Below are 57,671 nucleotides of genomic sequence, written 5' to 3' on the forward strand. Positions count from 1 at the left end.
TCCGTCGGAATCTGGGAGGACCATCTCCCAAGGCTAAATACTACCTAGTGATCGATAGTGAACCAGTACCGTGAGGGAAAGGTGAAAAGCACCCCGGAAGGGGAGTGAAAGAGATCCTGAAACCGTGTGCCTACAAATAGTCAGAGCCCGTTAATGGGTGATGGCGTGCCTTTTGTAGAATGAACCGGCGAGTTACGATCCCGTGCGAGGTTAAGCTGAAGAGGCGGAGCCGTAGCGAAAGCGAGTCTGAATAGGGCGTTTAGTACGTGGTCGTAGACCCGAAACCAGGTGATCTACCCATGTCCAGGGTGAAGTTCAGGTAACACTGAATGGAGGCCCGAACCCACGCACGTTGAAAAGTGCGGGGATGAGGTGTGGGTAGCGGAGAAATTCCAATCGAACCTGGAGATAGCTGGTTCTCCCCGAAATAGCTTTAGGGCTAGCCTTAAGTGTAAGAGTCTTGGAGGTAGAGCACTGATTGAACTAGGGGTCCTCATCGGATTACCGAATTCAGTCAAACTCCGAATGCCAATGACTTATCCTTAGGAGTCAGACTGCGAGTGATAAGATCCGTAGTCAAGAGGGAAACAGCCCAGATCGCCAGCTAAGGTCCCAAAGTGTGTATTAAGTGGAAAAGGATGTGGAGTTGCTTAGACAACTAGGATGTTGGCTTAGAAGCAGCCACCATTTAAAGAGTGCGTAATAGCTCACTAGTCGAGTGACTCTGCGCCGAAAATGTACCGGGGCTAAATACACCACCGAAGCTGCGAATTGATACCTATGGTATCAGTGGTAGGGGAGCGTTCTAAGGGCAGTGAAGTCAGACCGTAAGGACTGGTGGAGCGCTTAGAAGTGAGAATGCCGGTATGAGTAGCGAAAGACGGGTGAGAATCCCGTCCACCGAATGCCTAAGGTTTCCTGAGGAAGGCTCGTCCGCTCAGGGTTAGTCAGGACCTAAGCCGAGGCCGACAGGCGTAGGCGATGGACAACAGGTTGATATTCCTGTACCACCTCTTTATCGTTTGAGCAATGGAGGGACGCAGAAGGATAGAAGAAGCGTGCGATTGGTTGTGCACGTCCAAGCAGTTAGGCTGATAAGTAGGCAAATCCGCTTATCGTGAAGGCTGAGCTGTGATGGGGAAGCTCCTTATGGAGCGAAGTCTTTGATTCCCCGCTGCCAAGAAAAGCTTCTAGCGAGATAAAAGGTGCCTGTACCGCAAACCGACACAGGTAGGCGAGGAGAGAATCCTAAGGTGTGCGAGAGAACTCTGGTTAAGGAACTCGGCAAAATGACCCCGTAACTTCGGGAGAAGGGGTGCTTTCTTAACGGAAAGCCGCAGTGAATAGGCCCAAGCGACTGTTTAGCAAAAACACAGGTCTCTGCGAAGCCGTAAGGCGAAGTATAGGGGCTGACACCTGCCCGGTGCTGGAAGGTTAAGGAGAGGGGTTAGCGTAAGCGAAGCTCTGAACTGAAGCCCCAGTAAACGGCGGCCGTAACTATAACGGTCCTAAGGTAGCGAAATTCCTTGTCGGGTAAGTTCCGACCCGCACGAAAGGTGTAACGATTTGGGCACTGTCTCAACCAGAGACTCGGTGAAATTATAGTACCTGTGAAGATGCAGGTTACCCGCGACAGGACGGAAAGACCCCGTGGAGCTTTACTGTAGCCTGATATTGAATTTTGGTACAGTTTGTACAGGATAGGCGGGAGCCTTTGAAGCCGGAGCGCTAGCTTCGGTGGAGGCGCTGGTGGGATACCGCCCTGACTGTATTGAAATTCTAACCTACGGGTCTTATCGACCCGGGAGACAGTGTCAGGTGGGCAGTTTGACTGGGGCGGTCGCCTCCTAAAGTGTAACGGAGGCGCCCAAAGGTTCCCTCAGAATGGTTGGAAATCATTCGTAGAGTGCAAAGGCATAAGGGAGCTTGACTGCGAGACCTACAAGTCGAGCAGGGACGAAAGTCGGGCTTAGTGATCCGGTGGTTCCGCATGGAAGGGCCATCGCTCAACGGATAAAAGCTACCCCGGGGATAACAGGCTTATCTCCCCCAAGAGTCCACATCGACGGGGAGGTTTGGCACCTCGATGTCGGCTCATCGCATCCTGGGGCTGTAGTCGGTCCCAAGGGTTGGGCTGTTCGCCCATTAAAGCGGTACGCGAGCTGGGTTCAGAACGTCGTGAGACAGTTCGGTCCCTATCCGTCGTGGGCGTAGGAAATTTGAGAGGAGCTGTCCTTAGTACGAGAGGACCGGGATGGACGCACCGCTGGTGTACCAGTTGTTCTGCCAAGGGCATAGCTGGGTAGCTATGTGCGGAAGGGATAAGTGCTGAAAGCATCTAAGCATGAAGCCCCCCTCAAGATGAGATTTCCCATAGCGTAAGCTAGTAAGATCCCTGAAAGATGATCAGGTTGATAGGTTCGAGGTGGAAGCATGGTGACATGTGGAGCTGACGAATACTAATAGATCGAGGACTTAACCATATAATATGAAGCAAATGTTATCTAGTTTTGAAGGAATATACCTTCAATAGTTTGGTGATGATGGCAGAGAGGTCACACCCGTTCCCATACCGAACACGGAAGTTAAGCTCTCTAGCGCCGATGGTAGTTGGGACCTTGTCCCTGTGAGAGTAGGACGTCGCCAAGCAATTAAAGCACGAGTCATTTGACTCGTGCTTTTTTATATTTTCAGGTGAAAAGATAATAAAAGTACTGTGGAAGAAAGTTTAATTTCATCATGTGTGTGACAAACACACTGCCCAAATAGGATTCATATCATACATATATAACGAAACGATGTATATTTTCCGGAAAAGTGTCAAGGAATAGAAGTAAGTATATTTTAATTCAAAATAGAGGGGAGGAATATCCTACATCGTTTTCATTTAGAGAAAAATGATTAGGATAAAGATATGAAAATAAAACATGAGGTTTGCATTGTATGTGGGAATAGAAAAGATGATGGTATACATGTACACACAAGTTTTATATGTGATGCTTGTGAACGGGACATGGTAGAAACTGAAACGAATGATCCTAAATATATATACTATTTAGAACAACTGCGAAAGATCCAAATATCATATTCATAAATAGGCGCACATGCCTATTATTTTTTTGCCCTAATATCTCTGTATAATAGATAGAGAATGAAAAGTAAGGAAGAGATAAACATGAATCAAAATCGAATACCATTATATGAGACGTTACTCCAGTTTAAAAATAAAAAGCCTTTATCTTTACATGTTCCAGGACATAAAAATGGTTTGAATTTTCCGGAGCAGGCACAAGCAGGTTTTAGTGATGTGCTTTCTATTGATGTAACGGAATTAACAGGATTAGATGATTTGCATAGTCCGTTTGAATGTATAGATGAAGCACAGCAATTATTGGCTGATGTATATAATGTAAAAAAGAGTTATTTTTTAATTAATGGTTCTACAGTTGGAAATTTGGCAATGATTTTATCATGCTGCAAGGAGCATGATATTGTTCTTGTACAAAGAAATTGCCACAAGTCTATTATTAATGGCTTGAAGTTAGCTGGAGCGAATCCAGTATTTTTAGAGCCTTGGATTGATGAATTGTATGGTATACCAGTTGGAGTTGAGCATGAGGTCATTAAAGGAGCTATTGAACGATATCCAGAAGCAAAGGCATTGATTTTAACACATCCCAATTATTATGGTATGGGAGTTGACTTAAAGAAAAGTATTATGTGCGCACACGCACATAAAATTCCTGTTTTAGTAGATGAGGCACATGGAGCTCATTTTTGTATAGGAGAGCCATTTCCTAAGTCAGCATTAGAATACGGTGCTGATATAGTTGTACACTCAGCGCATAAAACATTACCCGCTATGACTATGGGGTCTTATTTACATATCAATAGTAATTTAGTACATGAAGAAAAAGTTTCTTCTTATTTAAATATGTTACAATCTAGCAGTCCGTCTTATCCGATTATGGCTTCATTAGATGTGGCTCGCTTTACATTAGCAAATATGAAGGAGAAGGGCTGTCATAAAATCGTGGAGTTTGTGAGGCGATTTAGGGAGGAATTGCAGGGTATTCCACAAATTGCTGTTTTACAGTATCCTTTGCAGGATGAGTTAAAAGTTACGGTACAAACACGCTGTGAGCTGTCTGGATATGAATTACAATCTATATTTGAAAAGATAGGTATATACGCAGAAATGGCAGATCCATATAATGTTCTATTTATTTTACCATTACAAGTGAATGAGCAGTATATGAAGGCCATAGAAGTAATACGGTCAGCATTACGTAATTATACGGTAACAGACAAGATACCATCTATTCGGTATACTTACAGAGAGGGATTTTCTTTTTTACCATTTACTTATAAGCAATTAGGAAAGTATAAGAAAAAAATTGTACCTTTACAAGAAGCTGCGGGGATGATTGCAGCGGATATGGTTATTCCGTATCCACCGGGTATTCCATTACTGATGTATGGAGAAGAAATTACGACAGAACACATCGAACAAATTTCTTATTTAGAAGAAACGGGTGCTCGTTTTCAAGGGAATGTAAAATATATGAATGTGTATGATATAGGAAGAAAGTAGGTTTTAGGATGAAGGGATTATTTGTAACAATTGAAGGACCAGAGGGTTCAGGTAAATCGACATTAATTACAAAGTTATTACCGTACTTTGAAAAGAAAGAACAAAAAGTCATAGCAACGCGAGAACCAGGTGGTATAGCGATTTCAGAAGAGATCCGAGCAATCTTACATAACCAAGAGTATACGATGATGGAAGCACGTACGGAGGCATTATTATATGCTGCAGCACGCAGACAACATTTAGTAGAAAAAGTTATGCCAGCTTTGGAGAAAAACTATCTTGTATTATGTGATCGCTTTATTGACAGCTCTCTTGCTTATCAAGGTTATGCAAGAGGTCTAGGGATTGATAAGGTATTTGAAATTAATCGGTTTGCGACTGAAGATTGTATGCCTAATTTGACAATCTATCTAGATATTGAACCTGAAGCAGGCTTAGCTCGCATCGAAAAGGATGCTAATCGTGAAGTGAATCGTTTAGATATGGAAAGTATTGAATTCCATAAGTGTGTACGTGATGGTTATTTACAGGTTGTAGATCGCTTCTTAGATCGCATAGTCGTTGTGAACGCAGATCAGCCAATAGAAAAGATTGTGGAAGAAGTTATTCAGCTTATAGAAGATAAATTGTTATAATAGAAGGAAAGTATAAAACAAGTGAGGTATGCATTATGACGAGGACGTGGGAGCAGCTTTCTGCTATACAGCCCATTGGTGTAAAGATGTTGATGAATAGTATTGCAAAAGGGCGTATATCCCACGCTTATTTGTTAGAAGGTGCAAAAGGAACTGGAAAATATGAAACGGCAATTCAAATGGCAAAAAGTTTTCTTTGTAAACAAAGAAACGGTGTAGAGCCGTGTCATACATGTACGAATTGCCGCCGGATTGATTCAGGTAACCATCCTAATTTACATATTGTAAGACCAGATGGGTTATCTATTAAAAAACAACAAATTCATGATTTACAGGAAGAGTTTTCAAAAACGGGTTTAGAGGCAAATAAAAAGGTATATATTATTGAGCATGCAAATCAAATGACAGCAAATGCTGCTAATACCTTATTAAAATTTTTAGAAGAACCAAGCAGCAATACAACAGCTATTTTACTTACTGAACAAAGTCATCAAATTTTAAATACTATTTTATCTCGTTGCCAAGTTGTGACATTTAGACCTTTGTCTACAGAATCTTTAATTGAGAGACTGCAGGGGGATGGAATTGCAGTTTCTTTATCTACCCTTGCTGCACAGCTTACGAATAGTTTTGAGGAAGCGTTATTACTGTGTAATGATGAATGGTTTGCACAAGCACGAGCTTTAGTGATAAAATTATGTGAAGCGCTCGAAAAAGATACAACCTCTCTTTTTTTTGTACAAGAAAAGTGGGGGAAACACTTTGGAGAGAAGGAACAATTACAACAAGGTTTAGATATTTTACTCCTTATTTATAGGGATTTATTATATGTTCAATTAGGAGAGGAAGATCGTCTTGTCTTTCAAGATCAAAAGGAGATGTTTCATTCTTTCTCTTACGCTCAGAAGCGCATTGTATCAGCTCTTTTTAATATATTAGAAGCAAAAAATAGAATCAACGCTAATGTAAATGCGCAGCTTGTGTTCGAACAGTTAGTGTTGCGGTTGCAGGAGGGATGACCGTTTTGTATGATGTAGTAGGTGTTCGCTTTAAGAAGGCCGGAAAAGTGTATTACTTTGACCCGAATCAATTCGATATCTCGGAAAATGAATTTGTGATCGTAGAAACTGTACGAGGTATTGAATATGGGAAAGTAGTTATTACAAAAAAGCAAGTTGATGAAAATGATGTGGTACTACCGCTAAAGAAAGTCATTCGCATTGCAAATGAAAATGATCGGACAATTGTTGAAGAGAACAAACATGCTGCAAAAGAAGCATATCAAGTTTGTCAACAAAAGGTAGGGGAACATAAACTTGATATGAAGCTTGTAGACGTAGAATATACGTTTGATCGTAATAAGATTATTTTCTATTTTACAGCGGATGGTCGTATTGACTTTCGTGAACTTGTAAAAGACTTAGCTGCAATTTTTCGGACAAGAATTGAGCTAAGACAAATTGGTGTTCGCGATGAAGCAAAAATGCTTGGTGGTATTGGTCCATGCGGCCGTATGCTTTGTTGTTCTACATTTTTAGGTGATTTTGAACCTGTATCCATTAAAATGGCAAAGGATCAAAATTTATCATTAAATCCTGCGAAAATTTCTGGCTTATGTGGCCGATTAATGTGTTGCTTAAAATATGAGAATGACGAGTATGAAGCGGCAAAAGAGCAACTTCCTGATTTAGATCAACGTATACAAACACCGCATGGTCTTGGACGCGTTATCGGATTAAATATTTTAGAAAGATTAATTCAAGTGGAATTAGTAGACAAGGAACGGATAGTAGAATATACGTTAGATGAATTAATTAATGAAGGGGTCGTTTCGAGTCAAACCACAGATTAATGAGGTGGGTGCTTGTGGAGAAAAAGGATATTTTTGCAGCGGTTTCTAGTATGGAAGAGCAAATTGGACATTTATATAAGCAGTTGGGAGAATTAAAGCAACATCTTGCAGAGTTACTTGAAGAAAACCAACATATTAAAATGGAAAATGAAAATTTGCGACGTCGTTTTGAAGAAATACAGAATAAGGAAAAACAAAAAACTCAAAAACGAAAAGAAATGAAGCCTAAAACGGATATTGGTGAAGGCTACGATAACCTAGCACGCCTATATCAAGAAGGTTTCCATATCTGTAATTTACATTATGGAAGTGTACGTAAAGAAGGGGATTGTTTATTCTGTCTGTCATTTTTAAATAAAAAATGAAATTACCTTTCCAATATATTGGAAAGGTAATTTTTTATACATGAGAGTAAAGATAAGATGAAATAGTTCTTAGTTTTACGTTCAAATAGGGTAGGTTAAGTATAAGAAAGGAAATCGTATATGCACTTATATGAAGATGAACGTTTAGATTATTTACTAGCGGAAGAAATGAAAATTATTCAAAGTCCATCTGTGTTTAATTTTTCTTTAGACGCAGTGTTACTTGCGAATTTTGCATGGGTTCCGATTCAAAAGGGAAATTTGCTTGATTTATGTACAGGAAATGCTGTTATTCCGCTTTTGTTAAGCACGAGAACGAAAGGGAATATTACAGGGGTAGAAATTCAAGAACGCTTGTATGATATGGGAGTAAGAAGCATCCAGTATAACAAGTTAGAAGAGAGAATCCAGTTAATTCATGGAGACTTAAAGGATATGCCAGAGCAGCTTGGGCGTCATCAATACGATGTTGTAACATGTAATCCGCCGTATTTTCAAACGCCAAAGGCATCTGAGAAAAACATTAACGAGCATTTAGCTATAGCTCGTCATGAAATTATGTGTACATTAGAGGATGTCGTATATGCTAGTAGTCAGCTTGTAAAGCAAGGTGGTAAGGTAGCATTTGTTCATCGTCCAGGTCGATTACTTGATATTGTAACACTAATGAGAAAGTATAAGATTGAACCAAAACGTGTGCAGTTTGTATATCCAAAGGCGGGTAAAGAAGCAAATACGCTACTAATAGAAGGAATTAAAGATGGAAATGCAGATTTGAAAATTTTGCCACCCCTTTTTGTATATGAGGAAAATAATGAGTATACAAAGGAGCTTCGTTCAATCTTATATGGAGAAGAATAAACATTATTTTTATGTAGTAGAATGTTCAGATAGAAGTTATTATGCAGGGTATACAAATAATTTAGAGAAACGGATTCAAACTCATAATAGTGGGAAGGGAGCACGTTATACTCGTGCTAGGCTTCCTGTTGTTTTAAAATACGTAGAGGTTCATGGAGATAAAACGACAGCGATGCAAGCTGAATATCATTTTAAACAGTTAAAGCGAAAAGAAAAAGAAGAATACATGCAAAAAGGAGAACGCTATGTGGCAGCAAAAAAGTTTTCAAGCAAATGAAAAGGGAGCCTTATATTTAGTTCCAACGCCGATTGGTAATTTAGAAGATATGACGTTTCGTTCGATTCGGATATTGAAAGAGGCTGATATCATTGCTGCTGAAGATACGCGGCAGACGAAAAAGCTTTGTAACTATTTTGAAATTGAAACACCAGTTATGAGTTATCATGAGCATAATAAGGAAGTAAGTGGACAGAAAATTTTAGATAAGCTAGAAGATGGAAAAACAGTAGCTCTTGTAAGTGATGCAGGTATGCCTTGTATTTCTGATCCAGGCTACGACATTGTTGTAGAAGCTGTAGAGAAACAGTATCATGTTATTCCACTTCCAGGGGCAAATGCTGCTCTTACAGCGCTAATTGCATCAGGGTTAGAAACGAGACATTTTTATTTTTACGGATTTTTGCACAGAAATAAAAAAGAACGTAAGGCGGAATTAGAAAAGCTTCGTTATGTTCCAACTACGATGATGTTCTATGAAGCGCCGCATCGGTTAGATGATACATTAATTTCTATGAAAGAAGTACTTGGAAATAGAGAAATTGTATTGTGCCGAGAACTAACGAAAAAATTTGAAGAATTTATTCGTGGTTCGGTAGAAGAAGCGATTGAATGGACAAAGCAAAATGAGGTTCGTGGTGAATTTTGTATATTAGTATCCGGGTCAAAAGAGGAAGCTGCTCCAGAGGAACAGTGGTGGGAAGCTATATCAGTATACGATCATATCGAACATTACATAAACGAGCAAGGAATGTCTTCAAAGGATGCAATTAAAAAGGCGGCCAAAGATCGAGATTTGTCGAAACGAGACGTCTATCAAATCTATCATGTTGATAAAAAATAAGCTTCTCATAATTGAGAAGCTTATTTTACTGCTTGAATATATTGTTGAAGTTCGTTTAAGATCTGTTCAGCGCCTTCTTTGCTTAAGATAATTTTACCTTCAGCTAAAGAAAGGTTACCATCAGACACTTCACCAGTTACTTGGCAAGTCATGTTAGGCTTATATTTTTTTAGGATGATTTTTTCGTCATCAACGTAAATTTCAAGAGCATCCTTTTCAGCAATACCTAATGTACGACGTAATTCAATCGGAATTACAACACGGCCTAATTCATCAACTTTACGAACGATACCAGTAGATTTCATATTCGTTATCCTCCTCATATTCTGTAAGTTTGCGAGTCTATATTTTAATTCGTCATTTTTCGACAAAATACCCTATGAACATATGATACCAATCATTTACATTTCCGTCAATTCATAAATTTTATATTTTATGAAAGAATTGTAGATTTTTATACTTCTTATATATAATAGAAAATGAAAGAATTACACAAGTATTTTACTGTATTTTTAAATTTTATCAATATTTCAGATAAATTACTGTATATTTTTTTTGAATATGAGTAATAGATGATAAAGATAATCGAGCATTAATTCGTTTTTATGCGTCAGTTTTTGATATACTGTTTATAAATACATATGAGGTCATTTGGGAGGTTCAAAACAATGACAGAGGAAAATAAGACCTTTTATATCACTACTCCAATTTATTATCCAAGCGGAAAGCTTCATATTGGACATGCTTATACAACGGTAGCAGGAGATGCAATGGCACGCTACAAGCGCATGCAAGGATATGATGTTCATTATTTAACAGGTACTGATGAGCATGGACAAAAGATTCAAAAGAAAGCAGAAGAACTACAAGTTACATCACAAGCATATGTTGATAACATTGTAGCAGGAATTAAAGAATTGTGGGAGAAAATGGACATTTCTTACGATGACTTTATTCGGACAACCGAAGATCGTCATAAAGAAGTTGTTGAAAAGATTTTTAAACAACTTGTTGATCAAGGTGATATTTATCTTGATGAATATGAAGGATGGTATTCTGTACAGGATGAAACATTCTACACAGAACATCAACTTGTTGATCCGATTATGGAAGGCGATAAAGTAGTCGGAGGAAAAAGTCCAGATAGTGGCCATGCTGTAGAACTTGTTCGCGAAGAATCTTACTTCTTTAGAATGGGTAAATATGTAGATCGACTACTACAATTTTATGAAGAAAATCCACACTTCATTCAACCTGAATCTCGTAAAAATGAAATGATTAATAACTTCATTAAACCAGGTCTAGAAGATTTAGCAGTTTCTCGTACTTCTTTTGACTGGGGAATTCGTGTGCCAGGTAACCCCAAACACGTTATTTACGTATGGGTAGATGCATTATCTAATTACATTACAGCACTAGGATATGGAACAGATAATGAAGAGAAATATAAAAAGTATTGGCCAGCAGATGTTCACTTAGTAGGAAAAGAAATTGTTCGTTTCCATACAATTTATTGGCCGATTATTTTAATGGCACTAGATTTACCACTGCCGAAAAAGGTATTTGCTCATGGTTGGATCTTAATGAAAGACGGAAAAATGAGTAAATCAAAAGGTAATGTAGTTGATCCAGTTACGTTAATTGATCGTTATGGATTGGATGCACTGCGTTACTATTTACTTCGTGAGGTTCCATTTGGATCAGACGGTGTATTTACGCCAGAAGGTTTTGTTGAGCGAATTAATTTTGACCTTGCAAATGACTTAGGAAACTTATTAAATCGTACAGTAGCGATGATTGATAAGTACTTTAATGGAGAAATTCCTGCTTTTAAAGAAAATGTAACTGAGTTTGATGAAACATTAGTAACGTTTGCACAGGATACATTGAAAAAAGTAGAAGAAGCAATGGAAAACATGGAGTTTTCAGTAGCATTGAGTTCTATTTGGCAACTGGTTAGCCGTACTAATAAATATATTGATGAAACACAACCTTGGGTATTAGCGAAAGATGAGAATGATCGTGATAAGCTTGCGTCCGTAATGGCACACCTTGCAGAAATGCTTCGCCAAATGGGCATTATGCTTATGCCATTCTTGACAGCAACACCAAGTAAAATCTTTACACAACTTGGCCTTACTGATGAAGCTTATCAATCTTGGGATAGCCTTTCTACGATTGGTTGTATTCCAGCTAGCACGAAGGTAGTCAAAGGACAACCAATTTTCCCACGCTTAGAGGTAGAAGTTGAAGTTGAATATATCAAAGAACAAATGAAAGGTTCTGCTCCTAAAGTAGAAGAGAAAAAGGAAGAGGAACCGAAGGCAGAAGAAATTACAATTGATGATTTCTTTAAAGTTGAATTGCGTGTGGCGGAAGTAATAGAAGCAGAGCCTGTAAAAAAAGCAGACAAACTGTTAAAGATTCAACTTGATTTAGGCACAGAAAAGCGACAAGTTGTTTCTGGAATTGCTAAATTTTACACACCAGAAGAATTAAAAGGGAAAAAAGTTATTTGTGTAACAAATTTAAAACCAGTGAAATTACGTGGTGAATTATCACAAGGTATGATTTTAGCAGGCGAAGAAAACGGAGTATTGTCTTTAGCAACAATTGATCAAAATTTATCAAATGGTACAAAAATCAAGTAATCTTGACAAAATAAGAGATGTTTCACGTGTAACATTCGTGGAGCATCTTTTTTTCTTGTTAGGAATCTTTTTAAAAATTCCTTTTTTGTATTAAGATTGTACTATTGTTATTACGTTTTTAGGGAAGAGATTTTTTACTATGATAGAATTTATTTCAAATAAAAGGAGTTATTTGTTATGTTGTTTGATACACATTCACATTTAAATGCAGAGCAATTTGAAGAAGATTTACAGGAAGTTATTGCAAGAATGAAAGAAGCTAGGGTTTCGTATACAGTTGTTGTTGGTTTTGATGAGGTAACAATAAAAAAAGCAATTGAGCTCGCAGAAACGTATGACTTTATTTATGCAGCGGTTGGTTGGCATCCCGTTGATGCCATTGATATGACGGAAGGACATTTAGTTTGGTTAGAAGAGTTAGCTGCACACCCAAAAGTAGTTGCTCTTGGTGAAATGGGGTTGGACTATCATTGGGACAAGTCTCCGAAGGAAGTACAGAAAGAAGTATTTCGTAAACAAATTCAGTTAGCAAAGAAAGTGAAATTGCCTATTATTATACATAACCGTGATGCAACGCAAGATATTGTAGATATTCTAGAAGAAGAAAATGCAGCTGAAGTAGGCGGCATTATGCATTGCTTTAGTGGCAGTGTAGAGGTGGCAAAACAATGTATTGATATGAATTTTTTAATTTCATTGGGTGGGCCAGTAACTTTCAAAAATGCAAAGAAACCGAAAGAAGTTGCAATGGAAATTCCAATGGAAAAGCTGCTAATAGAAACGGATTGTCCATACTTAACGCCACATCCATTTCGTGGTAAACGAAATGAGCCAAGTTATGTGAAACTTGTGGCAGAAGAAATTGCTAACTTAAAAGGTATTTCATACGAAGAGGTCGCAAAGGTAACTACAGAAAATGCAAAAGCTTTATTTGGTGTTGAATAAGAAAGAATGGTGAATTCCATTCTTTTTCTTTTATCCTGCCTCTATTGTTACCTCCCAATGAAGAGACACCAACAATACCCAGAAGGCAATACAAGCTAGCTAACTAACGGATATATTTGTAGGGAAGAAAACAAGTGAGGTTAAAGTGTTACAATAAGAAGAGTAGGCAGAGGATTTTTTCTCCTCTGCTTTTTAAATTGTATCAGTGGGAAAATAATAATGGAAAAGTATTCGTTTTTTTGTTTTACTAAGTAGAGACGAAATCAGTGTGGAGGCAGTCATGAAAATTAAAGAGATTATCGTTGTAGAAGGTAAAGATGATACAGTTGCAATTAAGCGTGCTGTTGATGCAGATACAATTGAAACGAACGGTTCAGCAATCGGTGAACATGTCATTGAGCAAGTAAAATTGGCACAGCAAAAACGAGGCGTTATTATTTTGACGGATCCTGATTACCCGGGAGAGCGTATTCGGAAAATTATTTCTGAGAAGGTTCCGGGTTGTAAGCATGCTTTCTTACCGAAAGAAGAGGCACTTGCCAAGAGAAAAAAAGGAGTCGGAATTGAACATGCTTCCAATGAATCCATTCGCCGTGCTTTAGAAAATGTTCACGAAGAAATGGAAGCCTATACGAGCGAAATTAGTTGGAGTGACTTAGTAGATGCTGGACTAGTAGGCGGAGAACAGGCAAAAAGTCGTAGAGAAAAAATGGGTAAACTATTAAAGATTGGTTATACAAATGCGAAGCAGCTACATAAACGTTTACAAATGTTTCAAGTTTCAAAAGAAGCATTTGCGGAAGCATATAAACAAGTATTACAGGAGGAAAAGAAATGAAGGATATCGCAACACCGAATCGTACGAAAGACATTGTTGAAAAGTACGGGTTTTCATTCAAAAAGAGTTTAGGTCAAAATTTCTTAATTGATACAAACGTATTGAATCGTATTGTGGATTATGCAGAAATCGGCCCAGAGAGCGGAGCAATTGAAATTGGTCCTGGTATTGGAGCGTTAACGGAGCAGTTAGCAAAACGTGCTAAGAAAGTAGTCGCTTTTGAAATCGATCAACGACTATTACCAATTCTAGATGAAACATTAGCTCCTTACAGCAACGTAACTGTAATTAATAAAGATATTTTAAAAGCAGATGTACATGAAGTATTCGGAGAGCAGTTCGAAAAAGGGAAAGACGTAATGGTAGTAGCAAATTTACCATACTACGTTACAACACCAATTTTGTTTAAATTGCTAGAAGAACAATTACCAGTTCGTGGGTTTGTTGTTATGATGCAAAAAGAAGTGGGAGATCGCTTAGCGGCTAAACCAGGAACGAAAGACTACGGTTCTCTATCTATTGCAATTCAATATTATACGGAGGTAGAAACAGTTATGACTGTTCCGCGCACCGTATTTGTCCCACAACCAAATGTAGATTCCGCAGTTATTCGTCTTTTAAAACGTCCAAAACCAATTGTTGAAGTGAAAGATGAGAAGTTTTTCTTCGAAGTAGTACGAGCAAGCTTTGCACAACGTCGTAAAACGTTGATGAATAACTTATCAAATAATCTAAATGGTTTCCCGAAAGATAAAGAGTTATTAGATCGTATTTTAACGGAAGTAGGCATTGATCCAAAGCGAAGAGGCGAAACATTATCAATTGAAGAATTTGCAGCACTGAGTAATGCATTAGTCTCTCATAAAGTGAAACTTTAATCCCCCACTGATTATTAGTTGAACCAATCGGGCTTTTATGGGCAGTTAATCCCCCACCTAACTTCTTTACTTTCGCTGAATTTTGAGGTGGGGATCTTACTGGTCGCAAATAGCGGGATAAACAATAAAAGGACAGCTCAATTCGAGCTGTCCTTTTTGTCACCCTTTTCACTCTAAATTCATACGTTAAAAACAGAACATGGTTAGTGAGATGGCCTAATGAATTTGGAGGTAGGATAATGGCTGTACATGTTGGAGATTTAGTGGAACGACAGTCTTATAACCGAGACATTCTTTTTCGCATTACAGAAATAAAAGGTGAAATTGCAATATTATTTGGAGAAGAAGTCAGACTGGTGGCAGATGCACCGCTTGAAGATTTAATTAGCATTGATCAGAGAGAGTATAAGAAAAGGGAAAAGCGTGAGAAGGAAACGATGGAGCGAACATATCGCCTGTTTCAACAAGACTATGTTTTGATGAAGCAACGTCACGAGCATAATTCTACAGGAGGATATACGAGTGAAGTCAATTATTTTCAAATGCCAGGTAGGGTTTTGCATATAGATGGAGACCCATTATATTTACGGAAATGTTTAGATTTATATACAAAGATAGGTGTTCCAGTTCAAGGGGTACATTGTAAAGAAACAGAAATGCATGAAAAGGTAGTTGATTTAATCGATCATTTTCGTCCAGACATTTTGGTCATTACAGGTCATGATGCATATACAAAATCTAAAGGAGTTATGGGAGACTTAGCAGCTTATCGTCATTCTCGGCACTTTGTACAGGCCGTTCGGGAAGTACGAAAAAAATACCCTTCTTTAGATCAACTTGTTATTTTTGCAGGGGCATGTCAGTCCCATTTTGAAGCATTAATTCGAGCTGGTGCTAATTTTGCTAGTTCACCATCGCGTATTAATATTCATGCATTGGATCCAGTATATGTAGTGGGGAAGATTAGTTTTACTTCATTTATGGAACGCGTAAATGTATGGGATGTTGTTCGAAATACTATTACTGGGCAAAAAGGCCTTGGTGGTATTGAGACCCGAGGACTTTTACGAACAGGATTACCTTTTCAATATTATGAAGAGTAAGCAAGGTATATATGTACCTTGTTTTTCTTATGGGAAAAGTATCAGTTTGTTTGGTGAAAGATGTACCATAAACAAGGATTTGTAGGTGCTTGGATAAAAAAAGGTAAGAACGTACAGACTATACAATAATACTTTTACAATATAGTAATTCTTCTATCTATTCGAACGCATTAGGTTCTTGCGAAGATATTGCTTGTTATGTATAGGCAATGATTGGGATAGATATATCATGTATTTATGTATTCACTCTAAATTACAGCGAGGTGTAGCAAAGTATATGTCAAAACGTTTAGATGAAATTAAAAGTGAATTAGATCATCATCTTGGGAAGCGCCTTATGTTAAAGGCGAATAGTGGAAGAAGAAAAACAGTGGAACAATCAGGCGTACTAGCAGAAACTTATCGTTCTGTTTTTGTTGTACAGTTAGATCAACAAGAAGATACATTGCAGCGTGTTTCCTATAGCTATGCAGATGTTTTAACAGAAACGGTAGAATTAACGTTTTATGATGATCCTCAGAACGAGGTTATTTTAGGGTAATTGTCTAATTTGTTACATATATTCCCATAAATGAAAAAGACATTTTTTTGCATACTAATTATACCGGAGCAAAATAAGGAGGGACCTGCATTGAGTAGACGAAGAGGAGTCATGTCAAATCAGTTTAAAGAAGAGCTTGCAAAAGAGCTTGGATTTTATGATGTTGTTCAGAAAGAAGGATGGGGCGGAATTCGTGCGAAAGATGCTGGTAATATGGTGAAACGTGCTATTGAAATTGCACAGCAGCAATTAATGAAACAAAACCAGTAGTTGCAAAATAACTTCTATGCTACGGTAGCCGAGGAGAAATTCCTCGGCTTTTTGCACGCCAAAAGGTATCATCATTTTGCATAAGTAGTTTCATTCTGAATGCTTTTCGTTATAATTAGGGAAGTGTCATCGTCTTACTATAAATTTATGGTAAAATAAACGATAAAAGATTGAGTACATAGAGTGGGTGAATAGATTGAAGCTACTAGTGAAAGCACCAGCAAAGATTAATCTGTCGTTAGATGTACTAGGGAAAAGACAAGACGGTTATCATGAAGTGAAAATGATTATGACAACAATCGATTTAGCAGATCGTTTAGAGTTAACGGAGTTATCAGAAGACCGTATTGAAATTGTATCCCATAATCGGTATGTCCCAGACGACCAGCGTAATTTAGCTTATCAAGCAGCGAAATTATTAAAAGAGAAATTTAAGGTAAAACAAGGTGTATCTATTGCTATTGAAAAAACAATTCCAGTAGCAGCAGGATTAGCAGGTGGAAGCAGTGATGCGGCTGCTACATTACGTGGTCTTAATAAGCTATGGAATTTAGGTCTTACAATAGGTGAATTAGCGGAACTTGGAGCAGAAATTGGATCTGACGTATCCTTTTGTGTATATGGCGGAACAGCGATTGCGACAGGAAGAGGAGAAAAGGTTGAGCATATAAAGACACCTCCTTCTTGTTGGGTTATTTTAGCGAAGCCTCATATCGGTGTATCTACTGCTGACGTATATGGAAATTTACAATTAAATCGTGTTACACATCCAGACGTAGATAAAATGGTTGAAGTTATCAATCAAGGTGACTATAAAGGAATATGCAATGCAGTTGGAAATGTATTAGAAGATGTGACATTTGCGATGCATCCTGAAGTTGCACGTATTAAAGCACAGATGAAGCGCTTTGGCGCAGATGCAGTTTTAATGAGTGGCAGTGGTCCAACTGTGTTTGGGCTTGTGCATCATGATTCGCGTATGCACCGTATTTATAATGGTTTAAAAGGATTTTGTGAACAAGTATACGCAGTCCGTCTATTAGGAGAGCGAGAAACGCTTGAATAAAGACGTATAATAAGTTATGATTTGTTTAGAATATTCGTGATTTGGGGTGAGAATGTGAAAATTAGACGGAGTACAAGACTAGTTGATATGACTTACTATTTATTGCAAAATCCTCGTCAGTTAGTTTCTCTCACTTTTTTTGCTGAACGGTATCAATCAGCTAAGTCTTCCATTAGTGAAGATTTAGTTATTATTAAGCAAACGTTTGAACAACAAGGGGTCGGCACATTGCAAACGATACCAGGGGCAGCAGGAGGAGTGAAATATATTCCATATATAAGTGAAGAGGAAGCAAGTCTGATCATTAATGAGCTTTGTGGCTTATTTGAGAATCCAGATCGTATTCTTCCAGGTGGATACTTATATATGACGGATCTTTTGAGTAATCCACGCTATATCAACGGGGCAGGTCGCCTATTTGCTTCTGTATTTGCGAGGCAGCCGATTGATGCGGTTATGACGGTAGCAACAAAAGGGATTCCGCTTGCATATGCGGTAGCGAATTATTTAGATGTACCTGTGGTAATTGCAAGAAAAGATAATAAGGTAACAGAAGGACCAACAGTTAGTATTAACTATGTATCAGGTTCATCTAAGCGTATTCAAACAATGACTTTAGCAAAACGTAGTCTTCCGGAAGGTGCCAATGTTTTAATCGTTGATGATTTTATGAAGGCTGGAGGAACAATTCAAGGTATGATTAGCATGCTAGAAGAGTTTAATGCCAATGTTGTTGGAATCGGCGTATTAGTAGAATCGACAGATATTGAAGAAAGACTTATTAATAACTTTGTTTCTTTAATCCGCTTATCAGAAGTAGATATTAAAGAGAAAACAATTCAAGTGGAAAAAGGGAATTATTCACTTGTGCCATTTGACGAAGGGCTTGTAGAAGCTGAATAAAAAGGTAAAGCAGAAGCTTTATCTTTTTTTGTAAATGAAAGTGCTAGTGGGCGTTAAGTCTTTTCTTGTATTGTGAAAGTCTTACCGCCCGCTAGCACAGGGTATCCTAATTATTTTAGATAGGATGAACTGAGTTTATAAGGGAAGAAAGTTTTCTAGGAGTTTTTATTTAAGGAAAATAAAATAATAAAAGGGTGAGAAAATATGAAAGTAGTTCAAACAAATCAAGTACCACAAGCGATTGGTCCATATTCACAAGGAATTATCGTAAATAACATGTTTTATAGCTCAGGACAAATGCCATTAACGGCAGGTGGAGAACTTGTAACAGGTGATGTGAAAATACAAACCGAACAAGTATTTCGAAATTTACAAGCTGTGTTAGAAGAGGCAGGAGCATCATTTGATACGGTTGTAAAAACAACTGTATTTTTAAAAAATATGGATGATTTTAATGATGTAAACGAAGTATATGGAACATATTTTTCTGCACATAAACCAGCTCGTTCTTGTGTACAAGTTGCAAAATTACCGAAAGATGTTTCCGTCGAAATTGAAGTTATTGCCCTTGTAAAATGAAAATTTGTAAGCGATAACGTCCATTAATTCTTATATTCCGTTAAAATAAAAATTTTTATCTTAAAAATTTTTAAAAAATTAAAGGGAAAATAGAAAATTTGTGGAATTTATACAAACATATCGCTTATTTAGAAAAGGGTGGTGAACACAAGATGGAAGTGACTGACGTAAGATTACGCCGCGTAAACACAGAAGGCCGTATGAGAGCGATTGCCTCTATTACATTAGACCATGAGTTTGTTGTTCATGATATTCGTGTAATTGATGGCAATAATGGATTATTTGTAGCAATGCCAAGTAAACGTACTCCAGATGGGGAGTTCCGTGATATTGCGCATCCAATTAATTCTAACACACGCTCAAAAATTCAAGATGCGGTTTTAGCTGAGTATCACCGTTTAGGCGAGTTAGAAGAAGTTGAGTTTGAAGAAGCAGGAGCTTCGTAAAATTCGAATAAAAAGGGCTCTAATAAAGGAGCTCTATAATTTTGTAACAAACCCCTGTAAACCCTTACAGGGGTTTGTTTTTTAATTTGTAAATCCATTTTGATTTATTGGCACCTAAGTTCCGGCTATGAAAATAAAAGAAGATCTGAACTCGTTATCTCCTTTTGTCTTCCCTTGGCATGGAGGCAAAAAAGGTCCTGACCGCTTCTGTACGAGGCCGGGCGCTCTCTCCCGCCTAAAAAGAACGGTTTTGTACTTATAAAGTATTTATTTTGAATGAAATTTTCCGCTAATTAAAGCCTCACTTTATTGTCCTCGTTATATGTAAACTTCTAATTTCTTTAAAATCATTCGAAATAGTATATCTTATTTCCTAAAAAAAGATATTAAAGAATAAAACATCTTATAAGAAGTATGGTAAAATTTAATAGTTATGCTGTGTTTCTTGAAATATATAATGATTTAGGATAATATCTTTAATGGATAAATAGGTTGCGATGGAGGGTCTATATGTCAAACAGATTTGCAGTGATTTTAGCTGCAGGTAAAGGCACACGTATGAAGTCCAAGCTATACAAAGTGCTTCATCCTGTATGCGGAAAACCAATGGTACAGCATGTAGTTGATCAAGTATCTCAATTAGGATTGCAGAAACTTGTAACGGTAGTTGGACATGGTGCTGAAAAAGTACAAGAACAACTAGGGAACGTAAGTGAGTTTGCATTGCAAGCAGAACAACTTGGTACAGCACATGCTGTTGATCAAGCTGCCGATGTACTTGCAAATGAAGAGGGAACAACTTTAGTTATTTGTGGTGATACACCCCTTATAACTGCAGGAACAATGGAAGCATTGTTAAAGCATCATGAAGAAGCAGGAGCGAAAGCGACGGTGTTAACAGCGTACATAGAAGAGCCTGCTGGATATGGACGCATTGTTCGTAATGAAAGTGGTCATGTTGAAAAAATCGTTGAGCATAAAGATGCAAATGAAGTAGAGCGAGCTATTAAAGAAATTAATACAGGTACGTATTGTTTTGATAATAAGGCACTATTTGCTTCACTTTCTAAAGTTTCAAACGATAATGTTCAAGGTGAATATTACCTTCCAGATGTTATTGAGATTTTGAAAAGTGAAGGTCATATTGTATCAGCTTATCAAACAGAGCATTTCGATGAAACATTAGGTGTTAATGACAGAGTCGCTCTATCGCAAGCGGAAATTATTATGAAAAAGCGTATTAACCAAAAGAACATGGTAAATGGTGTTACAATTATTGATCCAAATAACACATACATTTCTGCTGATGCAATTATTGGCAGTGATACAGTTCTTTATCCGGGAACAGTTATTGAAGGCAAAACTGTAATTGGTTCTGATTGTGAAATTGGTCCACATACAGTAGTACGTGATAGTGAAATTGGAGATCGTACGACAATTCGTCAATCTACTGTACATGACAGTAAGATTGGTATGGAAGTTTCAGTCGGTCCATTTGCACATATCCGTCCAGATTCAGTTATTGGTGACGAAGTACGCGTTGGAAACTTCGTGGAAATCAAAAAGACTGTTTTTGGTAATAGAAGTAAAGCTTCACACTTAAGTTATATCGGGGATGCACAAGTTGGAGAAGACGTGAATCTTGGTTGTGGTTCAATTACGGTGAACTATGATGGCAAGAATAAATTTAAAACAGTTATTGGAAACGGCGTATTTATTGGTTGTAATTCAAACCTTGTTGCTCCTGTAACAGTTGAAGATGGTGCTTATGTTGCGGCAGGCTCTACAATTACAGAGAGTGTTCCATCAAAAGCATTATCAATTGCACGTGCACGTCAAGTTAACAAAGAAGACTATGTTGATCAATTGCTGAATAAGAAAAAATCATAATGTGGAGGGTTAATCTAGATGTCGACTCAATATCTAAATTCTAATTTGAAAGTATTCTCTTTAAACTCTAATAAGGAACTTGCTGAGCAAATTGCAAAGCATATTGGAGTAGGGTTAGGGAAATGTTCTGTTGACCGTTTTAGTGATGGAGAAGTTCAAATTAACATTGAAGAAAGTATTCGTGGTTGCGATGTATTCATTATTCAATCTACAAGCTTCCCAGTAAATGAACATATCATGGAATTACTTATTATGATTGATGCATTAAAACGTGCATCTGCAAAAACAATTAATATCGTTATTCCTTATTATGGTTATGCGCGTCAAGACCGTAAAGCGCGTTCTCGTGAACCAATTACATCGAAACTTGTAGCAAACTTACTTGAAACAGCAGGTGCAACTCGTGTAATCACTCTAGATTTACATGCTCCACAAATTCAAGGGTTCTTTGATATCCCAATCGACCACTTAATGGGTGTACCGATTCTTTCTGATTACTTTGAGACAAAAGGTCTTAAAGATATCGTAATCGTATCTCCTGACCACGGTGGTGTAACACGTGCAAGAAAAATGGCAGACCGCCTAAAAGCGCCAATTGCTATTATTGATAAACGTCGCCCACGTCCGAATGTGTCGGAAGTTATGAATATCATTGGTAACATTGAAGGTAAGACAGCAATCTTAATTGATGACATCATTGATACAGCTGGTACAATTACATTAGCAGCAAACGCTCTTGTTGAGAACGGTGCTTCTGAAGTATATGCTTGCTGTACACACCCAGTTTTATCTGGTCCAGCAATTGAGCGTATCCAAAACTCAAATATTAAAGAGTTAGTTGTAACAAACTCTATTGTATTACCGGAAGAGAAGAAAATTGATAAAGTACACGAGCTTTCTGTTGCTCCATTAATCGGAGAAGCGATCATTCGTGTTTATGAAGAAGAATCAGTGAGTGTATTATTCAATTAATTGGATAGAATGAGACGTAACCAAATTTGGTTACGTCTTTTCGTATCGTAAAAAGAAAGTAGTGGTACAAGAGTGAAATTAATAGTAGGACTTGGGAACCCGGGTAGAGAATATGAATTAACAAGGCATAATATCGGATTTATGGGAATTGATGAGCTTGCGAAACGATGGGGCATTTCTTTAAGTGAACAAAAGTTTAAAGGCATGTATGGTTCAGGTTTTGTTAATGGTGAAAAAGTAATTTTATTAAAGCCGCTTACGTATATGAATTTATCTGGAGAAAGCATTCGTCCCCTTATGGATTACTATAAAATTGATGTAGAAGATTTTGTTGTCATGTATGACGATTTAGATATTCCAGTGGGTAAATTGCGTCTTCGTATGAAAGGTAGTGCAGGCGGTCATAACGGTGTGAAATCGACAATTTCTCATTTAGGAACGCAAGAGTTCCAACGTATTCGTATGGGGATCGATCGTCCAAAAAATGGAATGAAAGTTGTGGATTATGTATTGGGGCGTTTCACAGCAGAAGAGCTACCAGAGGTAAATCAATCTATTGAAAAAGCTGCGGACGCATGTGAAGAGTGGTTGAAGAAACCATTTCTTCAAATTATGAATACTTTTAACGGTTAATGTTCTAAATTGGAATATTTTATAATGTTTTTATCCATACTAGTAGTAATTGTACACTTAGGAGGATAGTATGGAAGGACATTATTACTGTAGACATTGTGGTTGTAACGTAGGTTCCATTACCGCAGAAAAGGTATACAACAAAGTTTTATTTCAACTAACAGAGCAAGAACGATTGGATATGATTCATTTTCATGAAAATGGAAATATATATATAAAAACAATCTGTGAGTCGTGCCAAGAAACGCTCTCATCTTATCCGGAGTATTATGAGTATGAAAAATTTTTGCAATAAAATGTTGTCGCTTTGGCGTGTCCAAAGCATTTTTCTGTTTTCTTTTTCCAAAATATTTGCATAAAAATATATTAACTTGCTCTTTATGTTGAGAGGAGTTTTGAAAATGATAGGGTTATTAGAGCAATTTTATAAAAATAAAGAAATACAATCCATTATTAATGGACTAGAAGAAGGATTGAAAGAACAGCTTGTATCAGGTATGGCAACTTCTTCTCGTTCTTTATTAATGGCTGCTTTATATAAAAAAACAAAGCAGTCACAACTTGTTGTTACACACAACTTATTTCAAGCGCAAAAAGTATATGAGGATTTAGTATCACTACTTGGTGAGCAGGATGTATGGTTATATCCGGTTAATGAATTAATTGCGTCAGAAATAGGAGTTGCAAGCCCAGAACTGAAAGCGCAGCGTATTGAAGTATTAAATCGTTTAGCGATGGGCGAGCAGGGCATTATTGTTGTTCCAGTTGCTGGATTACGTAGATTTTTACCAATAAAAGAATTATGGAAGCAAAAGCAAATCGAAATTAGTCTAGGGCAAGAGATTGATTTAGATGTGTTGCTTCATACATTGCATCATATTGGATATGAACGTAAGTCAATGGTAGAAGCACCTGGAGAATTTAGTTTGCGCGGGGGTATACTGGATATTTATCCGTTAACTGAAGAATTACCGTTTCGTATAGAGTTCTTTGATACGGAAGTAGATTCTATCCGCTCATTTGATGTAGAAGAACAACGCTCTCAAGATAAAAGAGAAAGCGTGAAATTCGGTCCTGCGACAGAATTTTTATTTTCAAAAGATGAACTGAAATTAGGGGTGGAGCGTCTTGAGGAAGGTTTAATGAAGACGATGCAGAAGCTCTCTGATGATAAAATCAAGACAGCAGTACTTGAAACAGTTAGTCACGAGATAGAAATATTGAAAAACGGACAGACTATAGAGCAAATGTTTAAATATTTATCTATTTTTTACAAAGAACATGCTAGTCTAATAGACTATTTACCTGAGAATGGTGTCGTTATCTTAGATGAAATTTCGCGTATTCAAGAAACGGCATCACATCTTGAGACAGAAGAAGCAGAATGGTATACATCGCTTCTAAGTGAGGGGGCAATTATTCAAGATTTGGTGTTCTCACACCAATTTGAAGAATTTTTACACCATAAAAAGAGAAGCTTTGTATATTTAACATTATTTTTACGCCATATTGCACATACGCACCCGCAAAATATTGTTAATGTAACGTGTAAAACAATGCAGGACTTTCATGGGCAAATGCAATTGTTAAAAACAGAAATTGATAGATGGACTGAAGGGGACTTCACGACTGTTGTATTAGGAACAGATGAAGAACGCGCAAAAAAACTACAATATATTTTAAGTGATTATGATATTGAAGCAGACAGTATAGAATCTACAGATATATTGCTTCCTGGTCGCCTTCAAATTGCTGTAGGTGATTTACATGCAGGATTTGAAATGCCAATGCAAAAGCTTGTTGTGATTACAGAAAAAGAGCTGTTCCATAAAAAAGTAAAAAAATCACAACGTAAGCAAAAACTATCGAATGCAGAGCGTATTAAAAGTTATTCAGAGTTAAAAGTTGACGACTACGTTGTTCATGTAAATCATGGTATCGGTAAATTTTTAGGAATTGAAACGTTAGAAATTAATGGTGTCCATAAAGATTATTTGAACATTAAGTATCAAGGTAATGATAAGTTATATGTGCCAATCGAACAAATTGATCAAGTACAAAAGTATGTAGGATCAGAAGGTAAGAATCCGAAAGTTTACAAACTAGGCGGAAACGATTGGAAAAAGGTCAAAACGAAGGTGGAAAAATCTGTACAAGATATTGCAGATGACTTAATTAAATTGTATGCAGAGCGTGAGGCTTCAAAGGGATATGCGTATACGCCGGATACTGCAGAGCAGCAGGAATTTGAATCATCTTTCCCGTACCAGGAGACAGAGGATCAGTTGCGTTCTATTGAAGAAATTAAGAAAGATATGGAACGTGGGCGTCCAATGGATCGACTTCTATGTGGTGATGTTGGATATGGTAAAACGGAAGTTGCAATTCGTGCAGCGTTTAAAGCAATTATGGATGAAAAGCAAGTTGCAATTTTAGTACCGACAACGATTCTTGCACAACAACACTATGAAACGATTCGAGAACGTTTTCAAGACTACCCAATTAATATTGGATTGTTAAGTAGATTCCGTACTAGAAAACAACAAAATGAAACAATTAAAGGTTTAAAAGATGGGACAGTTGATATTGTTATTGGAACACATCGCATTTTATCTAAAGATGTAACCTATAAAGATTTAGGCTTACTAATTATCGATGAAGAACAAAGATTTGGTGTTACGCATAAAGAAAAGATTAAACAATTGAAAGCGAATGTTGATGTATTAACATTAACGGCGACGCCAATTCCGCGTACGCTCCATATGTCTATGCTCGGTGTACGAGATTTATCTGTTATTGAGACGCCACCAGAAAATCGTTTCCCGGTACAAACATATGTGGTTGAGTATAATCCAGGGTTAATTCGAGAGGCGATAGAACGGGAACTTGCAAGGGGCGGTCAAATTTATTTCTTGTATAACCGTGTTGAAGATATTGAAAGAAAAGCAGATGAAATCTCCATGTTAGTCCCGGAGGCGCGTGTGACGTATGCACATGGGAAAATGAACGAGAGTGAACTAGAGTCTGTCATGCTATCATTTTTAGATGGGCAGCATGATGTTCTTGTAAGTACAACGATTATTGAAACAGGTGTTGATATTCCTAATGTAAATACATTAATTGTATTTGATGCCGATCGTATGGGATTATCACAGCTTTATCAGCTTCGTGGGCGCGTTGGTCGTTCAAACCGTGTTGCTTATGCATACTTTGCATATAAGCGTGATAAAGTGTTGTCAGAAGTCGCTGAGAAGCGTTTACAAGCAATTAAAGAATTCACAGAACTTGGATCAGGATTTAAAATTGCAATGCGAGATTTATCCATTCGTGGTGCTGGTAACTTGTTAGGGGCTGAGCAGCATGGATTCATCGATTCTGTCGGATTTGATCTATATTCTCAAATGTTAAAAGATGCGATTGAACAGCGTCAAGGAACACAAGGAATTGAAAATACGATTGATGTTGAAATTGATTTAGAAGTGGATGCTTACTTGCCAGACGCTTATATTTCAGATAGTAAACAAAAAATTATGATGTACAAACAATTTAGAGGTGTCTCTGCGATTGAAGATATTGAGGAATTACAAGAAGAAATAATTGATCGTTTTGGAGACTATCCGCAAGAAGTTGGATATTTATTACAAATTGCAAATATTAAAGTATTAGCAACGAAAGAACAGATTGAGCTAATTAAACAAACAAAATTTGAAGTGACGTTTTTATTCTCAGAGCAATCAAGCCAAAATATTGATGGTGGAAAATTATTTATGCTTGGTAATAGTTTTGGTCGTATGATTGGTCTTGGTATGGAAGGTTCTCGTTTGAAAATTGTTATGAAAACGAATGGATTAGAGACATCAAAATGGTTAACAATCGCCGAAAATTTATTAAAAGGTTTGTCTGACGTGAAAAAAGAAGTAATAAATGCCTAAAACAAAATAAAAAATGCAATTCGACGTGCATAGAAGAACTAATGTGTAAAATACTATGTCTAACAGTTGGTGATTTTTACATGAACAGGTAAATTCACCACTTTCATCATCAGTAGAAAGTGAGGCAGCATTAGAATGAAAGCAACTGGAATTGTACGTCGAATTGATGATTTAGGTAGGGTAGTAATTCCGAAAGAAATTCGTAGAACCCTTCGTATCCGAGAAGGAGATCCGCTAGAAATTTTTGTGGATCGCGATGGAGAAGTGATTTTGAAAAAATATTCTCCAATTAGTGAATTAGGTGATTTTGCAAAAGAATATGCAGAAGCTTTATACGATAGCTTAGGACATAACGTACTCGTATGTGATCGCGATTCCATTATCGCCGTAGCGGGGGTATCTAAAAAAGAATACTTAAATAAAAGTGTTGGCGATTTAATCGAAAAAACGATGGAAGATCGAAAATCTGTTGTTATGACAGATGAAAGTGAAATTTCGATTATCGATGGTGTAGCTGAAAAGGTTAGCTCTTATACAGTTGGCCCAATCGTTGCAAATGGAGATCCGATTGGAGCTGTTATCATCTTTTCAAAAGAAGCAATTATAAGTGAGGTAGAGCATAAGGCAGTAAATACTGCTGCAAGTTTTTTAGCAAAACAAATGGAACAGTAATTCTTCTTAATCATAATATTTCTTTATAAAAGGTTTTTTTCGGAAAGTAGGATTGTATTTCATTTAAAGGTAGCGTCTTGCTACCTTTTTTATTGTATAAATCTAAAAGGAATCCTGTTTTTTCTTTGTGATATAATACGAGGGATGAGAATAGGAAAAGGAGTTTTCTCGTATGGAAGCGAAGAAGTATCAAGCTTTTTGGCGCGGGGCTATTATATTAACGGTTGCAAGTTTTGTTACGAAAGTATTAAGCGCTTTTTACCGTATTCCATATCAAAATATAGCGGGGGATGTTGGTTTTTATATTTATCAACAAATTTATCCGTTTTATGGATTTTGTTTAATTTTAGCTACTTATGGTTTTCCTATCATTATTTCTAAGATGGTAGCAGAGCGTTTAGAACAAGGAAAACAGGAAGAGGCAGAGGGAATTATTTGTGTTTCTTTTTGGTTTTTATTAGGAATCGGTTGTATAGGTTTCTTTACGTTGTTTTTAGGAGCTCACACGATTGCATCAGTCATGGGCGATGCAAATTTAGATAAACTGCTAAGAGTTATTTCATTTTCATTCTTGTTAATGCCCTTTTTATCTGTTGCACGAGGGCACTTTCAAGGGTTTAACAATATGATACCGACAGCTATATCGCAAGTGATTGAACAAACGGTTCGTGTGTCAATTATTGTGTTCTTATCGTTGTTCCTCATTGCACATGAATTTGATTTATATACAGTTGGAGCAGGAGCGATGTTGGGGTCGATTGCAGGCGGGTTTATTGGTATACTCGTACTTTTATTTTATATGCGGCATAATTTTCGCTCTATTTTCTTACAAGGATGGAAGAGGGTACACAATAAAAAGAAAATCATTCGAATCCTTTTTTGGCAAGGAATGGCTATTTGTGTTAGTAATTTAGTGTTAATTTTTATACAAATGGCAGATTCAGTTTCGTTTTATACATTGCTTATTCAGGCAGGAGAACCGGCGGAAATTGCAAAAGTATTAAAGGGTGTTTATGACAGAAGTATCCCGCTTATGCAGCTTGGTACAGTTGTGACGACTTCATTTTCACTTTCGCTTATTCCAATTATTACTTCAGCAAAAGAACGAGGAGATCGTCTGTTTATTCAACAAAAGGTGCAGTTAGCGATGAAGATAACTTTTGTGATTGGAGTTGCGGCAGCATTAGGATTAGCGTGTATCATTAAGCCGACAAATATTATGTTGTTTGAAAATAGTGAGGGCTCAGGTGTATTAGCTATTTTAGCTGTTTCTATTTTATTTAGTTCCTTATCCATTACAACGGCTTCTATTCTGCAAGGGCTTGGTCAAACTGTAAAGCCGGCATTGTTTGTTATATTTGGAGGGTGTCTAAAATTATTGCTCAATTATATGTTAATGCCGCAATTTGGTGTAACTGGGGCGGCAGTCGCAACGTTAATTTCGCTCATGGTTATCGCTTTGTTAAATAGTGCTTTCCTTATTCGAATTGTAGAAGAACCACTCATTCATAAACAAGGCATATTTGGAGTAACGATCAGCGGATTAGGAATGGTCGTTATATTAATGTTATTTATGCGTATTTATGAAGGGTTGGGACTAGCAAGTGATGAAGGGTATAGAGGATTAGCTGTAATTGAAGCGTTGCTAGGCGTAGCGATTGGTGGATTGGTATATCTGTTTTTAATTACGAAGTTAAGTGTTTTTACAAAAAAAGAATTAGGGACTGTTATGAAGCAAGAGAAGGTACAAGCTTCATTGAAGAAGAGTGGATAGAGGTGAATGGTTGTGAGTAGAGTAATCACGATTTTAGGATTAGGTGCTGGTGAATTAGATCAGCTGACAATGGGTGTATACCGAAAAATAAAAGAAGCAGATCATATGTATGTGCGTACGAAAGAGCATCCTGTTATTGAAGAGTTAGAAAAGGAAGGTGTAAAGTACACGGCTTTTGATGATGTATATGAGTCGCACGATACATTTGAAATCGTGTATGAAACAATTGCGAATACGTTAATAGAACAAGCACAAGGTGCGGATATTATATATGCTGTACCAGGTCATCCGCTTGTTGCGGAACGAACTGTTCAATTACTCTTGCAAAAAGGGGAAACGAAGCAGATTGAGGTGCGAATTGAAGGTGGACAAAGCTTTTTGGATCCGATGTTTGCTAGTTTAAAAATAGATCCAATTGAAGGATTCCAACTTATTGATGCAACTTCATTTGAAAGAGGTCAATTAGAATTACGTCAACACTTAATTTTTTGCCAAGTATATGATGCGTTTGTTGCATCTGAGGTTAAGTTGACATTAATGGAAATGTTGCCTGATGAGTATGAAGTATATATTGTAACAGCCGCAGGAACATCTTTTGAGCAAGTGAAAAAAGTGCCGCTCTATATGTTGGATCATGAAACAGAGTTGAACAATTTAACGAGCGTATATGTACCGCCTGTTACTGAGCGAGCTTCTTTATATCAACAATTTGATGTGCTCCGAGAAATTATTGCTGAGCTTCGTGGACCAAATGGCTGTCCATGGGATAAAAAGCAAACACATCAGTCTTTAAAGAAATATTTAATTGAAGAGGCATATGAAGTGTTAGAGGCAATTGATGAAGAAGATGACGACCACTTGATTGAAGAACTTGGTGATGTGTTGTTACAAGTTATGCTTCATGCTCAAATTGGAGAAGATGAGGGCTGGTTCTCAGTTGATGATATCATCCGAACGCTATCTGAAAAAATGGTACGTCGTCATCCACATGTGTTCGGAGATATAGATGTAGAGAGCGCGGAAGAAGTTGTTTTAAACTGGGAAGAAATTAAAAAACAAGAAAAAGGGCATGTAAGGGAGTCTGCTTTAACGGGAATTCCAAAAAGTTTACCACAATTAATGCGTGCGTATGAAATTCAGAAAAAAGCAGGAAAAGTTGGTTTTGATTGGGATGATGTACAGCCAATGATGGATAAAGCTTTTGAAGAATTGAAAGAGTTTGAGCAGGAAGTTGCAAAGATGGATAAAGAAAAAATGTTAGGTGAATTTGGGGATTTACTATTCGCCTTTGTTAATATTGCTCGCTACTATAAATTGGATCCAGAAGAGGCACTTCGTACCACAAATGAGAAATTCATGCGCCGATTTATATACATGGAAGCCAAAGTAGCTGAAATGAATAAGGAAATGCAGGAGTTAACGTTAGAGCAAATGGATGCTTTATGGGAAGAAGCGAAGCAGATAGAGAATCGATAGGGGGGAAATGAGATGCGCTTAGATAAATTTTTGAAAGTATCGCGTCTAATTAAAAGGAGAACATTAGCAAAGGAAGTAGCTGATCAAGGAAGAATTGCGATTAATGGGCAAGCTGCAAAGGCGAGCTCTGTTGTGAAAGTAGAAGATGAACTAACAATTCGTTTTGGACAAAAGGTAGTAACTGTAAAAGTAAATGAATTAAAAGAAACAACGAAAAAAGAAGATGCAGCTAACATGTATACGGTAGTTCGTGAAGAGAAAGTGAAAGCAGAAGAAGGCTTGTTCTAAATTATTTTCTCTCCTCATACATTATTTACTAGATAGTATAAAGCTATGGGGGGATTGACGTGAATAAGGGCTACTCAGTTGCGTCTTCTAATCAACAGAATGTTTCTGTAGAGCATGATATTATTATGCGTGGTAGACGTGTAATAGATATTACTGGCGTAAAGCAAGTAGAGAGTTTTGATAGTGAAGAGTTTTTATTAGAAACTGTAATGGGTTTTTTAACAATTCGCGGTCAAAACTTACAGATGAAAAATTTAGATGTAGAAAAAGGTATTGTATCCATTAAAGGGAAAATTCATGAGATGTTGTACATTGATGAAAATCAAGGGGAGAAAGCTAAAGGATTCTTTAGTAAGTTGTTTAAATGAGTTTAACGATTCAACTGTATACAATGCTTTCTATGATTGGAATGGGTGCTTGGATTGGAGCGGCGTTAGATACATACCAACGCTTTTTACAGCGACCGCGGCGTAAGCGTTGGATTGTATTTATATATGATATACTGTTTTGGATTGTCCAAGCACTGTTTGTCTTTTACGTATTGCTGCTTGTAAATGAAGCTGAATTACGTATATATGTTTTTGTAGCTTTGTTTTGTGGTTTTGCTGCATATCAAAGCTTATTGAAAGCAGTGTATATGCGAGTATTGAATTTTCTCATTTATATTTTTGTACAAACGATACAATTTTTTATCCAAATTGTACAGCTACTTATGATAAAACCTGTTATTATTATAGCGCAGCTTATTATTGCTTTTATTTTATTTTTATTTCGTATACTATTTTCAATTGGGCATGTGTTGTGGAAGTGTACCGTATGGATATTACTTTTTGTATGGAAAGTTTTTTTCTGGCCTGTTCGATTTCTTACTTTGCTCATATGGAAACTTCTCCCTAACCGTGTTAAACTTTTTATAAAGAGATATGTGGAATTACTGCAACATACAAGGAAATTGAAGAAATATATCTTTCAAATTTGGGAGCGTATAAAAAAGAAGTTAGGGGGACCTCGGAAATGAGGGAACTGAGGCAAAGATTGATTGAAGAGCAGAATCCAAATTCTGTAAGAGAACATATAATACAAACAAATGAAAACAGGAGGCGATTATATCGCCGTTTAGCAGTTTTTCTTGTCTTTGCTTTTACAATTATTGCGAGCATTAGTGTAACGTTTTATCAACAAAATAGTTCCATTAAAGCAAAAGAAGTAAAGGTTGAAGAGATGAAAAAAGAATTGGGTTCATTAACAAAGAAAGAAAAAAAATTACAAGATGATGTTCAAAAGTTGAATGATGAAGAGTATGTTTTAAAGATTGCTAGGAGGGATTATTTCTTCTCTGGAAAAGGGGAGATAATTTTTCCTGTTTCTAAGTAGGTCGTGTCTTATTGACACTATATTTTAGGATTATATATAATAAAGTAAAATTTGACTTTTTAACCACTAAGGAGGAGCATTTTTTTTATGTCAATCGAGGTAGGCAGCAAGTTACAAGGTAAAGTAACAGGTATTACAAATTTTGGGGCTTTTGTGGAGCTGCCAGAAGGCTTAACGGGTCTTGTTCATATTAGTGAAGTTGCTGATAATTATGTGAAGGATATTAATGATCACTTAAAAGTAGGCGACCAAGTAGAAGTAAAAGTTATTAATGTTGAAAAAGATGGAAAAATCGGTCTATCTATTAAAAAAGCGAAAGAACGTGTAAAACCAGAAGGAGATCGTCCACGCAGTGAATATCAACGTGGTGGTGATCAACGTGGTGGTGATCAACAACGTTCTGGGCGTCCACAACGCAATCGTTCTTTTAACAGAGATAACCGTGGTGGCCGTGATAATGGTGGCAATCAAAAGGAAACGTTTGAGCAAAAGATGGCACGCTTTTTAAAAGACAGTGAAGATCGTCTAACTTCTTTAAAGCGTAATACAGAATCTAAACGTGGTGGCCGTGGCGCTCGTCGCGGATAAAACGAACGTTTTATTCTTAACATATAGAGAGGTGCCCGGAGTAAGTCACTCGGGGTGCTTTTTTATGTAAATGAGTATATTAAAAAAAGAATAAAAAACTTTTTGAAACATGTTGACTTTAAAGTGAATTTGATATAAGATACTAATTGTCCGTTAAATAAGACGACATGGCGGTGTAGCTCAGCTGGCTAGAGCGTACGGTTCATACCCGTGAGGTCGGGGGTTCGATCCCCTCCGCCGCTATATTTATTTTAACGGCCCGTTGGTCAAGTGGTTAAGACACCGCCCTTTCACGGCGGTAACACGGGTTCGAATCCCGTACGGGTCATCTAGAAAAGATCATGCAGATAGCATGATCTTTTTTTTATTAAGAAATTATAAATAAGTGCAAAGCTTCTACAAAAACACCCTATATTTTTTGAATTTTCTGTTCTTTTAAGGTGCTTATTTTTAACAACTTGTATATATATAGGTTTATTTCGAATAAAAAGTCGAACGATTATGTAAGTGTGAACTGTTGTTTTGACAAAAATCCCAATAATCATCTTTTATAATGACAGTAATTAAACTATGCAGGTGGTGTTAAAAATATGCCAAAAGCAGGAAGGAATACTGTGAACACAAGTACACTGGCTATGAATGATGGACAACTCAGATCAATAACATGGACAAGCAAGTTGAAAGTGAAGTTGGAGCAAGTTTTCTTTAGATGGGGATTCGTTATTGCTGTAATCGGTTTTCTTTTAGGAAGAGCATATATATTAACGAACATTTTACCGTTTGCACTACCGTTTTTTGCTGCTGTTTATGTAATGAAGCGTGATAAGATGGCACTCGCATTTCTTGCTCTTATGGGTGGTGCGCTTTCCGTTTCACTAGATAATTTACTTTTTGCCTTTGCATCTATTTTTACTTTCTTCATTTACAATATCTTCTTTAGTCGATTTACACGTAAAATTGTTGGACTTGTACCATTTCAAGTATTTATCTCCGCATTAACCGCACATCTCGCTGTTGTTTACTTCGCGCAGCAAACCGTCACTATGTATGATTTACTTGTAAGTACTATTGAAGCAGGGCTTAGTTTTGTTTTAACAATGATTTTTCTACAAAGTGTACCGTTATTGACAGAAAGAAAGGGAAAGCAACAAGCGTTAGAAACGGAGGAAATTGTTTGTTTAATTATACTACTTGCATCTGTGTTAACGGGTACAACAGATTGGTTTATTTACGACGCTTCAGTTCAACATATTTTCACGAGATATTTAGTGTTATTATTTGCTTTTGTTGCAGGGGCAGCTACTGGTTCAACAGTAGGGGTTGTTACAGGATTGATATTGAGTTTAGCGAATGTAGGTAGCTTATCTCAACTTAGTCTATTGGCTTTTTCGGGGTTACTTGGTGGATTATTAAAAGAAGGGAAGCGTTTGGGCGTTAGTTTAGGGTTGCTAATTGGTACAAGTCTAATCACATTATACGTCGACAAACAAGTAAATATTATAACAACTTTAATAGAATCTGGAGTGGCGATAGGATTCTTTTTACTAACACCACAGGCAATTATCGATCGGCTTGCTAAATTTATGCCAGGAACACAAGAACATTCTCAGGATCAACAACAATATTTACGAAGAATGCGTGATGTGACAGCGAATAAAATTAATCAATTTGCAAATGTATTCTCTGCATTATCTAATAGCTTTTCGGTATATGGATATGTGGAGGAAGAGGATGAGGAAACAGAAGCTGATTTATTTTTAAGTACAATTACAGCAAAGACGTGTCAATCATGTTTTAAAAAGGATCAATGCTGGGTAGTGAATTTTGATAAAACATATGATTATATGAAACAAATTATGAATGAAACAGAAGAAGGAACGCTTCAGCATAACCGTAAGTTGGTTCGTGAATGGGAAAAGCACTGCGTAAGAGGAAAAAAGGTAACAGATTTAATGGCAGGAGAATTAAGTCATTTCTATGAGGGGCAAAAGTTACGAAAACAAATGAAAGAGAATCGTAGAATTGTTGCAGAACAATTATTAGGTGTTTCAAAAGTAATGGAAGATTTTGCGAAAGAAATTCAGCGTGAACGGGAAAATCATCAGGTACAGGAAGAACAAATTTTACAAGCGTTTCGTGACTTTGGTGTCGAGGTGGAACATGTTGATATCTATTGTTTAGATAGAGGGAATATTGATATTGAAATGATGATTCCGGCAGCATCTAATCAACATGGGGAATGTGACAAATTAGTTGCGCCGATGCTTTCGGATGTTTTAAAAGAAAATATTATTGTTAAACATGAAGAACCTTCTGCTTATCCAAATGGTCATAGCATGATATCTTTTGGATCAGCGAAAACATTTTCTCTTGATACAGGGCTTGCTACAGCGGCAAAAGGAGGCGGATTTGTATCAGGAGATTCGTATGCGATGATGGATTTAAGTGTGGGGAAATATGCTCTTGCCATTAGTGACGGAATGGGCAATGGACAAAGGGCACATATGGAAAGTAAGGAAACAGTAAAATTGTTACAAAAAATATTGCAATCCGGTATTGATGAAGAAATTGCTATTAAGTCTATTAATTCAATTCTTTCATTGAGGACGACAGAAGAAATGTTTACGACGCTTGATTTAGCTATGGTAGATTTACGTGATGCAAGCGCTAAGTTTTTAAAAATTGGTTCAACCCCAAGTTTTGTAAAACGTGGAAATAACGTTTTACAAATAGAAGCAAGCAACTTGCCAATGGGAATCATTGAGGATGTTGAGGTGGATGTTGTTGGTGAACAATTAAAAACAGAGGACATTCTAATTATGATGAGTGATGGGATTTTTGAAGGGGCGCAGCATGTGGAAAACCATGAATTGTGGATGAAACGTAAAATTAAAGAACTACAAACCGATGATCCACAAGAAATTGCTGATATTATTATGGAAGAGGTCATTCGATCTAGTGATGGATATATCAATGATGATATGACGATTGTCGTTGCGAAGGTAAAGAAGAATATGCCAAAGTGGGCTACGATTCCAATTATGGGTAAACAAGCGCAATAGGGGAGCGGAAATCTCTTCAGTTTGGTTATGAGGTCTAGGTTGACACCTAGGCCTTTTTTTATAGGAGAAAGTAGCTGTATTATTTCTATGAAGATAGGGAAGGGATGTAAGATAAAAATGTGAATTTTGTACATCTTTTTTTGCACAAAGTTTGTAAAAGTTGTACCATTATAGGTAAGGTAAAAAGTATGTTATTGTTTGGTTTTAACGAAAGGTGATTGCGGAGTTGAAAGATACATTTGTTGAAAAAGTAGATAAGTTTGCAAAGCAGCATGATGTATTAGAGGAACATTCGACAATTGTTGTAGGAGTTTCTGGAGGCCCTGATTCTTTAGCTCTTTTATATTATTTATTAGAGAAAAGGGAAGAGAAGAAATTGAAGATTGTAGTCGCGCATGTGGATCACATGTTTAGAGGAGATGAATCCTATGAAGACTTACAATTTGTAGAAAATCTTTGTCGGAAGATTGGGGTTATTTGCGAAACGATAAGAATTAATGTATCGCAATATCAACAGCAATATGGAATGAATGCACAGGTGGCTGCTAGGGAATGCCGATATGCATTTTTGGAAAGAATAATGAAGAAATATGATGCGCGATATGTAGCTCTTGGGCATCATGGAGATGATCAGATGGAGACGATTTTAATGCGTCTCGTCCGCGGGAGTACTCCGAAGGGTTATGCTGGAATTGCTGTGAAACGCCCTTTCCATAGTGGATATGTAATTAGGCCTTTGTTAGCGGTAACAAAGGAAGAGATTAATGCTTATTGTAAAAGGTTAGGGGTTACACCACGTATGGATCCGAGTAACGAAAAGGAAGTATATACGAGGAATCGATTACGTAAGTATGTTCTACCTTATTTAAAAGAGGAAAATCCGCATGTGCATGAGCGATTTCAAAATTTTAGTATGCTTATGCAAGAGGATGAGGCGTATTTGCAGGAATTAGCTTTTGAAAAGATGAATAAAGTAATTACAAAAAAAAGTGATAAACACATCGTCTTATCAATTCCTGCCTTTGAATCCATGTCTATGCCTTTACAAAGGAGAGGGATTCAACTAATATTAAACTATCTTTATGAATACAAGATTCCGTCTTCGCTTTCTTCTATACATATTGACAAAGTTATTGCATTTTTTAAGCGGACACACCCTTCAGGCTCACTTGATTTTCCTGGTGGCCTAAAAATTGTTCGTACATATGAAGAATGTAGTTTCCGATTTAAGCAAGAAATTGTTTTCCCTTTTTCACAAGTTTTATCAGTACCGGGTGCTGTTACCTTAGCAAACGGTGATGAACTTGTAGCAGAAGTAAATGAGGAATTACCAAGTAACATGAATGAAACAGTATTTGTTGCTAAGTATAATGATATATCATATCCTCTTCTTATCCGCTCTAGAGAAAATGGAGATCGCATGTCAATAAAAGGTATGAGTGGTACGAAAAAGATAAAAGCTATTTTTATTGAGGAAAAAGTACCAAAAGAAAAGAGAGAAGAGTGGCCGATTGTTTGTGATGCAAGCGGGAACATTATTTGGGTTCCGTTGTTGAAACAATCTGCAGTTGCTATTTCACATGGAACAGCAGATAAGGATAAATATATGATTATTCACTACAAAAGCAAGGAGTCTTCCAGGAGGATAATGAAATGATGAATCAAGATATCGAAAAAGTATTAATTTCCGAAGAACAAATACAAGAAAAGGTGCATGAGCTAGGTGCAATTATTGCAGAGGATTACAAAAATACAGTACCTCTTGCAATCGGTGTATTAAAGGGTGCAATGCCATTTATGGCAGATTTATTGAAAAGAACAGATACATATCTTGAAATGGATTTTATGGCTGTTTCTAGCTACGGTCATTCTACAGTTTCAACAGGTGAAGTGAAAATTTTAAAAGACCTTGATACTTCTGTAGAAGGTCGCGATATTTTAATCGTTGAAGATATTATTGATAGCGGCCTTACATTAAGTTACTTAGTGGACCTATTCAAATATCGTAAGGCGAAATCTGTAAAGATTGTTACGCTACTAGATAAGCCAACTGGTCGCAAAGTCGATCTGAAAGCGGATTATGTTGGATTTACTGTTCCTCATGAATTTGTTGTAGGATATGGCTTAGATTATAAGGAGCAATATCGTAATCTTCCTTATGTTGGAGTATTGAAACCAAGCGTTTACTCAAATTAATTAAATACAGGCGTTAAAATTGGATAGGAAAGTTTTTCTATGTTACGATTTACTATAGTGTTTATGCCGTGAGAGGAGGTTAGGAATGAATCGTATCTTCCGTAATACCATCTTTTATTTACTGATATTCTTAGTAGTGATTGGAATCGTGAGCTATTTTAATGGTTCAACACAAAAAACAACATCAGTTAGCTACGATAAATTCATTACTAAACTTGAAAAAGGTGAAGTGCGTAATGTGCAGCTTCAACCAAAAAATGGTGTGTTTGAGGTAAAAGGACAATTTAGCAATGCTAGTCAGGAAGAACAATTTGTTACTTATGCACCAAATACTGAAGAATTACAAAAGAAAATTAATGACAAAGCGCAAGGTGCTGAAGTGAAGTATCAACCAGCAGAGGAAACGAGTGCTTGGGTGACATTCTTTACTTCTATCATTCCGTTTGTGATTATCTTCATCTTATTCTTCTTCTTACTAAACCAAGCTCAGGGCGGCGGTAGCCGTGTTATGAATTTCGGGAAAAGTAAGGCGAAGTTATACAATGATGAAAAGAAAAAAGTGCGCTTCAGAGATGTAGCTGGAGCAGACGAAGAGAAACAAGAACTTGTTGAGGTAGTAGAATTCTTAAAAGATCCTCGCAAGTTTGCTGAAGTTGGTGCCCGTATTCCTAAGGGTGTTCTGCTAGTTGGACCTCCAGGTACAGGTAAAACATTGCTTGCACGTGCTGTTGCAGGTGAAGCTGGCGTTCCTTTCTTCTCTATTAGTGGTTCTGATTTCGTAGAGATGTTCGTTGGTGTCGGTGCTTCCCGTGTACGTGATTTGTTTGAAAATGCGAAGAAAAATGCTCCTTGTATCATCTTTATCGATGAGATTGATGCAGTAGGTCGTCAACGTGGGGCAGGTCTTGGTGGTGGTCACGATGAACGTGAACAAACGCTAAACCAACTTCTTGTTGAAATGGATGGATTCGGTGCAAACGAAGGTATTATTATCATCGCTGCAACAAACCGTCCTGATATTCTTGACCCAGCGTTATTACGTCCAGGACGTTTTGACCGTCAAATCACAGTGGATCGTCCAGATGTAAATGGACGTGAAGCGGTACTAAAAGTACATGCTCGTAACAAACCACTTGATGATGATATTAACTTAAGAGCAATTGCGACTCGCACACCAGGATTCTCTGGTGCAGATCTTGAGAACTTATTAAACGAAGCTGCATTAGTAGCTGCGCGTCAAGATAAAAAGAAAATTGACATGTCTGATATCGATGAAGCGACGGATCGTGTTATTGCAGGTCCTGCGAAGAAAAGTCGTGTTATTTCTGAAAAAGAACGTAATATTGTCGCATTCCATGAAGCGGGCCATACTGTAATTGGTGTCGTGCTTGATGAGGCGGATATCGTTCATAAAGTAACAATTGTTCCTCGCGGTCAAGCTGGTGGGTATGCGGTAATGCTTCCAAAAGAAGATCGTTACTTCATGACAAAACCAGAATTACTTGATAAAATCACTGGTTTACTTGGTGGTCGAGTGGCTGAGGAAATTGTATTTGGTGAAGTGAGTACAGGAGCTCATAACGACTTCCAACGTGCGACTGGCATTGCAAGACGTATGGTAACGGAATTTGGTATGAGTGATAAGCTTGGACCGATGCAGTTTGGAAGCTCACAAGGTGGTCAGGTGTTCTTAGGAAGAGATTTCCATTCAGAACAAAACTACAGTGATGCAATTGCACATGACATCGATGTAGAAATGCAAACGATTATGAAAGAATGTTATGCTCGTGCAAAACAAATTCTTACTGAAAAACGTGATAAGCTTGATATTATCGCAAAAACGTTACTTGAAGTGGAGACGTTAGATGCAGAGCAAATTAATCATTTATATGATTATGGAGTTTTACCTGAGCGTAAAAAGTCCTCTGAAGATGTGAAAGTGAATATCACAATGAAAAAAGATGACGAGAACGCAGAAGATAAATAAGAAATGAAGGAGTGACAATAGTCACTCCTTTTTTTATGCTGAGAAAATTGTGTACTTGTATATAAATTTGAAGCTTCTTTGCTTTAAAAATTGAAATAGTGAACGATCTTTTTGTAAAATGGTGAAGATGGAAAAACTGATTATATAGGTATGTATGATATGATGGCATTATCAGTTTTGTACATACTGCACAAATATAGATTAAATAAGATAAGTGGTGAGAATATGATTTTTGTATTGGATGTAGGGAATACAAATGCGGTGCTTGGTGTATTTGAAGATGGGAAACTTCGTCAGCATTGGCGCATGGAGACTGATCGTCATAAAACAGAAGATGAATATGGTATGTTAGTGAAACAGTTGCTTGAACATGAAGGCCTTTCTTTTCAAGATGTGAAAGGAATTATTGTTTCTTCGGTTGTACCACCAATTATGTTTGCCTTAGAGCGTATGTGTGAGAAATATTTCAAAATTAAACCACTTGTAGTGGGACCAGGAATAAAAACAGGTTTAAATATTAAATATGAAAATCCGCGTGAGGTTGGAGCGGATCGTATTGTAAATGCTGTAGCTGGTATCCAATTATACGGAAGCCCGCTTATTATTGTCGATTTTGGAACAGCTACTACATATTGTTATATTAACGAAAATAAGCATTATATGGGCGGGGTAATTACACCAGGTATTATGATTTCGGCAGAAGCTTTATACAGTAGAGCGGCTAAACTTCCTCGTATTGAAATTACAAAACCAAGTAGTATTGTTGGGAAAAATACAGTAAGTGCAATGCAAGCTGGCATTCTTTATGGGTATGTTGGACAAGTGGAAGGTATTGTGAAGCGTATGAAAGAAGAAGCTAAACAAGAACCGAAAGTTATTGCAACTGGAGGATTAGCAAAATTAATTGCAGAAGAATCTAATGTAATTGATGTTGTAGATCCGTTTTTAACATTAAAAGGCTTGCATATGCTATATGAACGTAATGCAAATTTACAACATGAGAAGGGTGAATAAATAAGTATGAAAGATTATTTAGTAAAAGCGTTAGCGTTTGATGGAGAAGTTCGTGCGTATAGTGTACGTACAACAAATATGGTAAGTGAGGCGCAAAGGCGTCATGATACATGGAGAACCGCTTCAGCGGCACTTGGGCGTTCGTTAACAGCTGGTGCAATGATGGGGGCTATGTTAAAAGGTGATCAGAAGCTGACGATTAAGGTGGAAGGAAATGGCCCACTTGGCCCAATCTTAGTGGATGCTCATGCGAATGGAGATGTACGTGGATATGTAACGAATCCCCACATTGATTTTGAAGCAACAGAGCAAGGGAAATTGCGTGTATATCAAGCAGTAGGTACAGAAGGGTTTCTAACAGTAATTAAAGATATCGGTATGCGTGAACCGTTTATCGGGCAATCTCCAATTGTTTCGGGAGAATTAGGGGAAGATTTCACGTATTATTTTGCTGTTTCTGAGCAAACACCTTCTTCTGTTGGTATTGGTGTCCTTGTAAATGGGGATGATAGCATACTTGCTGCAGGTGGATTTATCCTGCAAATTATGCCAGGAGCACAGGAAGAGACAATCTCCTTTATTGAAGAGCGTCTGCAAAAAATCCCACCTGTTTCAAAATTAATTGAACAAGGACTTTCGCCAGAGGAATTATTATACGAAGTACTAGGAAAAGAAAAAGTGAAGGTATTAGAAACAATGGACGTTCAATTTAATTGTACATGTTCTCGTGAGCGTATTGAGAGTGTATTAATTAGTCTCGGTAAAAAAGAATTAGAACAAGTTCGTGAGGAAGAAGATGAAACGGAAGTGCATTGTCATTTCTGTAATGAGCGATATAATTTCTCTAAAGAAGATATTACAAACTTGATTGAAAGCTTGTAAACAGAAAGGTTTTCTAGCAATTGTAAATCATCTAAATAAATTGACAAGTAAGAAAAATTCTGTCAAAATTGAAATGTATATAAAACCAATAAAAATACTCGGTGTTAGGAGTGACAGGAATGCGAGTGGCACAATCAGTTTCAGAATTAATCGGGAAAACGCCGATCGTTAAGTTGAACCGCATCGTAGAGCAAGACAGTGCAGACATTTACTTAAAATTAGAATTCATGAACCCTGGAAGTAGCGTAAAAGATCGTATTGCATTATCTATGATCGAAGCTGCTGAAAAAAAGGGATTATTACAAGAAGGCGATACAATTATTGAACCAACGAGTGGTAACACAGGAATTGGTTTAGCGATGGTAGCGGCTGCAAAGGGCTATAAGGCAATTTTAGTAATGCCGGAGACAATGAGTATTGAACGTCGTAACTTATTACGTGCTTATGGAGCTGAATTAGTATTAACTCCGGGTCCAGAAGGAATGGGCGGCGCAATTCGTAAGGCAACTGAATTAGCGAAAGAGCATGGTTACTTTATACCACAACAATTCCAAAACCCGGCGAATCCAGAAATTCACCGTTTGACGACAGGGCCAGAAATTGTTGAACAAATGGGTAATGAATTAGATGCATTTATCGCTGGTATCGGTACTGGTGGAACAATTACAGGTGCTGGTGAAGTGTTAAAAGAAATATATAAAGATATTAGAATTTACGCAGTAGAACCTGCAGATTCTCCAGTGTTATCTGGTGGGAAACCAGGTCCGCATAAGATTCAAGGTATTGGGGCTGGATTCGTTCCTGAAACATTGGATGTAGAAGTATATGATGAAATTATTCAAGTGAAGACAGAACAGGCATTTGAATATGCGAGAAGAGTGGCTCGTGAAGAAGGTATTTTAGTTGGTATTTCTTCAGGTGCTGTCATTTATGCCGCGACAGAAGTTGCGAAAAAACTTGGTAAAGGGAAAAAGGTTCTTGTAATTATTCCAAGTAATGGTGAACGTTATTTAAGTACACCGCTTTATCAATTTGAATCATAATTAGTATGGCCAGAAAAAGCATTCCTGAAAAGGAATGCTTTTTCTTTTTTCGTTTGAAAATAGTGAATGACTAGAAAACTTCATGTAAAATAAGTAGTAGTAAAGTTAAAATATTTTCACTAGCTCTCAGGGACGATTATTTCATATTAACCATCTGTAATTTGGGGTGATTAGTCTAAGGGAGTGGGATAAAAGAAGACGGGGTGTTGGTATGCAGCGAAGAAAATCTTTAGCGCTTTCTGTTCCATATCATTTAGATTTTTTTAAGCAATATAAGTTTCTTTCTCAGAATAAGAGTCAACATATTTTGTTAGAAAGTGGACGTGGGGGTCGTTATAGTATTGCGGGGCTCGATCCGGTAGCGGTGATTCAGGGGAAAGATGAAACGTTACATATAAGTGAAAGCGGTAAGGAAACAATAGAGAAAGGCAATCCGTTAGATTTAATGCAAAGGTATATGGAACGATGGAGAACGAATCATAATCCAGACTATCCGCCATTTCAAGGTGGTGCAATCGGATATTTTAGTTATGACTGTATCCGTTATATTGAAAAACTTCCTTCCCTTGCAGAGGATGATGTGGATATACCTGACATATTCTTTTTATTATTTGATGACGTGTTTGTGTATGATCAACAAGAAAAAGTGTTGTGGATTATTACGCATTATATAGATGAACGTGAGGAAGCGGAAAGTCGTTTAAATGAATGGAAGAGCCTTTGGATGAAGGAAGTTCCTGAAGTTAAAGTGCCATTTGAATTTCCTGAAAATAGAAATGAAGCGGTAGCTTTTACAGAAGAAGGATTTATGAAAGCTGTTCAGCGTATTCAAGAATATATTGGGGCTGGAGATGTGTTTCAAGTGAATTTGTCTACAAGACAAGAGAAAACATTACAAACACACCCACTGGAGATTTATACGAGTCTTCGTGAAATTAATCCATCACCATATATGGGATATTTAGAGCTTGGAGATTTTCAAATTGTTAGCGGTTCACCTGAATTGTTAATTAAAAAGCAAGGGAATGAAGTGAGTACCCGTCCGATTGCTGGTACACGTTCTCGTGGGAAAAATGAACAAGAAGATGAGAGTTTGGCGGAAGAATTAATTGGGAATGAAAAAGAACGTGCAGAGCACGTCATGCTTGTGGATTTAGAGCGTAATGACTTAGGGCGAGTTTGTAAGTATGGAACTGTAGAAGTAGATGAATTTATGGTTATCGAAAAATATTCGCATGTTATGCATATCGTTTCAAACGTTCGTGGTGAGGTCGGACGAGATAAGGATGCTTTCGATTTAGTGCGAGCTGTATTTCCAGGTGGAACGATTACGGGTGCACCCAAAATACGTACGATGGAAATTATAGAAGAATTAGAACCTGTTCGCCGTGGGATTTATACAGGTTCAATTGGATGGATTGGTTACTCAGGAGATATGGAATTAAATATTGTGATTCGGACGCTTCTTGCAAAAGATGGTCAAGCTTATGTGCAGGCTGGAGCGGGAATTGTAATTGACTCAAATCCGAAAAATGAATATAAAGAGTCGTTAAAAAAGGCAATCGCCCTGTGGCGTGCGAAAGAAAGTAGCGAAGAAACGGTTAGGTGAGAGAAATGATATTGATGATTGATAATTATGATTCTTTTACATTTAATTTAGTGCAATTTCTTGGAGAACTTGGACAAGAGCTTATCGTCAAGCGCAATGATGAAATTACAATTTTAGATATTGAACAAATGAAACCTGACTTTCTTATGATTTCACCAGGTCCTTGTAGTCCGAATGAAGCTGGTATAAGTATGGATGTCATTAAATATTTTGCAGGAAAGATTCCTATTTTTGGTGTGTGTCTAGGTCATCAATCGATTGCACAGGTGTTCGGAGGCGATGTTGTTCGTGCGGATCGTTTAATGCATGGAAAAACTTCTCTTATGTATCATGATGGAAAAATGATTTTTGCAGACATTCCAAATCCATTTACAGCAACGCGTTATCATTCTCTTATTGTAAAAAAAGAAACATTGCCAGAATGTTTAGAAGTGACATCTTGGACAGAAGAGGGAGAGATTATGGCGCTTCGTCATAAAACATTGCCAATTGAAGGAGTGCAGTTTCATCCAGAATCCATTATGACTTCACATGGGAAAGAATTGCTGCAGAACTTTATTCGGAGTTATAGTCCGAGTATATCATCATGTTAATTTATGTGAATGGCACGTATGTGGAAGCGGATGAAGCGAAAATCTCTCCATATGATCATGGGTATTTATATGGGTTAGGTGTTTTTGAGACGTTTCGTATTTATAATGGTCATCCGTTTTTATTAGATGACCACTATGAACGTTTAATGGATGCTCTTTCTACGTTGCAAATCAAATGGACGATGACGAAAGATGATGTGCTGTGCATTTTACAGGAGTTACTTGTAAGGAATAGGATAGACCATGCATATGTGCGCTTTAATGTATCGGCTGGTATAGATGAAATAGGTTTACAAACAGAGGTTTATGAAGAGCCCTCTGTTATTGTGTTTATAAAGCCTTTGGCGGTCCCTGGTGTAGTGATGGAAAAGGAAGGCGTTATTTTGAAGCAAATACGAAATACGCCGGAAGGAGCATTTCGTTTAAAGTCCCATCATTATTTAAATAACATTTTAGGAAAACGTGAAATTGGAAATGTTGTGAACAAAGAAGGGATTTTTTTTACTGAAGCAGGCCACGTAGCGGAGGGGATTGTTTCGAATCTCTTTTTTGTAAAGGAGGGTATCTTATATACACCTTCACTTGAAACTGGGATTTTAAATGGAATCACTCGTGCGTTTATTATAAGGATTGCTGAAATATTAGATGTACATGTGGAAGAAGGTTTCTTTACACAAAAGGAGTTACTTTCCGCTGATGAGGTGTTTGTAACGAATTCTATTCAAGAAATTGTCCCGCTTAATCAGATTGGAGAATTTAATTTCCCTGGTAAAGAAGGAAAGGTTACAAAGTCTCTAATGTATGTATATGAAATGCATAGAGAAAATCTTTGGAGCCGAAATGAACTGCGAAGAGGAGATGTGTAGTGTGAAGTGGAATTATGATTTGCGCTGCGGCGAATATACATTGGATTTAAATACAAAGACATTAATCATGGGGATTTTAAATGTTACACCAGATTCATTCTCAGATGGTGGAAACTACGATGAGATGAACGCAGCTGTAAGTCATGCGAGAGAAATGGTGAGTAATGGAGCTGATATTATTGATATCGGTGGAGAATCAACTCGTCCTGGTTTCGCGAAAGTTTCGGTGGAAGAAGAGTTAGGGCGCGTAATCCCGATGATTCAAGCGGTTTCGAAAGAAGTGAAAGTGCCTATTTCTATTGATACGTATAAAGCTGAAGTAGCCAAGCAAGCAATTGAAGCGGGTGCTCATATTATTAATGATATCTGGGGAGCGAAGGCAGAACCGAAAATTGCAGAAGTTGCGGCACATTATAATGTGCCGATAATTTTAATGCATAATCGTGATAACACAAATTACCGTAATCTTATTGCGGATATGATTGCGGATCTATATGAGAGTGTTAAAATTGCAAAAGGTGCAGGTGTCCCTGATGAGAATATCGTTTTAGATCCGGGTATCGGTTTCGCGAAGACGCCAGAACAAAATTTAGAAGTCATGCGCAATCTAGAAAAATTACATGTGTTAGGGTATCCAGTCCTTCTTGCAACTTCGAGAAAATCGTTTATCGGTCATGTTTTAGATTTGCCGGTAGAGGAACGTGTAGAAGGCACGGGAGCATCGATTTGTCTTGGTATTGATAAAGGCTGTGAAATGATTCGTGTTCATGATGTGAAGGGAATGGCACGTATGGCAAAGATGATGGATGCAATGATTGGCAAGGGGGTAAAATGATTGGATAAAATTTATATTCATGATATGGAGTTTTATGGCTATCATGGCGTATTTCCAGAAGAGAATAAATTGGGGCAAAGGTTTAAAGTGGATTTAACAGTGGAACTGGATTTAAAACAAGCGGGCGAAAGTGATAACTTAGAGCATTCGGTAAACTACGGGGAGCTCTTTGAACTTTGTAGACAAGTGGTAGAAGATCGAACATATAAGCTTGTAGAAAGTATTGCGGAAAATATAGCGGCGAATATATTGAATCAGTACGTAAGTATTTTGCGATGTACAGTAAAGGTTGTTAAACCGGATCCACCAATACCAGGGCACTATCGTGCTGTGGCGGTAGAAATTACGAGAGGCCGACCGTGAAAAATGTAGTATATGTTGCGTTAGGATCAAATATTGGTGATCGTTATGTTTATTTATTGCAAGCGATTGAGCTGTTAAATAAAAATCCTCATATTCAAGTGGAGGATGTCTCTTCTGTATATGAAACAGATCCAGTGGGATATACAGATCAAAATCGTTTTTTAAATTTAGTTATAAAAATTTCTACCAATTTACTGCCGCAAGAATTGTTGAAAGTAACGCAAAAGGTTGAGATAGATTTAGGAAGAAAAAGGGAAATCAGATGGGGCCCGCGAACCATTGACATTGACATTTTGCTCTATAATCAAGAAAATATTGAAGCAGAGAATCTTATTGTGCCGCATCCGCGGATGTTCGAAAGAGCTTTTGTTATCGTTCCGTTGTTAGAGATCAATCAAGATATAAAACAAAACATTTCACGTTCGCAAATAGATGAAATGAAAAGGCGAGAGGGAGTAACGGTATGGAAGCAGAAAAATGGGGAAGACGCATTCGTGCTTTTCGGAAGTTGAAAGGTTATACGCAAGAAGGTTTTGCAAAGGAATTAGGGGTATCTGTATCTGTTTTAGGAGAAGTAGAGAGAGGGAATAGAACCCCTTCTCAAGATTTTGTAGTAGAAGTTGCTAAGACATTAAATATTTCAATAGATGAATTAATGCCAAAGTGAGGGCAAAGAAAGGAGACACTAGAGTGTTAAAGATTGCAAACATTGAGATGAAGAATCCAGTTGTACTAGCACCGATGGCGGGAGTGTGTAACTCTGCATTCCGTTTAACAGTAAAAGAATTTGGTGCAGGTTTAGTATGTGCTGAAATGGTAAGTGATAAGGCGATTTTATTTAATAACCAAAAAACATTAGATATGTTATATATCGATGAGAGAGAGAAGCCGCTAAGTTTACAAATTTTTGGCGGTGAGAAAGAAACGCTTGTTGGTGCTGCGAAATATGTAGATAAAAACACAACGGCGGATATTATCGATATCAATATGGGTTGCCCAGTTCCGAAAATTACGAAGTGTGATGCTGGTGCAAAGTGGTTATTAGATCCAGATAAAGTATATGAAATGGTAGCGGCCGTTGTAGATGCTGTTGAAAAACCAGTTACAGTTAAAATGCGTATTGGCTGGGATGAAGACCACATTTTCGCAATTGAAAATGCTAGAGCTGTGGAACGTGCAGGCGGTCAAGCGGTAGCGGTTCATGGACGTACACGTGTTCAAATGTATGAAGGGAAAGCGGATTGGGATATTATTAAACAGGTAAAACAATCTGTAAATATTCCTGTTATTGGAAATGGTGACATAGAAACTCCTCAAGATGCGAAACGTATGCTTGATGAAGTAGGGGTAGATGGCGTTATGATTGGACGTGCAGCTCTTGGGGATCCATGGATGATTTATCGTACGGTAAAGTATTTAGAAACAGGGGAATTAATGCCGGAACCAACAGTGCGTGAGAAAATGGATGTATGTATGTTGCACTTAGATCGTCTTATTGACTTAAAGAATGAAGATATTGCAGTAAGAGAGATGAGAAAGCATGCAGCTTGGTATTTAAAAGGTGTTCGTGGTAATGCGAGAGTACGTAATGCAATTAATACTTGTGATACTCGTGAAGATCTTGCCTCTTTATTAGGTGCATTTGTAGAAGAAGTAGAAGCAAAACAACAAACAATTCACGTTGGTTAAAAGGAGGAAAGAGAGAACGTTTGACATTCCTTCTCTCACTACCTATAATTACGTGAAAGAAAGAAGAACTGCCAGTATGCTACTGGCAGTTTTTCTAGTTGAGTAGAAAATGATATACTGTATATATTGTAAAATTTAATAGAGCTGGAGTGATATCAATACCATGGATAACATGAACCACGAAGAATTAAATGACCAATTGCTTGTTCGTCGTGAGAAGTTACATAACTTACGTGAACAAGGGATCGATCCGTTTGGTAAACGTTTTGAACGTACGAATTCAACGGAAGAATTATTAAACTTGTATGGAGAGTTCTCTAAAGAAGAATTAGAAGAGAAAGGAATCTCTGTTTCTATTGCTGGCCGTATTATGACGAAGCGCGGTAAAGGGAAAGCAGGTTTTGCACATATCCAAGATTTACACGGACAAGTTCAAATCTATGTTCGTAAAGATGCTGTTGGAGATGAGCAATATGAATTATTTAATACAGCTGACTTAGGTGATTTAGTAGGAATTGAAGGGAAAGTTTTCAAAACGAACGTAGGTGAGCTTTCAGTGAAAGCAACAGGATTTACGTTATTAACGAAAGCTCTTCGTCCACTTCCAGATAAATACCATGGATTGAAAGATGTTGAACAACGTTACCGTCAACGTTACCTAGATTTAATTACGAGCATGGAGAGTCGTGAAACATTTGTTACTCGTAGTAAAATCATTCGTGAAATGAGAAGATACTTAGATGATAATGGCTACCTTGAAGTGGAAACACCAATGATGCACGCGATTGCGGGTGGTGCTTCTGCTCGTCCATTCATTACGCATCATAATGCGTTAGATATGGAATTATATATGCGTATTGCAATTGAGTTACACTTAAAACGCCTTATTGTAGGTGGTTTAGAGAAGGTATACGAAATCGGCCGTGTATTCCGTAATGAAGGTGTGTCAACGCGTCATAATCCTGAATTTACAATGATCGAATTATATGAAGCATATGCTGACTATAAAGATATTATGAAACTAACAGAAAACATGATTGCTCATATTGCAAAACAAGTACTAGGTACAACAACAATCCAGTACGGTGAGCAAGAAATTAATTTAGAGCCAGAATGGACACGTCTCCACATGGTAGATGCAATTAAACAATATTCTGGAGCAGATTTCTGGAGCCCGATGAGCGTGGAAGAAGCACGTGCATTGGCGAAAGAACATGGTGTGGAAATTAAAGATACAATGGAAGTTGGTCATATTATCAATGAATTCTTCGAACAAAAAGTAGAAGAAAAGTTAATTCAACCTACATTTATCTATGGACACCCAGTGGAAATTTCTCCGCTTGCGAAAAAGAATGATGAAGATCCACGCTTTACAGATCGTTTCGAGTTATTCATTGTTGCTCGTGAGCATGCGAATGCATTTACGGAATTAAATGATCCAATCGATCAAAAAGAACGTTTTGAAGCGCAATTAAAAGAGCGTGAGCAAGGTAATGATGAAGCGCATATGATGGACGATGATTATATTGAAGCACTTGAGTACGGTATGCCTCCTACAGGTGGACTTGGAATTGGTATTGATCGTCTTGTTATGCTATTAACAAATGCGCCATCTATTCGCGACGTGCTGTTATTCCCAGCGATGCGTCATAAGTAAGACTAATCTAAGCTTTGGAGATTTCTCCAAAGCTTTTCTTTTTGTCATATAATGAAGTTAAAATGATTCATTTACTATATAGAAGAAAGGTGTCTTTATGTAGGGGGATTGATACTGTTTTTATACTTTTTGATTAGGTTAAAAATTTTATTGAAAAAACTATTGCATTTTAATAAATGAACTGGTATATTTATATTCGTTGTCACGAAAGACAACAAAGAAAACAAACGAAAACAACTTTTAAGATAAAAAAGTTGTTGACGAAAATGTAACGAAATGTTATATTGATAAAGTCGCTTCGGCGGCAATGAGTTCTTTGAAAACTGAACGAAACAAACAACGTGAAACGTCAATTTTTATTTTAGATGCTAGACAAACTAACTTTATTGGAGAGTTTGATCCTGGCTCAGGATGAACGCTGGCGGCGTGCCTAATACATGCAAGTCGAGCGAATGGATTAAGAGCTTGCTCTTATGAAGTTAGCGGCGGACGGGTGAGTAACACGTGGGTAACCTGCCCATAAGACTGGGATAACTCCGGGAAACCGGGGCTAATACCGGATAACATTTTGCACCGCATGGTGCGAAATTCAAAGGCGGCTTCGGCTGTCACTTATGGATGGACCCGCGTCGCATTAGCTAGTTGGTGAGGTAACGGCTCACCAAGGCAACGATGCGTAGCCGACCTGAGAGGGTGATCGGCCACACTGGGACTGAGACACGGCCCAGACTCCTACGGGAGGCAGCAGTAGGGAATCTTCCGCAATGGACGAAAGTCTGACGGAGCAACGCCGCGTGAGTGATGAAGGCTTTCGGGTCGTAAAACTCTGTTGTTAGGGAAGAACAAGTGCTAGTTGAATAAGCTGGCACCTTGACGGTACCTAACCAGAAAGCCACGGCTAACTACGTGCCAGCAGCCGCGGTAATACGTAGGTGGCAAGCGTTATCCGGAATTATTGGGCGTAAAGCGCGCGCAGGTGGTTTCTTAAGTCTGATGTGAAAGCCCACGGCTCAACCGTGGAGGGTCATTGGAAACTGGGAGACTTGAGTGCAGAAGAGGAAAGTGGAATTCCATGTGTAGCGGTGAAATGCGTAGAGATATGGAGGAACACCAGTGGCGAAGGCGACTTTCTGGTCTGTAACTGACACTGAGGCGCGAAAGCGTGGGGAGCAAACAGGATTAGATACCCTGGTAGTCCACGCCGTAAACGATGAGTGCTAAGTGTTAGAGGGTTTCCGCCCTTTAGTGCTGAAGTTAACGCATTAAGCACTCCGCCTGGGGAGTACGGCCGCAAGGCTGAAACTCAAAGGAATTGACGGGGGCCCGCACAAGCGGTGGAGCATGTGGTTTAATTCGAAGCAACGCGAAGAACCTTACCAGGTCTTGACATCCTCTGACAACCCTAGAGATAGGGCTTCCCCTTCGGGGGCAGAGTGACAGGTGGTGCATGGTTGTCGTCAGCTCGTGTCGTGAGATGTTGGGTTAAGTCCCGCAACGAGCGCAACCCTTGATCTTAGTTGCCATCATTAAGTTGGGCACTCTAAGGTGACTGCCGGTGACAAACCGGAGGAAGGTGGGGATGACGTCAAATCATCATGCCCCTTATGACCTGGGCTACACACGTGCTACAATGGACGGTACAAAGAGCTGCAAGACCGCGAGGTGGAGCTAATCTCATAAAACCGTTCTCAGTTCGGATTGTAGGCTGCAACTCGCCTACATGAAGCTGGAATCGCTAGTAATCGCGGATCAGCATGCCGCGGTGAATACGTTCCCGGGCCTTGTACACACCGCCCGTCACACCACGAGAGTTTGTAACACCCGAAGTCGGTGGGGTAACCTTTTTGGAGCCAGCCGCCTAAGGTGGGACAGATGATTGGGGTGAAGTCGTAACAAGGTAGCCGTATCGGAAGGTGCGGCTGGATCACCTCCTTTCTATGGAGAATTGATGAACGCTGTTCATCAATATAAGTTTCCGTGTTTCGTTTTGTTCAGTTTTGAGAGAACTATCTCTCAGAAATAAATGTATGTTCTTTGAAAACTAGATAACAGTGTAGCTCATATTTTTTTAATTTTAGTTTGGTTAAGTTAGAAAGGGCGCACGGTGGATGCCTTGACACTAGGAGTCGATGAAGGACGGGACTAACGCCGATATGCTTCGGGGAGCTGTAAGTAAGCTTTGATCCGAAGATTTCCGAATGGGGAAACCCACCATACGTAATGGTATGGTATCCTTACCTGAATACATAGGGTAAGGAAGACAGACCCAGGGAACTGAAACATCTAAGTACCTGGAGGAAGAGAAAGCAAATGCGATTTCCTGAGTAGCGGCGAGCGAAACGGAATCTAGCCCAAACCAAGAGGCTTGCCTCTTGGGGTTGTAGGACATTCTATACGGAGTTACAAAGGAACGAGGTAGACGAAGCAGCCTGGAAAGGCTCGTCACAGAGGGTAACAACCCCGTAGTCGAAACTTCGTTCTCTCTTGAATGTATCCTGAGTACGGCGGAACACGTGAAATTCCGTCGGAATCTGGGAGGACCATCTCCCAAGGCTAAATACTACCTAGTGATCGATAGTGAACCAGTACCGTGAGGGAAAGGTGAAAAGCACCCCGGAAGGGGAGTGAAAGAGATCCTGAAACCGTGTGCCTACAAATAGTCAGAGCCCGTTAATGGGTGATGGCGTGCCTTTTGTAGAATGAACCGGCGAGTTACGATCCCGTGCGAGGTTAAGCTGAAGAGGCGGAGCCGTAGCGAAAGCGAGTCTGAATAGGGCGTTTAGTACGTGGTCGTAGACCCGAAACCAGGTGATCTACCCATGTCCAGGGTGAAGTTCAGGTAACACTGAATGGAGGCCCGAACCCACGCACGTTGAAAAGTGCGGGGATGAGGTGTGGGTAGCGGAGAAATTCCAATCGAACCTGGAGATAGCTGGTTCTCCCCGAAATAGCTTTAGGGCTAGCCTTAAGTGTAAGAGTCTTGGAGGTAGAGCACTGATTGAACTAGGGGTCCTCATCGGATTACCGAATTCAGTCAAACTCCGAATGCCAATGACTTATCCTTAGGAGTCAGACTGCGAGTGATAAGATCCGTAGTCAAGAGGGAAACAGCCCAGATCGCCAGCTAAGGTCCCAAAGTGTGTATTAAGTGGAAAAGGATGTGGAGTTGCTTAGACAACTAGGATGTTGGCTTAGAAGCAGCCACCATTTAAAGAGTGCGTAATAGCTCACTAGTCGAGTGACTCTGCGCCGAAAATGTACCGGGGCTAAATACACCACCGAAGCTGCGAATTGATACCTATGGTATCAGTGGTAGGGGAGCGTTCTAAGGGCAGTGAAGTCAGACCGTAAGGACTGGTGGAGCGCTTAGAAGTGAGAATGCCGGTATGAGTAGCGAAAGACGGGTGAGAATCCCGTCCACCGAATGCCTAAGGTTTCCTGAGGAAGGCTCGTCCGCTCAGGGTTAGTCAGGACCTAAGCCGAGGCCGACAGGCGTAGGCGATGGACAACAGGTTGATATTCCTGTACCACCTCTTTATCGTTTGAGCAATGGAGGGACGCAGAAGGATAGAAGAAGCGTGCGATTGGTTGTGCACGTCCAAGCAGTTAGGCTGATAAGTAGGCAAATCCGCTTATCGTGAAGGCTGAGCTGTGATGGGGAAGCTCCTTATGGAGCGAAGTCTTTGATTCCCCGCTGCCAAGAAAAGCTTCTAGCGAGATAAAAGGTGCCTGTACCGCAAACCGACACAGGTAGGCGAGGAGAGAATCCTAAGGTGTGCGAGAGAACTCTGGTTAAGGAACTCGGCAAAATGACCCCGTAACTTCGGGAGAAGGGGTGCTTTCTTAACGGAAAGCCGCAGTGAATAGGCCCAAGCGACTGTTTAGCAAAAACACAGGTCTCTGCGAAGCCGTAAGGCGAAGTATAGGGGCTGACACCTGCCCGGTGCTGGAAGGTTAAGGAGAGGGGTTAGCGTAAGCGAAGCTCTGAACTGAAGCCCCAGTAAACGGCGGCCGTAACTATAACGGTCCTAAGGTAGCGAAATTCCTTGTCGGGTAAGTTCCGACCCGCACGAAAGGTGTAACGATTTGGGCACTGTCTCAACCAGAGACTCGGTGAAATTATAGTACCTGTGAAGATGCAGGTTACCCGCGACAGGACGGAAAGACCCCGTGGAGCTTTACTGTAGCCTGATATTGAATTTTGGTACAGTTTGTACAGGATAGGCGGGAGCCTTTGAAGCCGGAGCGCTAGCTTCGGTGGAGGCGCTGGTGGGATACCGCCCTGACTGTATTGAAATTCTAACCTACGGGTCTTATCGACCCGGGAGACAGTGTCAGGTGGGCAGTTTGACTGGGGCGGTCGCCTCCTAAAGTGTAACGGAGGCGCCCAAAGGTTCCCTCAGAATGGTTGGAAATCATTCGTAGAGTGCAAAGGCATAAGGGAGCTTGACTGCGAGACCTACAAGTCGAGCAGGGACGAAAGTCGGGCTTAGTGATCCGGTGGTTCCGCATGGAAGGGCCATCGCTCAACGGATAAAAGCTACCCCGGGGATAACAGGCTTATCTCCCCCAAGAGTCCACATCGACGGGGAGGTTTGGCACCTCGATGTCGGCTCATCGCATCCTGGGGCTGTAGTCGGTCCCAAGGGTTGGGCTGTTCGCCCATTAAAGCGGTACGCGAGCTGGGTTCAGAACGTCGTGAGACAGTTCGGTCCCTATCCGTCGTGGGCGTAGGAAATTTGAGAGGAGCTGTCCTTAGTACGAGAGGACCGGGATGGACGCACCGCTGGTGTACCAGTTGTTCTGCCAAGGGCATAGCTGGGTAGCTATGTGCGGAAGGGATAAGTGCTGAAAGCATCTAAGCATGAAGCCCCCCTCAAGATGAGATTTCCCATAGCGTAAGCTAGTAAGATCCCTGAAAGATGATCAGGTTGATAGGTTCGAGGTGGAAGCATGGTGACATGTGGAGCTGACGAATACTAATAGATCGAGGACTTAACCATATAATATGAAGCAAGTGTTATCTAGTTTTGAGAGAATATAAAAAAACTTGTTGACTTTTCAAGTGAATAAGTTATAATAATCATTGTCTCAAATGAATAATGTCTGGTAATGATGGCAGAGAGGTCACACCCGTTCCCATACCGAACACGGAAGTTAAGCTCTCTAGCGCCGATGGTAGTTGGGACCTTGTCCCTGTGAGAGTAGGACGTTGCCAGGCAAATGGAGGATTAGCTCAGCTGGGAGAGCACCTGCCTTACAAGCAGGGGGTCGGCGGTTCGATCCCGTCATCCTCCACCATATACGCCGGCTTAGCTCAATTGGTAGAGCAACTGACTTGTAATCAGTAGGTTGGGGGTTCAAGTCCTCTAGCCGGCACCAGTTTTTCTTGTACGAGCCATTAGCTCAGTTGGTAGAGCATCTGACTTTTAATCAGAGGGTCGAAGGTTCGAGTCCTTCATGGCTCACCATTTATAATAATTCGCGGGTGTGGCGGAATTGGCAGACGCACCAGACTTAGGATCTGGCGCCTTTGGCGTGGGGGTTCGACTCCCTTCACCCGCACTTTATAAGCGAAATCAATTTCATACCGAGCGGAAGTAGTTCAGTGGTAGAATACAACCTTGCCAAGGTTGGGGTCGCGGGTTCGAATCCCGTCTTCCGCTCCAATTTACAATATGATATGCCGGGGTGGCGGAACAGGCAGACGCACAGGACTTAAAATCCTGCGGTGGGTGACCACCGTGCGGGTTCGACCCCCGCCCTCGGCACCATATGCGCCCGTAGCTCAATTGGATAGAGCGTTTGACTACGGATCAAAAGGTTAGGGGTTCGAGTCCTCTCGGGCGCGTTTTTCCTTCGGGAAGTGGCTCAGCTTGGTAGAGCACCTGGTTTGGGACCAGGGGGTCGCAGGTTCAAATCCTGTCTTCCCGATATTTATTTTGGGGCCTTAGCTCAGCTGGGAGAGCGCCTGCCTTGCACGCAGGAGGTCAGCGGTTCGATCCCGCTAGGCTCCACCAAAAGTTCTTTGAAAACTGAACGAAACAAACAACGTGAAACGTCAATTTTTATTTTAGATGCTAGACAAACTAACTTTATTGGAGAGTTTGATCCTGGCTCAGGATGAACGCTGGCGGCGTGCCTAATACATGCAAGTCGAGCGAATGGATTAAGAGCTTGCTCTTATGAAGTTAGCGGCGGACGGGTGAGTAACACGTGGGTAACCTGCCCATAAGACTGGGATAACTCCGGGAAACCGGGGCTAATACCGGATAACATTTTGCACCGCATGGTGCGAAATTCAAAGGCGGCTTCGGCTGTCACTTATGGATGGACCCGCGTCGCATTAGCTAGTTGGTGAGGTAACGGCTCACCAAGGCAACGATGCGTAGCCGACCTGAGAGGGTGATCGGCCACACTGGGACTGAGACACGGCCCAGACTCCTACGGGAGGCAGCAGTAGGGAATCTTCCGCAATGGACGAAAGTCTGACGGAGCAACGCCGCGTGAGTGATGAAGGCTTTCGGGTCGTAAAACTCTGTTGTTAGGGAAGAACAAGTGCTAGTTGAATAAGCTGGCACCTTGACGGTACCTAACCAGAAAGCCACGGCTAACTACGTGCCAGCAG

Annotated in this window: 50 protein-coding genes, 11 tRNA genes and 6 rRNA genes (2 of these 67 running past the window's edge); 66 read left to right on the plus strand and 1 reads right to left on the minus strand. The window is 38.8% G+C overall.

Going from position 1 to position 57,671, the window contains the following annotated elements; translation table 11 throughout:
* The 11 genes from NSQ40_RS00115 to rsmI all read left to right on the plus strand — a co-directional run.
* A 23S ribosomal RNA gene (locus tag NSQ40_RS00115) occupies positions 1-2,483 on the plus strand (it extends 439 nt beyond the left edge of the window).
* 50 nt (positions 2,484-2,533) lie between these two features.
* Positions 2,534-2,649, plus strand: a 5S ribosomal RNA gene (gene rrf, locus NSQ40_RS00120).
* A gap of 265 nt (positions 2,650-2,914) precedes the next feature.
* A complete protein-coding gene (locus tag NSQ40_RS00125; protein ID WP_016116889.1) occupies positions 2,915-3,094 on the plus strand; it encodes a sigma factor G inhibitor Gin in 180 nt (59 codons plus the stop codon).
* Between the two features lie 81 nt (positions 3,095-3,175).
* Entirely contained in the window at positions 3,176-4,594 is a 1,419-nt protein-coding gene (locus NSQ40_RS00130; protein ID WP_098114334.1) for an aminotransferase class I/II-fold pyridoxal phosphate-dependent enzyme, read from the plus strand.
* An 8-nt stretch (positions 4,595-4,602) separates the two neighbouring features.
* Entirely contained in the window at positions 4,603-5,229 is a 627-nt protein-coding gene (tmk, locus tag NSQ40_RS00135) for a dTMP kinase (RefSeq protein ID WP_003194196.1), read from the plus strand.
* Between the two features lie 35 nt (positions 5,230-5,264).
* Positions 5,265-6,248, plus strand: coding sequence for a DNA polymerase III subunit delta' (gene holB / locus NSQ40_RS00140; protein ID WP_341286043.1), 984 nt, complete (start codon positions 5,265-5,267; stop codon positions 6,246-6,248).
* Between the two features lie 5 nt (positions 6,249-6,253).
* Entirely contained in the window at positions 6,254-7,081 is an 828-nt protein-coding gene (locus NSQ40_RS00145; protein ID WP_003194202.1) for a PSP1 domain-containing protein, read from the plus strand.
* Between the two features lie 14 nt (positions 7,082-7,095).
* A complete protein-coding gene (yabA, locus tag NSQ40_RS00150) occupies positions 7,096-7,446 on the plus strand; it encodes a DNA replication initiation control protein YabA (protein WP_016116893.1) in 351 nt (116 codons plus the stop codon).
* A gap of 120 nt (positions 7,447-7,566) precedes the next feature.
* Positions 7,567-8,307, plus strand: coding sequence for a tRNA1(Val) (adenine(37)-N6)-methyltransferase (locus NSQ40_RS00155; RefSeq protein WP_006093070.1), 741 nt, complete (start codon positions 7,567-7,569; stop codon positions 8,305-8,307).
* On the plus strand, positions 8,294-8,584 hold the full coding sequence (locus NSQ40_RS00160; RefSeq protein WP_033795807.1) for a GIY-YIG nuclease family protein: 291 nt from the start codon (positions 8,294-8,296) through the stop codon (positions 8,582-8,584). Before NSQ40_RS00155 ends, NSQ40_RS00160 begins: the two co-directional genes overlap by 14 nt.
* The gene (gene rsmI / locus NSQ40_RS00165; protein WP_003194207.1) at positions 8,553-9,428 is read left to right on the plus strand and encodes a 16S rRNA (cytidine(1402)-2'-O)-methyltransferase; all 876 of its coding nucleotides are present in this window, start codon (positions 8,553-8,555) and stop codon (positions 9,426-9,428) included. Before NSQ40_RS00160 ends, rsmI begins: the two co-directional genes overlap by 32 nt.
* Before the next feature lie 20 nt (positions 9,429-9,448).
* Here the strand turns inward: rsmI and NSQ40_RS00170 are convergent, their stop codons facing one another.
* Positions 9,449-9,733 (minus strand): AbrB/MazE/SpoVT family DNA-binding domain-containing protein, encoded by a 285-nt coding sequence (locus NSQ40_RS00170; protein ID WP_003194210.1) that lies wholly within the window; start codon positions 9,731-9,733, stop codon positions 9,449-9,451.
* A gap of 363 nt (positions 9,734-10,096) precedes the next feature.
* Here NSQ40_RS00170 and metG point away from each other — a divergent pair, with 363 nt between their 5' ends.
* The 55 genes from metG to NSQ40_RS00445 all read left to right on the plus strand — a co-directional run.
* Positions 10,097-12,079, plus strand: coding sequence for a methionine--tRNA ligase (gene metG / locus NSQ40_RS00175; RefSeq protein ID WP_003205435.1), 1,983 nt, complete (start codon positions 10,097-10,099; stop codon positions 12,077-12,079).
* A 177-nt stretch (positions 12,080-12,256) separates the two neighbouring features.
* Positions 12,257-13,024 carry a TatD family hydrolase gene (locus tag NSQ40_RS00180; protein WP_003194214.1) on the plus strand — a complete coding sequence of 256 codons (768 nt, stop codon included), beginning with the start codon at positions 12,257-12,259 and terminating at the stop codon, positions 13,022-13,024.
* A 280-nt stretch (positions 13,025-13,304) separates the two neighbouring features.
* Positions 13,305-13,862, plus strand: coding sequence for a ribonuclease M5 (rnmV, locus tag NSQ40_RS00185; protein ID WP_018767333.1), 558 nt, complete (start codon positions 13,305-13,307; stop codon positions 13,860-13,862).
* On the plus strand, positions 13,859-14,740 hold the full coding sequence (gene rsmA / locus NSQ40_RS00190; protein WP_098159446.1) for a 16S rRNA (adenine(1518)-N(6)/adenine(1519)-N(6))-dimethyltransferase RsmA: 882 nt from the start codon (positions 13,859-13,861) through the stop codon (positions 14,738-14,740). Before rnmV ends, rsmA begins: the two co-directional genes overlap by 4 nt.
* A gap of 239 nt (positions 14,741-14,979) precedes the next feature.
* Positions 14,980-15,843, plus strand: a complete 864-nt coding sequence (yabG, locus tag NSQ40_RS00195; protein WP_003205440.1) for a sporulation peptidase YabG — start codon at positions 14,980-14,982, stop codon at positions 15,841-15,843.
* A gap of 277 nt (positions 15,844-16,120) precedes the next feature.
* Positions 16,121-16,384: a biofilm formation stimulator Veg gene (veg, locus tag NSQ40_RS00200; RefSeq protein WP_018767332.1), complete on the plus strand. Its 264-nt coding sequence runs from the start codon at positions 16,121-16,123 to the stop codon at positions 16,382-16,384.
* 90 nt (positions 16,385-16,474) lie between these two features.
* Positions 16,475-16,654 carry an acid-soluble spore protein SspF gene (gene sspF / locus NSQ40_RS00205; RefSeq protein WP_016116903.1) on the plus strand — a complete coding sequence of 60 codons (180 nt, stop codon included), beginning with the start codon at positions 16,475-16,477 and terminating at the stop codon, positions 16,652-16,654.
* A gap of 196 nt (positions 16,655-16,850) precedes the next feature.
* A complete protein-coding gene (ispE, locus tag NSQ40_RS00210; protein ID WP_018767331.1) occupies positions 16,851-17,720 on the plus strand; it encodes a 4-(cytidine 5'-diphospho)-2-C-methyl-D-erythritol kinase in 870 nt (289 codons plus the stop codon).
* Positions 17,721-17,774: 54 nt separating this feature from the next.
* On the plus strand, positions 17,775-18,623 hold the full coding sequence (gene purR / locus NSQ40_RS00215; protein ID WP_033795809.1) for a pur operon repressor: 849 nt from the start codon (positions 17,775-17,777) through the stop codon (positions 18,621-18,623).
* A gap of 204 nt (positions 18,624-18,827) precedes the next feature.
* Positions 18,828-19,202 (plus strand): RidA family protein, encoded by a 375-nt coding sequence (locus NSQ40_RS00220; protein WP_003194230.1) that lies wholly within the window; start codon positions 18,828-18,830, stop codon positions 19,200-19,202.
* A 152-nt stretch (positions 19,203-19,354) separates the two neighbouring features.
* On the plus strand, positions 19,355-19,648 hold the full coding sequence (gene spoVG, locus NSQ40_RS00225; RefSeq protein WP_002174553.1) for a septation regulator SpoVG: 294 nt from the start codon (positions 19,355-19,357) through the stop codon (positions 19,646-19,648).
* Positions 19,649-20,158: 510 nt separating this feature from the next.
* Complete coding sequence (glmU, locus tag NSQ40_RS00230; RefSeq protein WP_018767328.1) at positions 20,159-21,538, plus strand: bifunctional UDP-N-acetylglucosamine diphosphorylase/glucosamine-1-phosphate N-acetyltransferase GlmU; 1,380 nt, start codon at positions 20,159-20,161, stop codon at positions 21,536-21,538.
* 18 nt (positions 21,539-21,556) lie between these two features.
* Positions 21,557-22,510 (plus strand): ribose-phosphate diphosphokinase, encoded by a 954-nt coding sequence (locus NSQ40_RS00235; protein WP_000107420.1) that lies wholly within the window; start codon positions 21,557-21,559, stop codon positions 22,508-22,510.
* A 72-nt stretch (positions 22,511-22,582) separates the two neighbouring features.
* Positions 22,583-23,143: an aminoacyl-tRNA hydrolase gene (gene pth / locus NSQ40_RS00240; protein ID WP_003194236.1), complete on the plus strand. Its 561-nt coding sequence runs from the start codon at positions 22,583-22,585 to the stop codon at positions 23,141-23,143.
* 70 nt (positions 23,144-23,213) lie between these two features.
* Complete coding sequence (locus NSQ40_RS00245) at positions 23,214-23,438, plus strand: anti-sigma-F factor Fin family protein (protein ID WP_003194238.1); 225 nt, start codon at positions 23,214-23,216, stop codon at positions 23,436-23,438.
* A 106-nt stretch (positions 23,439-23,544) separates the two neighbouring features.
* Positions 23,545-27,075 carry a transcription-repair coupling factor gene (gene mfd, locus NSQ40_RS00250; RefSeq protein WP_097786807.1) on the plus strand — a complete coding sequence of 1,177 codons (3,531 nt, stop codon included), beginning with the start codon at positions 23,545-23,547 and terminating at the stop codon, positions 27,073-27,075.
* Positions 27,076-27,210: 135 nt separating this feature from the next.
* Positions 27,211-27,747, plus strand: a complete 537-nt coding sequence (gene spoVT, locus NSQ40_RS00255) for a stage V sporulation protein T (RefSeq protein WP_003194242.1) — start codon at positions 27,211-27,213, stop codon at positions 27,745-27,747.
* 172 nt (positions 27,748-27,919) lie between these two features.
* On the plus strand, positions 27,920-29,521 hold the full coding sequence (locus tag NSQ40_RS00260; RefSeq protein WP_003194245.1) for a putative polysaccharide biosynthesis protein: 1,602 nt from the start codon (positions 27,920-27,922) through the stop codon (positions 29,519-29,521).
* A 12-nt stretch (positions 29,522-29,533) separates the two neighbouring features.
* Positions 29,534-30,997 (plus strand): nucleoside triphosphate pyrophosphohydrolase, encoded by a 1,464-nt coding sequence (mazG, locus tag NSQ40_RS00265; RefSeq protein ID WP_033796959.1) that lies wholly within the window; start codon positions 29,534-29,536, stop codon positions 30,995-30,997.
* Between the two features lie 12 nt (positions 30,998-31,009).
* Positions 31,010-31,285, plus strand: a complete 276-nt coding sequence (locus tag NSQ40_RS00270) for an RNA-binding S4 domain-containing protein (protein ID WP_003194249.1) — start codon at positions 31,010-31,012, stop codon at positions 31,283-31,285.
* Between the two features lie 59 nt (positions 31,286-31,344).
* The gene (yabP, locus tag NSQ40_RS00275; RefSeq protein WP_003194251.1) at positions 31,345-31,653 is read left to right on the plus strand and encodes a sporulation protein YabP; all 309 of its coding nucleotides are present in this window, start codon (positions 31,345-31,347) and stop codon (positions 31,651-31,653) included.
* Complete coding sequence (yabQ, locus tag NSQ40_RS00280; RefSeq protein ID WP_018767323.1) at positions 31,650-32,303, plus strand: spore cortex biosynthesis protein YabQ; 654 nt, start codon at positions 31,650-31,652, stop codon at positions 32,301-32,303. Before yabP ends, yabQ begins: the two co-directional genes overlap by 4 nt.
* Entirely contained in the window at positions 32,300-32,659 is a 360-nt protein-coding gene (divIC, locus tag NSQ40_RS00285) for a cell division protein DivIC (RefSeq protein WP_018767322.1), read from the plus strand. Before yabQ ends, divIC begins: the two co-directional genes overlap by 4 nt.
* A gap of 87 nt (positions 32,660-32,746) precedes the next feature.
* Positions 32,747-33,247, plus strand: a complete 501-nt coding sequence (locus NSQ40_RS00290; protein WP_003194257.1) for a S1 domain-containing RNA-binding protein — start codon at positions 32,747-32,749, stop codon at positions 33,245-33,247.
* A 169-nt stretch (positions 33,248-33,416) separates the two neighbouring features.
* Positions 33,417-33,490, plus strand: a tRNA-Met gene (locus NSQ40_RS00295).
* A gap of 13 nt (positions 33,491-33,503) precedes the next feature.
* Positions 33,504-33,575 (plus strand) — tRNA-Glu (locus NSQ40_RS00300).
* 262 nt (positions 33,576-33,837) lie between these two features.
* Positions 33,838-36,309, plus strand: coding sequence for a stage II sporulation protein E (gene spoIIE / locus NSQ40_RS00305; protein WP_006093081.1), 2,472 nt, complete (start codon positions 33,838-33,840; stop codon positions 36,307-36,309).
* Positions 36,310-36,535: 226 nt separating this feature from the next.
* Positions 36,536-37,966, plus strand: coding sequence for a tRNA lysidine(34) synthetase TilS (gene tilS / locus NSQ40_RS00310; RefSeq protein WP_033797839.1), 1,431 nt, complete (start codon positions 36,536-36,538; stop codon positions 37,964-37,966).
* The gene (hpt, locus tag NSQ40_RS00315) at positions 37,963-38,505 is read left to right on the plus strand and encodes a hypoxanthine phosphoribosyltransferase (RefSeq protein WP_000981837.1); all 543 of its coding nucleotides are present in this window, start codon (positions 37,963-37,965) and stop codon (positions 38,503-38,505) included. Before tilS ends, hpt begins: the two co-directional genes overlap by 4 nt.
* An 85-nt stretch (positions 38,506-38,590) precedes the next feature.
* Positions 38,591-40,492 carry an ATP-dependent zinc metalloprotease FtsH gene (gene ftsH, locus NSQ40_RS00320; RefSeq protein WP_018767320.1) on the plus strand — a complete coding sequence of 634 codons (1,902 nt, stop codon included), beginning with the start codon at positions 38,591-38,593 and terminating at the stop codon, positions 40,490-40,492.
* 225 nt (positions 40,493-40,717) lie between these two features.
* Positions 40,718-41,506 carry a type III pantothenate kinase gene (locus NSQ40_RS00325; protein ID WP_003194273.1) on the plus strand — a complete coding sequence of 263 codons (789 nt, stop codon included), beginning with the start codon at positions 40,718-40,720 and terminating at the stop codon, positions 41,504-41,506.
* Positions 41,507-41,512: 6 nt separating this feature from the next.
* Positions 41,513-42,388 carry a redox-regulated molecular chaperone HslO gene (gene hslO, locus NSQ40_RS00330; RefSeq protein WP_098158999.1) on the plus strand — a complete coding sequence of 292 codons (876 nt, stop codon included), beginning with the start codon at positions 41,513-41,515 and terminating at the stop codon, positions 42,386-42,388.
* Between the two features lie 119 nt (positions 42,389-42,507).
* Positions 42,508-43,431, plus strand: coding sequence for a cysteine synthase A (gene cysK, locus NSQ40_RS00335; RefSeq protein ID WP_018767319.1), 924 nt, complete (start codon positions 42,508-42,510; stop codon positions 43,429-43,431).
* 211 nt (positions 43,432-43,642) lie between these two features.
* On the plus strand, positions 43,643-45,040 hold the full coding sequence (trpE, locus tag NSQ40_RS00340) for an anthranilate synthase component I (protein WP_003205470.1): 1,398 nt from the start codon (positions 43,643-43,645) through the stop codon (positions 45,038-45,040).
* A gap of 5 nt (positions 45,041-45,045) precedes the next feature.
* Positions 45,046-45,633 (plus strand): aminodeoxychorismate/anthranilate synthase component II, encoded by a 588-nt coding sequence (gene pabA / locus NSQ40_RS00345; protein WP_033795812.1) that lies wholly within the window; start codon positions 45,046-45,048, stop codon positions 45,631-45,633.
* Positions 45,627-46,499 (plus strand): aminodeoxychorismate lyase, encoded by an 873-nt coding sequence (gene pabC, locus NSQ40_RS00350; protein WP_018783073.1) that lies wholly within the window; start codon positions 45,627-45,629, stop codon positions 46,497-46,499. The genes pabA and pabC overlap by 7 nt, the downstream gene beginning before the upstream one ends.
* A complete protein-coding gene (gene folP, locus NSQ40_RS00355; protein ID WP_097786808.1) occupies positions 46,474-47,334 on the plus strand; it encodes a dihydropteroate synthase in 861 nt (286 codons plus the stop codon). Before pabC ends, folP begins: the two co-directional genes overlap by 26 nt.
* Positions 47,335-47,697, plus strand: coding sequence for a dihydroneopterin aldolase (gene folB, locus NSQ40_RS00360; RefSeq protein ID WP_003194288.1), 363 nt, complete (start codon positions 47,335-47,337; stop codon positions 47,695-47,697). It begins immediately after the preceding gene.
* Complete coding sequence (gene folK / locus NSQ40_RS00365) at positions 47,694-48,209, plus strand: 2-amino-4-hydroxy-6-hydroxymethyldihydropteridine diphosphokinase (RefSeq protein WP_098715615.1); 516 nt, start codon at positions 47,694-47,696, stop codon at positions 48,207-48,209. Before folB ends, folK begins: the two co-directional genes overlap by 4 nt.
* Positions 48,161-48,364 (plus strand): helix-turn-helix domain-containing protein, encoded by a 204-nt coding sequence (locus tag NSQ40_RS00370; protein WP_000387032.1) that lies wholly within the window; start codon positions 48,161-48,163, stop codon positions 48,362-48,364. Before folK ends, NSQ40_RS00370 begins: the two co-directional genes overlap by 49 nt.
* 23 nt (positions 48,365-48,387) lie before the next feature.
* Complete coding sequence (gene dusB, locus NSQ40_RS00375; protein WP_003194292.1) at positions 48,388-49,386, plus strand: tRNA dihydrouridine synthase DusB; 999 nt, start codon at positions 48,388-48,390, stop codon at positions 49,384-49,386.
* Positions 49,387-49,549: 163 nt separating this feature from the next.
* Complete coding sequence (gene lysS / locus NSQ40_RS00380; RefSeq protein WP_003194294.1) at positions 49,550-51,043, plus strand: lysine--tRNA ligase; 1,494 nt, start codon at positions 49,550-49,552, stop codon at positions 51,041-51,043.
* Positions 51,044-51,426: 383 nt separating this feature from the next.
* Positions 51,427-52,978 (plus strand): 16S ribosomal RNA (locus NSQ40_RS00385).
* Positions 52,979-53,124: 146 nt separating this feature from the next.
* Positions 53,125-56,046 (plus strand): 23S ribosomal RNA (locus NSQ40_RS00390).
* Between the two features lie 102 nt (positions 56,047-56,148).
* Positions 56,149-56,264, plus strand: a 5S ribosomal RNA gene (gene rrf, locus NSQ40_RS00395).
* Positions 56,265-56,268: 4 nt separating this feature from the next.
* Positions 56,269-56,344, plus strand: a tRNA-Val gene (locus NSQ40_RS00400).
* 5 nt (positions 56,345-56,349) lie between these two features.
* Positions 56,350-56,425: transfer RNA gene (locus tag NSQ40_RS00405), tRNA-Thr, on the plus strand.
* Positions 56,426-56,438: 13 nt separating this feature from the next.
* Positions 56,439-56,514 (plus strand) — tRNA-Lys (locus NSQ40_RS00410).
* Positions 56,515-56,527: 13 nt separating this feature from the next.
* Positions 56,528-56,608, plus strand: a tRNA-Leu gene (locus NSQ40_RS00415).
* A 29-nt stretch (positions 56,609-56,637) separates the two neighbouring features.
* A tRNA-Gly gene (locus tag NSQ40_RS00420) sits at positions 56,638-56,712 on the plus strand.
* 16 nt (positions 56,713-56,728) lie between these two features.
* Positions 56,729-56,817, plus strand: a tRNA-Leu gene (locus tag NSQ40_RS00425).
* A 3-nt stretch (positions 56,818-56,820) separates the two neighbouring features.
* Positions 56,821-56,894, plus strand: a tRNA-Arg gene (locus tag NSQ40_RS00430).
* A 9-nt stretch (positions 56,895-56,903) separates the two neighbouring features.
* Positions 56,904-56,977, plus strand: a tRNA-Pro gene (locus tag NSQ40_RS00435).
* A gap of 10 nt (positions 56,978-56,987) precedes the next feature.
* Positions 56,988-57,063: transfer RNA gene (locus tag NSQ40_RS00440), tRNA-Ala, on the plus strand.
* Between the two features lie 75 nt (positions 57,064-57,138).
* A 16S ribosomal RNA gene (locus NSQ40_RS00445) occupies positions 57,139-57,671 on the plus strand (it continues 1,019 nt past the right edge of the window).
* Together the 16S, 23S and 5S rRNA genes with 9 tRNA genes alongside form the textbook arrangement of a ribosomal RNA operon.

This window comes from Bacillus sp. FSL K6-6038 (genome assembly GCF_038050455.1).
GTDB classification, from domain to species: domain Bacteria; phylum Bacillota; class Bacilli; order Bacillales; family Bacillaceae_G; genus Bacillus_A; species Bacillus_A pseudomycoides.

Bases quoted from the DNA above. Each gene is read 5' to 3' on its own strand.
- NSQ40_RS00125 (WP_016116889.1), top strand. From the start codon at position 2,915: ATGAAAATAAAACATGAGGTTTGCATTGTATGTGGGAATAGAAAAGAT.
- NSQ40_RS00130 (WP_098114334.1), top strand. From the start codon at position 3,176: ATGAATCAAAATCGAATACCATTATATGAGACGTTACTCCAGTTTAAA.
- tmk (WP_003194196.1), top strand. From the start codon at position 4,603: ATGAAGGGATTATTTGTAACAATTGAAGGACCAGAGGGTTCAGGTAAA.
- holB (WP_341286043.1), top strand. From the start codon at position 5,265: ATGACGAGGACGTGGGAGCAGCTTTCTGCTATACAGCCCATTGGTGTA.
- NSQ40_RS00155 (WP_006093070.1), top strand. From the start codon at position 7,567: ATGCACTTATATGAAGATGAACGTTTAGATTATTTACTAGCGGAAGAA.
- NSQ40_RS00160 (WP_033795807.1), top strand. From the start codon at position 8,294: ATGGAGAAGAATAAACATTATTTTTATGTAGTAGAATGTTCAGATAGA.
- rsmI (WP_003194207.1), top strand. From the start codon at position 8,553: ATGTGGCAGCAAAAAAGTTTTCAAGCAAATGAAAAGGGAGCCTTATAT.
- NSQ40_RS00170 (WP_003194210.1), bottom strand. From the start codon at position 9,733: ATGAAATCTACTGGTATCGTTCGTAAAGTTGATGAATTAGGCCGTGTT.
- metG (WP_003205435.1), top strand. From the start codon at position 10,097: ATGACAGAGGAAAATAAGACCTTTTATATCACTACTCCAATTTATTAT.
- NSQ40_RS00180 (WP_003194214.1), top strand. From the start codon at position 12,257: ATGTTGTTTGATACACATTCACATTTAAATGCAGAGCAATTTGAAGAA.
- rnmV (WP_018767333.1), top strand. From the start codon at position 13,305: ATGAAAATTAAAGAGATTATCGTTGTAGAAGGTAAAGATGATACAGTT.
- rsmA (WP_098159446.1), top strand. From the start codon at position 13,859: ATGAAGGATATCGCAACACCGAATCGTACGAAAGACATTGTTGAAAAG.
- yabG (WP_003205440.1), top strand. From the start codon at position 14,980: ATGGCTGTACATGTTGGAGATTTAGTGGAACGACAGTCTTATAACCGA.
- veg (WP_018767332.1), top strand. From the start codon at position 16,121: ATGTCAAAACGTTTAGATGAAATTAAAAGTGAATTAGATCATCATCTT.
- NSQ40_RS00220 (WP_003194230.1), top strand. From the start codon at position 18,828: ATGAAAGTAGTTCAAACAAATCAAGTACCACAAGCGATTGGTCCATAT.
- spoVG (WP_002174553.1), top strand. From the start codon at position 19,355: ATGGAAGTGACTGACGTAAGATTACGCCGCGTAAACACAGAAGGCCGT.
- glmU (WP_018767328.1), top strand. From the start codon at position 20,159: ATGTCAAACAGATTTGCAGTGATTTTAGCTGCAGGTAAAGGCACACGT.
- NSQ40_RS00235 (WP_000107420.1), top strand. From the start codon at position 21,557: ATGTCGACTCAATATCTAAATTCTAATTTGAAAGTATTCTCTTTAAAC.
- NSQ40_RS00245 (WP_003194238.1), top strand. From the start codon at position 23,214: ATGGAAGGACATTATTACTGTAGACATTGTGGTTGTAACGTAGGTTCC.
- mfd (WP_097786807.1), top strand. From the start codon at position 23,545: ATGATAGGGTTATTAGAGCAATTTTATAAAAATAAAGAAATACAATCC.
- spoVT (WP_003194242.1), top strand. From the start codon at position 27,211: ATGAAAGCAACTGGAATTGTACGTCGAATTGATGATTTAGGTAGGGTA.
- NSQ40_RS00260 (WP_003194245.1), top strand. From the start codon at position 27,920: ATGGAAGCGAAGAAGTATCAAGCTTTTTGGCGCGGGGCTATTATATTA.
- NSQ40_RS00270 (WP_003194249.1), top strand. From the start codon at position 31,010: ATGCGCTTAGATAAATTTTTGAAAGTATCGCGTCTAATTAAAAGGAGA.
- yabQ (WP_018767323.1), top strand. From the start codon at position 31,650: ATGAGTTTAACGATTCAACTGTATACAATGCTTTCTATGATTGGAATG.
- divIC (WP_018767322.1), top strand. From the start codon at position 32,300: ATGAGGGAACTGAGGCAAAGATTGATTGAAGAGCAGAATCCAAATTCT.
- NSQ40_RS00290 (WP_003194257.1), top strand. From the start codon at position 32,747: ATGTCAATCGAGGTAGGCAGCAAGTTACAAGGTAAAGTAACAGGTATT.
- spoIIE (WP_006093081.1), top strand. From the start codon at position 33,838: ATGCCAAAAGCAGGAAGGAATACTGTGAACACAAGTACACTGGCTATG.
- hpt (WP_000981837.1), top strand. From the start codon at position 37,963: ATGATGAATCAAGATATCGAAAAAGTATTAATTTCCGAAGAACAAATA.
- ftsH (WP_018767320.1), top strand. From the start codon at position 38,591: ATGAATCGTATCTTCCGTAATACCATCTTTTATTTACTGATATTCTTA.
- NSQ40_RS00325 (WP_003194273.1), top strand. From the start codon at position 40,718: ATGATTTTTGTATTGGATGTAGGGAATACAAATGCGGTGCTTGGTGTA.
- hslO (WP_098158999.1), top strand. From the start codon at position 41,513: ATGAAAGATTATTTAGTAAAAGCGTTAGCGTTTGATGGAGAAGTTCGT.
- cysK (WP_018767319.1), top strand. From the start codon at position 42,508: ATGCGAGTGGCACAATCAGTTTCAGAATTAATCGGGAAAACGCCGATC.
- trpE (WP_003205470.1), top strand. From the start codon at position 43,643: ATGCAGCGAAGAAAATCTTTAGCGCTTTCTGTTCCATATCATTTAGAT.
- pabA (WP_033795812.1), top strand. From the start codon at position 45,046: ATGATATTGATGATTGATAATTATGATTCTTTTACATTTAATTTAGTG.
- pabC (WP_018783073.1), top strand. From the start codon at position 45,627: ATGTTAATTTATGTGAATGGCACGTATGTGGAAGCGGATGAAGCGAAA.
- folP (WP_097786808.1), top strand. From the start codon at position 46,474: ATGAACTGCGAAGAGGAGATGTGTAGTGTGAAGTGGAATTATGATTTG.
- NSQ40_RS00370 (WP_000387032.1), top strand. From the start codon at position 48,161: ATGGAAGCAGAAAAATGGGGAAGACGCATTCGTGCTTTTCGGAAGTTG.
- lysS (WP_003194294.1), top strand. From the start codon at position 49,550: ATGGATAACATGAACCACGAAGAATTAAATGACCAATTGCTTGTTCGT.